Annotated in this window: 56 protein-coding genes and 3 tRNA genes (1 of these 59 running past the window's edge); 40 read left to right on the top strand and 19 right to left on the bottom strand. The window is 71.4% G+C overall.

Going from position 1 to position 54,988, the window contains the following annotated elements; translation table 11 throughout:
• Positions 1-25 precede the first annotated feature (25 nt).
• Both ACZ6YG_RS17015 and ACZ6YG_RS17020 read left to right on the top strand, forming a co-directional pair.
• Positions 26-1,072, top strand: coding sequence for a 3-isopropylmalate dehydrogenase (locus tag ACZ6YG_RS17015; RefSeq protein WP_148029485.1), 1,047 nt, complete (start codon positions 26-28; stop codon positions 1,070-1,072).
• A 176-nt stretch (positions 1,073-1,248) separates the two neighbouring features.
• The gene (locus tag ACZ6YG_RS17020; RefSeq protein ID WP_466018535.1) at positions 1,249-2,346 is read left to right on the top strand and encodes a branched-chain amino acid aminotransferase; all 1,098 of its coding nucleotides are present in this window, start codon (positions 1,249-1,251) and stop codon (positions 2,344-2,346) included.
• 13 nt (positions 2,347-2,359) lie between these two features.
• Here the strand turns inward: ACZ6YG_RS17020 and ACZ6YG_RS17025 are convergent, their stop codons facing one another.
• The gene (locus tag ACZ6YG_RS17025) at positions 2,360-2,983 is read right to left on the bottom strand and encodes a TetR-like C-terminal domain-containing protein (protein WP_397198806.1); all 624 of its coding nucleotides are present in this window, start codon (positions 2,981-2,983) and stop codon (positions 2,360-2,362) included.
• Between the two features lie 82 nt (positions 2,984-3,065).
• Here ACZ6YG_RS17025 and ACZ6YG_RS17030 point away from each other — a divergent pair, with 82 nt between their 5' ends.
• Positions 3,066-4,244 (top strand): DUF418 domain-containing protein, encoded by a 1,179-nt coding sequence (locus ACZ6YG_RS17030; protein WP_466018536.1) that lies wholly within the window; start codon positions 3,066-3,068, stop codon positions 4,242-4,244.
• Between the two features lie 3 nt (positions 4,245-4,247).
• Here ACZ6YG_RS17030 and ACZ6YG_RS17035 read toward each other — a convergent pair whose 3' ends face one another.
• The 4 genes from ACZ6YG_RS17035 to ACZ6YG_RS17050 all read right to left on the bottom strand — a co-directional run bounded on the left by ACZ6YG_RS17035 (position 4,248) and on the right by ACZ6YG_RS17050 (position 7,202).
• Positions 4,248-4,793, bottom strand: a complete 546-nt coding sequence (locus ACZ6YG_RS17035; protein WP_271277430.1) for a Uma2 family endonuclease — start codon at positions 4,791-4,793, stop codon at positions 4,248-4,250.
• A gap of 75 nt (positions 4,794-4,868) precedes the next feature.
• A complete protein-coding gene (locus tag ACZ6YG_RS17040) occupies positions 4,869-6,107 on the bottom strand; it encodes an RNA polymerase sigma factor (protein WP_397198804.1) in 1,239 nt (412 codons plus the stop codon).
• A gap of 5 nt (positions 6,108-6,112) precedes the next feature.
• Entirely contained in the window at positions 6,113-6,463 is a 351-nt protein-coding gene (locus tag ACZ6YG_RS17045; RefSeq protein WP_148029491.1) for a YciI family protein, read from the bottom strand.
• Between the two features lie 82 nt (positions 6,464-6,545).
• Entirely contained in the window at positions 6,546-7,202 is a 657-nt protein-coding gene (locus ACZ6YG_RS17050; RefSeq protein WP_466018537.1) for an O-methyltransferase, read from the bottom strand.
• Positions 7,203-7,292: 90 nt separating this feature from the next.
• Here ACZ6YG_RS17050 and ACZ6YG_RS17055 point away from each other — a divergent pair, with 90 nt between their 5' ends.
• Both ACZ6YG_RS17055 and cimA read left to right on the top strand, forming a co-directional pair.
• Positions 7,293-7,940 carry a DsbA family protein gene (locus ACZ6YG_RS17055; RefSeq protein WP_466018538.1) on the top strand — a complete coding sequence of 216 codons (648 nt, stop codon included), beginning with the start codon at positions 7,293-7,295 and terminating at the stop codon, positions 7,938-7,940.
• Positions 7,941-8,132: 192 nt separating this feature from the next.
• Entirely contained in the window at positions 8,133-9,707 is a 1,575-nt protein-coding gene (cimA, locus tag ACZ6YG_RS17060) for a citramalate synthase (RefSeq protein WP_466018539.1), read from the top strand.
• Positions 9,708-9,799: 92 nt separating this feature from the next.
• Here cimA and gltX read toward each other — a convergent pair whose 3' ends face one another.
• Both gltX and ACZ6YG_RS17070 read right to left on the bottom strand, forming a co-directional pair.
• The gene (gene gltX / locus ACZ6YG_RS17065; RefSeq protein ID WP_466018540.1) at positions 9,800-11,173 is read right to left on the bottom strand and encodes a glutamate--tRNA ligase; all 1,374 of its coding nucleotides are present in this window, start codon (positions 11,171-11,173) and stop codon (positions 9,800-9,802) included.
• Positions 11,166-11,942, bottom strand: a complete 777-nt coding sequence (locus ACZ6YG_RS17070) for a fumarylacetoacetate hydrolase family protein (protein WP_219552330.1) — start codon at positions 11,940-11,942, stop codon at positions 11,166-11,168. The genes gltX and ACZ6YG_RS17070 overlap by 8 nt, the downstream gene beginning before the upstream one ends.
• 124 nt (positions 11,943-12,066) lie before the next feature.
• Between ACZ6YG_RS17070 and ACZ6YG_RS17075 the strand changes: the two genes are divergently transcribed.
• Positions 12,067-12,435 carry an antibiotic biosynthesis monooxygenase family protein gene (locus ACZ6YG_RS17075; protein ID WP_148029497.1) on the top strand — a complete coding sequence of 123 codons (369 nt, stop codon included), beginning with the start codon at positions 12,067-12,069 and terminating at the stop codon, positions 12,433-12,435.
• A 10-nt stretch (positions 12,436-12,445) separates the two neighbouring features.
• Here ACZ6YG_RS17075 and ACZ6YG_RS17080 read toward each other — a convergent pair whose 3' ends face one another.
• Positions 12,446-13,045 carry an HD domain-containing protein gene (locus tag ACZ6YG_RS17080; RefSeq protein ID WP_148029498.1) on the bottom strand — a complete coding sequence of 200 codons (600 nt, stop codon included), beginning with the start codon at positions 13,043-13,045 and terminating at the stop codon, positions 12,446-12,448.
• 129 nt (positions 13,046-13,174) lie between these two features.
• Between ACZ6YG_RS17080 and ACZ6YG_RS17085 the strand changes: the two genes are divergently transcribed.
• Both ACZ6YG_RS17085 and ACZ6YG_RS17090 read left to right on the top strand, forming a co-directional pair.
• A complete protein-coding gene (locus tag ACZ6YG_RS17085) occupies positions 13,175-14,806 on the top strand; it encodes a heparinase II/III domain-containing protein (RefSeq protein ID WP_466018541.1) in 1,632 nt (543 codons plus the stop codon).
• A gap of 59 nt (positions 14,807-14,865) precedes the next feature.
• Positions 14,866-15,681, top strand: a complete 816-nt coding sequence (locus ACZ6YG_RS17090) for an NAD(P)H-binding protein (RefSeq protein WP_219552324.1) — start codon at positions 14,866-14,868, stop codon at positions 15,679-15,681.
• A 4-nt stretch (positions 15,682-15,685) separates the two neighbouring features.
• Here ACZ6YG_RS17090 and ACZ6YG_RS17095 read toward each other — a convergent pair whose 3' ends face one another.
• A complete protein-coding gene (locus ACZ6YG_RS17095) occupies positions 15,686-17,653 on the bottom strand; it encodes a M3 family metallopeptidase (RefSeq protein ID WP_466018542.1) in 1,968 nt (655 codons plus the stop codon).
• Positions 17,654-17,796: 143 nt separating this feature from the next.
• Between ACZ6YG_RS17095 and ACZ6YG_RS17100 the strand changes: the two genes are divergently transcribed.
• The 4 genes from ACZ6YG_RS17100 (at position 17,797) to ACZ6YG_RS17115 (ending at position 18,739) form a co-directional block, all read left to right on the top strand.
• Positions 17,797-17,868: transfer RNA gene (locus ACZ6YG_RS17100), tRNA-Gln, on the top strand.
• 41 nt (positions 17,869-17,909) lie between these two features.
• A complete protein-coding gene (locus ACZ6YG_RS17105) occupies positions 17,910-18,491 on the top strand; it encodes a hypothetical protein (RefSeq protein ID WP_466018543.1) in 582 nt (193 codons plus the stop codon).
• A 78-nt stretch (positions 18,492-18,569) separates the two neighbouring features.
• A tRNA-Glu gene (locus ACZ6YG_RS17110) sits at positions 18,570-18,645 on the top strand.
• Between the two features lie 18 nt (positions 18,646-18,663).
• A tRNA-Glu gene (locus tag ACZ6YG_RS17115) sits at positions 18,664-18,739 on the top strand.
• A gap of 108 nt (positions 18,740-18,847) precedes the next feature.
• On the opposite strand, the gene ACZ6YG_RS17120 is transcribed toward ACZ6YG_RS17115, so the two are convergent.
• On the bottom strand, positions 18,848-20,566 hold the full coding sequence (locus tag ACZ6YG_RS17120; RefSeq protein WP_466018544.1) for a hypothetical protein: 1,719 nt from the start codon (positions 20,564-20,566) through the stop codon (positions 18,848-18,850).
• A 121-nt stretch (positions 20,567-20,687) separates the two neighbouring features.
• Positions 20,688-21,404, bottom strand: a complete 717-nt coding sequence (locus ACZ6YG_RS17125; RefSeq protein WP_148029504.1) for an IclR family transcriptional regulator — start codon at positions 21,402-21,404, stop codon at positions 20,688-20,690.
• Between the two features lie 101 nt (positions 21,405-21,505).
• On the opposite strand from ACZ6YG_RS17125, the gene leuC reads away from it, so the two are divergent.
• The 4 genes from leuC to ACZ6YG_RS17145 all read left to right on the top strand — a co-directional run bounded on the left by leuC (position 21,506) and on the right by ACZ6YG_RS17145 (position 24,099).
• Entirely contained in the window at positions 21,506-22,891 is a 1,386-nt protein-coding gene (gene leuC, locus ACZ6YG_RS17130; RefSeq protein WP_466018545.1) for a 3-isopropylmalate dehydratase large subunit, read from the top strand.
• A 14-nt stretch (positions 22,892-22,905) separates the two neighbouring features.
• Entirely contained in the window at positions 22,906-23,493 is a 588-nt protein-coding gene (gene leuD / locus ACZ6YG_RS17135) for a 3-isopropylmalate dehydratase small subunit (RefSeq protein ID WP_148029505.1), read from the top strand.
• Positions 23,472-23,699, top strand: coding sequence for an SCO5555 family protein (locus tag ACZ6YG_RS17140; RefSeq protein ID WP_148029506.1), 228 nt, complete (start codon positions 23,472-23,474; stop codon positions 23,697-23,699). Before leuD ends, ACZ6YG_RS17140 begins: the two co-directional genes overlap by 22 nt.
• A 100-nt stretch (positions 23,700-23,799) precedes the next feature.
• Complete coding sequence (locus ACZ6YG_RS17145) at positions 23,800-24,099, top strand: HU family DNA-binding protein (protein ID WP_148029507.1); 300 nt, start codon at positions 23,800-23,802, stop codon at positions 24,097-24,099.
• Positions 24,100-24,147: 48 nt separating this feature from the next.
• Here the strand turns inward: ACZ6YG_RS17145 and ACZ6YG_RS17150 are convergent, their stop codons facing one another.
• Positions 24,148-24,348 carry a hypothetical protein gene (locus ACZ6YG_RS17150; protein ID WP_219543711.1) on the bottom strand — a complete coding sequence of 67 codons (201 nt, stop codon included), beginning with the start codon at positions 24,346-24,348 and terminating at the stop codon, positions 24,148-24,150.
• An 18-nt stretch (positions 24,349-24,366) separates the two neighbouring features.
• Complete coding sequence (cofC, locus tag ACZ6YG_RS17155) at positions 24,367-25,005, bottom strand: 2-phospho-L-lactate guanylyltransferase (protein WP_466018546.1); 639 nt, start codon at positions 25,003-25,005, stop codon at positions 24,367-24,369.
• 77 nt (positions 25,006-25,082) lie between these two features.
• Between cofC and ACZ6YG_RS17160 the strand changes: the two genes are divergently transcribed.
• Genes ACZ6YG_RS17160 through ACZ6YG_RS17170 form a run of 3 tightly spaced genes read left to right on the top strand, consistent with a single transcriptional unit; the run spans position 25,083 to position 27,964 of the window.
• Positions 25,083-25,793, top strand: a complete 711-nt coding sequence (locus tag ACZ6YG_RS17160; protein ID WP_148029510.1) for a lysophospholipid acyltransferase family protein — start codon at positions 25,083-25,085, stop codon at positions 25,791-25,793.
• Positions 25,794-25,797: 4 nt separating this feature from the next.
• Positions 25,798-26,808 carry an NAD(P)H-dependent glycerol-3-phosphate dehydrogenase gene (locus ACZ6YG_RS17165; protein ID WP_148029511.1) on the top strand — a complete coding sequence of 337 codons (1,011 nt, stop codon included), beginning with the start codon at positions 25,798-25,800 and terminating at the stop codon, positions 26,806-26,808.
• 58 nt (positions 26,809-26,866) lie between these two features.
• Positions 26,867-27,964, top strand: a complete 1,098-nt coding sequence (locus ACZ6YG_RS17170) for a D-alanine--D-alanine ligase family protein (RefSeq protein ID WP_466018547.1) — start codon at positions 26,867-26,869, stop codon at positions 27,962-27,964.
• On the opposite strand, the gene ACZ6YG_RS17175 is transcribed toward ACZ6YG_RS17170, so the two are convergent.
• Entirely contained in the window at positions 27,947-28,375 is a 429-nt protein-coding gene (locus ACZ6YG_RS17175; RefSeq protein ID WP_148029513.1) for a DUF3515 family protein, read from the bottom strand. The genes ACZ6YG_RS17170 and ACZ6YG_RS17175 overlap by 18 nt on opposite strands.
• Positions 28,376-28,386: 11 nt before the next feature.
• The gene (locus tag ACZ6YG_RS17180) at positions 28,387-28,620 is read right to left on the bottom strand and encodes an Lrp/AsnC family transcriptional regulator (protein ID WP_138708324.1); all 234 of its coding nucleotides are present in this window, start codon (positions 28,618-28,620) and stop codon (positions 28,387-28,389) included.
• A gap of 140 nt (positions 28,621-28,760) precedes the next feature.
• Here ACZ6YG_RS17180 and ACZ6YG_RS17185 point away from each other — a divergent pair, with 140 nt between their 5' ends.
• The 3 genes from ACZ6YG_RS17185 to thiD all read left to right on the top strand — a co-directional run bounded on the left by ACZ6YG_RS17185 (position 28,761) and on the right by thiD (position 32,863).
• On the top strand, positions 28,761-30,008 hold the full coding sequence (locus ACZ6YG_RS17185; protein WP_466018548.1) for a thiamine-monophosphate kinase: 1,248 nt from the start codon (positions 28,761-28,763) through the stop codon (positions 30,006-30,008).
• Positions 30,009-30,308: 300 nt separating this feature from the next.
• Positions 30,309-32,009 carry a hypothetical protein gene (locus ACZ6YG_RS17190; protein ID WP_466018549.1) on the top strand — a complete coding sequence of 567 codons (1,701 nt, stop codon included), beginning with the start codon at positions 30,309-30,311 and terminating at the stop codon, positions 32,007-32,009.
• A 68-nt stretch (positions 32,010-32,077) separates the two neighbouring features.
• Positions 32,078-32,863, top strand: a complete 786-nt coding sequence (gene thiD / locus ACZ6YG_RS17195; RefSeq protein ID WP_148029516.1) for a bifunctional hydroxymethylpyrimidine kinase/phosphomethylpyrimidine kinase — start codon at positions 32,078-32,080, stop codon at positions 32,861-32,863.
• Positions 32,864-32,973: 110 nt separating this feature from the next.
• Here thiD and rpmB read toward each other — a convergent pair whose 3' ends face one another.
• Entirely contained in the window at positions 32,974-33,159 is a 186-nt protein-coding gene (gene rpmB / locus ACZ6YG_RS17200) for a 50S ribosomal protein L28 (RefSeq protein WP_043618345.1), read from the bottom strand.
• A 199-nt stretch (positions 33,160-33,358) separates the two neighbouring features.
• Here rpmB and ACZ6YG_RS17205 point away from each other — a divergent pair, with 199 nt between their 5' ends.
• The 8 genes from ACZ6YG_RS17205 (at position 33,359) to mutM (ending at position 41,074) form a co-directional block, all read left to right on the top strand.
• On the top strand, positions 33,359-34,906 hold the full coding sequence (locus tag ACZ6YG_RS17205; protein ID WP_466018550.1) for a DAK2 domain-containing protein: 1,548 nt from the start codon (positions 33,359-33,361) through the stop codon (positions 34,904-34,906).
• Positions 34,907-34,940: 34 nt separating this feature from the next.
• A complete protein-coding gene (gene recG, locus ACZ6YG_RS17210) occupies positions 34,941-37,127 on the top strand; it encodes an ATP-dependent DNA helicase RecG (RefSeq protein ID WP_466018551.1) in 2,187 nt (728 codons plus the stop codon).
• A gap of 297 nt (positions 37,128-37,424) precedes the next feature.
• On the top strand, positions 37,425-37,988 hold the full coding sequence (gene rsmD / locus ACZ6YG_RS17215; protein WP_148029519.1) for a 16S rRNA (guanine(966)-N(2))-methyltransferase RsmD: 564 nt from the start codon (positions 37,425-37,427) through the stop codon (positions 37,986-37,988).
• Positions 37,989-38,016: 28 nt separating this feature from the next.
• Positions 38,017-38,493 carry a pantetheine-phosphate adenylyltransferase gene (gene coaD / locus ACZ6YG_RS17220; RefSeq protein WP_148029520.1) on the top strand — a complete coding sequence of 159 codons (477 nt, stop codon included), beginning with the start codon at positions 38,017-38,019 and terminating at the stop codon, positions 38,491-38,493.
• Between the two features lie 68 nt (positions 38,494-38,561).
• Positions 38,562-39,113, top strand: coding sequence for a YceD family protein (locus ACZ6YG_RS17225; protein ID WP_219543717.1), 552 nt, complete (start codon positions 38,562-38,564; stop codon positions 39,111-39,113).
• A gap of 1 nt (position 39,114) precedes the next feature.
• On the top strand, positions 39,115-39,294 hold the full coding sequence (gene rpmF, locus ACZ6YG_RS17230; protein ID WP_082535183.1) for a 50S ribosomal protein L32: 180 nt from the start codon (positions 39,115-39,117) through the stop codon (positions 39,292-39,294).
• A gap of 213 nt (positions 39,295-39,507) precedes the next feature.
• Positions 39,508-40,227 (top strand): ribonuclease III, encoded by a 720-nt coding sequence (gene rnc, locus ACZ6YG_RS17235; RefSeq protein ID WP_148034313.1) that lies wholly within the window; start codon positions 39,508-39,510, stop codon positions 40,225-40,227.
• Between the two features lies 1 nt (position 40,228).
• A complete protein-coding gene (mutM, locus tag ACZ6YG_RS17240) occupies positions 40,229-41,074 on the top strand; it encodes a bifunctional DNA-formamidopyrimidine glycosylase/DNA-(apurinic or apyrimidinic site) lyase (protein WP_466018552.1) in 846 nt (281 codons plus the stop codon).
• Here mutM and ACZ6YG_RS17245 read toward each other — a convergent pair.
• Positions 41,022-42,212, bottom strand: coding sequence for an MFS transporter (locus ACZ6YG_RS17245; RefSeq protein WP_397198788.1), 1,191 nt, complete (start codon positions 42,210-42,212; stop codon positions 41,022-41,024). The two genes, mutM and ACZ6YG_RS17245, sit on opposite strands and share 53 nt — an antisense overlap.
• A gap of 91 nt (positions 42,213-42,303) precedes the next feature.
• Between ACZ6YG_RS17245 and ACZ6YG_RS17250 the strand changes: the two genes are divergently transcribed.
• The 6 genes from ACZ6YG_RS17250 (at position 42,304) to ACZ6YG_RS17275 (ending at position 51,112) form a co-directional block, all read left to right on the top strand.
• A complete protein-coding gene (locus ACZ6YG_RS17250) occupies positions 42,304-43,206 on the top strand; it encodes a LysR family transcriptional regulator (protein WP_148029524.1) in 903 nt (300 codons plus the stop codon).
• A gap of 66 nt (positions 43,207-43,272) precedes the next feature.
• Positions 43,273-43,548, top strand: coding sequence for an acylphosphatase (locus ACZ6YG_RS17255; protein WP_148029525.1), 276 nt, complete (start codon positions 43,273-43,275; stop codon positions 43,546-43,548).
• Positions 43,549-43,740: 192 nt separating this feature from the next.
• Positions 43,741-43,935: a hypothetical protein gene (locus ACZ6YG_RS17260; RefSeq protein WP_055505123.1), complete on the top strand. Its 195-nt coding sequence runs from the start codon at positions 43,741-43,743 to the stop codon at positions 43,933-43,935.
• Positions 43,936-44,136: 201 nt separating this feature from the next.
• Entirely contained in the window at positions 44,137-47,928 is a 3,792-nt protein-coding gene (locus ACZ6YG_RS17265; protein WP_466018553.1) for an AAA family ATPase, read from the top strand.
• A gap of 53 nt (positions 47,929-47,981) precedes the next feature.
• Positions 47,982-49,151, top strand: a complete 1,170-nt coding sequence (ftsY, locus tag ACZ6YG_RS17270; protein WP_148029527.1) for a signal recognition particle-docking protein FtsY — start codon at positions 47,982-47,984, stop codon at positions 49,149-49,151.
• Between the two features lie 368 nt (positions 49,152-49,519).
• A complete protein-coding gene (locus ACZ6YG_RS17275) occupies positions 49,520-51,112 on the top strand; it encodes a tetratricopeptide repeat protein (RefSeq protein WP_466018554.1) in 1,593 nt (530 codons plus the stop codon).
• On the opposite strand, the gene ACZ6YG_RS17280 is transcribed toward ACZ6YG_RS17275, so the two are convergent.
• A complete protein-coding gene (locus tag ACZ6YG_RS17280) occupies positions 51,109-52,182 on the bottom strand; it encodes a PLP-dependent cysteine synthase family protein (RefSeq protein WP_466018555.1) in 1,074 nt (357 codons plus the stop codon). The two genes, ACZ6YG_RS17275 and ACZ6YG_RS17280, sit on opposite strands and share 4 nt — an antisense overlap.
• A 245-nt stretch (positions 52,183-52,427) precedes the next feature.
• Between ACZ6YG_RS17280 and ACZ6YG_RS17285 the strand changes: the two genes are divergently transcribed.
• A complete protein-coding gene (locus ACZ6YG_RS17285) occupies positions 52,428-53,012 on the top strand; it encodes a sigma-70 family RNA polymerase sigma factor (RefSeq protein ID WP_466018556.1) in 585 nt (194 codons plus the stop codon).
• A 21-nt stretch (positions 53,013-53,033) separates the two neighbouring features.
• Here the strand turns inward: ACZ6YG_RS17285 and ACZ6YG_RS17290 are convergent, their stop codons facing one another.
• Positions 53,034-53,867, bottom strand: coding sequence for a DMT family transporter (locus ACZ6YG_RS17290; protein WP_219543724.1), 834 nt, complete (start codon positions 53,865-53,867; stop codon positions 53,034-53,036).
• Between the two features lie 92 nt (positions 53,868-53,959).
• On the opposite strand from ACZ6YG_RS17290, the gene ACZ6YG_RS17295 reads away from it, so the two are divergent.
• From ACZ6YG_RS17295 to ACZ6YG_RS17305, 3 genes are all read left to right on the top strand, one after another.
• Positions 53,960-54,535, top strand: a complete 576-nt coding sequence (locus ACZ6YG_RS17295; protein ID WP_219543725.1) for a helix-turn-helix domain-containing protein — start codon at positions 53,960-53,962, stop codon at positions 54,533-54,535.
• A 111-nt stretch (positions 54,536-54,646) separates the two neighbouring features.
• Positions 54,647-54,934 (top strand): hypothetical protein, encoded by a 288-nt coding sequence (locus ACZ6YG_RS17300; protein WP_261808331.1) that lies wholly within the window; start codon positions 54,647-54,649, stop codon positions 54,932-54,934.
• Positions 54,935-54,964: 30 nt separating this feature from the next.
• Positions 54,965-54,988: the 5' end (the start) of a polysaccharide deacetylase family protein gene (locus ACZ6YG_RS17305; RefSeq protein WP_466018557.1), read on the top strand. Its footprint extends 768 nt past the window's final position; 24 of the gene's 792 nt are visible here — the first part of the coding sequence; its start codon is at positions 54,965-54,967; the stop codon falls past the right edge of the window.

Here is a 54,988-nt window from a genome sequence, read left to right on the forward strand (position 1 = left end):
CGAGACGAGCCGGTAAGGTACGCCCATGGAGTCGCGCAACATCCGCCTGGCCGTCATCCCTGGAGACGGCATCGGCACCGAGGTGGTGGCCGAAGGTCTGAAGGTCCTGGAGGCCGTCGGCACCAAGATCGATGCCACCCATTACGACCTGGGCGCCGCCCGCTACCACCGCACCGGCGAAACGCTGCCCGATGCCGTGCTCGAGGAGCTGCGCGGCTACGACGCCATCCTGCTCGGCGCCGTCGGCGACCCCAGCGTCCCGCCCGGCGTGCTGGAGCGCGACCTGCTGCTCAAGATCCGGTTCGCCTTCGACCACTACGTCAACCTGCGCCCGGTCAAGCTCTTCCCGGGCGTCGAGACGCCGCTGGCCGACACCCCCGTCGAGAACATCGACATGATCGTCGTCCGTGAGGGCACCGAAGGTCTCTACGCCGGCACCGGTGGCGTCATGCGCCGCGGCACCCCGTACGAGATCGCCACCCAGGAGTCGCTCAACACCGCCCACGGCGTCGAGCGGGTGGTGCGCTACGCGTTCGAGAAGGCCCGCTCCCGCCCGCGCAAGAAGCTCACGCTGGTCCACAAGACCAACGTGCTCACCTACGCCGGCGACCTCTGGCAGCGCACCGTCGACCGCGTCGCGGAGGAATACTCCGACGTCACGACCGACTACAGCCACATCGACGCGGCCTCGATGTTCTTCGTCAGCCAGCCCGAGCGGTTCGACGTCGTGGTCACCGACAACCTCTTCGGCGACATCATCACCGACCTCGGCGCCGCCATCGCGGGCGGCATCGGCCTGGCCGCCAGCGGCAACATCAACCCCGAGGGCACCGCGCCGAGCATGTTCGAGCCGGTCCACGGCAGCGCCCCCGACATCGCCGGGCAGGGCAAGGCCGACCCGACCGCCACCATCCTGTCCGTCGCCATGATGCTCGACCACCTCGGCCTGTCCGCCGAGGCCGCCAAGGTCGAGCAGGCCGTCGCCGACGACATCGTCGAGCGCCTGACCGGGTGGAGCAGCCGCACCACCCGCGAGATCGGCGACGACATCACCGAGCGAGTATCGAGCTAGGGCCGCCCCCAGCTCGACGAGCAGCGCCCGGCGGTTCCCCCAGGACCCGCCGGGCGCTTTTTCGTGTCCACCCCCGCCCTCCCCTTGCCATTCCAAATGGCGAGACAATAGGAAGTACGGACTGCCCCTGTTTGTGGCAGTGCCGCCCGAAATCGCAGAGAGAAGGACCCAGCGTCATGACCATCGCTCAGAAGCTCAGCTTCGACGTGCAGCTCTCCGGCCACGCTCGCACCGCGGCCGAGCGCGAGCAGGTACTGGCGAACCCCGGATTCGGGCAGGTCTTCACCGACCACATGGTCTCCGTCGACTACACCGAGGGCCAGGGCTGGCACGACGCCCGCCTGGAGCCGTACGCGCCGCTCACCCTCGACCCCGCCACCTCCGTCTTCCACTACGCGCAGGAGCTCTTCGAAGGGCTCAAGGCCTACCGGCAGGTCAACGGCTCTGTGGTGATGTTCCGCCCGTACGCCAACGCCGCCCGGTTCAACCGCTCGGCCACCCGCATGGCCATGCCCGAGCTCCCCGAGGACGCCTTCGTCGAGTCGCTCGAACTCCTCGTCCAGACCGACAGGGACTGGGTGCCCACCACCGAGGGCCACAGCCTCTACCTGCGGCCCTTCATGATCGCCACCCAGGTCGGGCTGGGCGTGAACTGGCCCTCCAAGACGTACCGCTACCTCGCCATCGCCTCGCCCGCGGCGTCCTACTTCTCCGGCGGCGTCAAGCCCGTCTCGGTCTGGCTGTCCACCGAGTACACCCGCGCCGCCCCCGGCGGCACCGGCTTCGCCAAGTGCGGCGGCAACTACGCGGCCGCGTTCGTCGCCCAGCGGCAGGCCGTCGAGAACGGCTGCGACCAGGTGGTCTGGCTGGACGCCGCCGAGCACCGCTACGTCGAGGAGATGGGCGGGATGAACCTGTTCTTCGTCATCGGCGGCAAGCTCGTCACCCCGTCGCTGACCGGCACCCTGCTGCCCGGCATCACCCGCGACTCCATCCTCGCCCTCGCCGCCGACCTCGGTCTTGAGACGGAGGAGCGGCTCATCACCGTCGAGGAGTGGCAGGCCGGGTGCGAGTCCGGCGAGCTGACGGAGGTGTTCGCCTGCGGCACCGCCGCGGTCGTCACCCCCGTCGGCTCGGTCAAGGGCGCCGACCGCGCCTGGACCGTCGGCGACGGGAACGCCGGCGAGGTGACGATGCGCATCCGCGAGGAGCTCATCGGCATCCAGTACGGTTCGCGCCCCGACACCCGCGACTGGATCCACAAGATCGCCTAGTCGTCCGCCGGCATCACGCCTCAGGGTCCGGACGGCGCCGTCCCCGCACGTCCGGGCCCAGCCCGATCGCCGGCAGTATCGCCTGGTCCACCATGTCCGCCAGGTCGGCGTCGCTGGGCGGCGTCCTGGTGTCGATCAGCCGCTTGGTGACGAGCGCCTCCCCGATGTCGGCCACGACCGGGGTGAGGAGCTCGGCGGGGAAGTGGCCGCGCTCGGCGTAGTGGCGCAGCACGGTGTTGGTGAACGTGCCGCCCCGTACGGCGAAGACCCGGTCGACGAGCTCTTCGGAGATCTTGGACGCGCTCACCGGGTCGGTCAGGATCAGGGCGACGGCGTGGCCCGCGGGGCTGAGCATCCAGTCGCGCATGAGCCGGAGCGCCCTGATCAGGTCACCGCGCAGGTCGTCCGCCCCCGGGCTCGGCTCCTCGACCGGATGCGCGTGGTAGAGCGCGTCCAGCAGCACCTCGATCGGATCTGACCAGCGACGGTAGAGGGTCGTGCGGGCGGTCGCCGCCCGCTTGCCGATGCCGTCCATGGTCAGCCGTGCGACGCCGACCTCCACCACCTCTTCGAGCACCGCGGCGTGGATGGCCGCGATCAGCTCCTCGCCCCGCCGCCGCGTTCGGCTGTTGTTCACGGCTGTTCCCTTGGTTGGCTACAGCGGTGTATCTTACCTTCAACTTAAGCTACACTCGTGTATCTAATTCCAGGGGATAGTCATGTCCACCACCGTCATGTCCGCCGATCGGAGGGCCGTGCCGCTCGCCCGCCGGTCCCTGGCCCCCGACCTCGCCCGAGGTCTCATGCTCCTGCTCATCGCGGTGGCGCACGCACACATGTACCTGTCCGGGCACCCGGTCGGGTTCCGCGGCTACACGCTGGACGGAAGCGCCCTCGACCGGCTGGTGGCCGGGATCCAGATCCTCCTCGTGGACGGGCGGGCGCTGCCGATGTTCGCCGCCCTCTTCGGCTACGGCCTGGTGCAGCTCGCGAGCCGGCAGCTCGCCGCCGGTCGCGCATGGCCGGACGTGCGACGGGTGCTGCGCGCCCGCAGCCTGTGGCTCCTGGCGTTCGGGTTCTGCCACGCCCTCCTGCTGTTCTTCGGCGACATCCTGGGCGCGTACGGCCTGGTCGGCCTGGTGCTCGTGGGCTTCATCCGGCGCAGCGACCGCGCCCTGCTGTGGGCCGCCGGCCTCACGACTGTTCTGCACGTCGCCGTCCTCGCCCTGTTCGGGCTGCTCACCGTGAGCGCCGACAAGGGCGACTCGATCGCCGGCATGGGCGACCCGGCGGAGGCCCTCATGATGCGGGTCGTCGGCTGGTCCGGGATGACGCCCACGTACTTCGCCGCGAGCGTCGTGCCCGCTTTCCTGTTCGGGATCTGGGCGGCCCGCCGCCGCGTGCTGGAGGAGCCGTGGGCGCACCGGACGCTGCTCCTCCGGACCGGCGTCGTGGGCACCGCGATCGCGGTCGCCGGTGGCGTGCCGCTCATGCTCGTCGACACCCGGCTCTGGGCGCCCTCGGACGCGATCGGCGTGTCCGCGTACGCCCTGCACAGCGTCAGCGGCATCGCCGGCGGTCTCGCGTACGCCGCGCTGATAGGACTCGCCGTGGCCGGTGGAGCCCGCCGCGCCGCGCCGGGCCCGGTGGCCAGGGCGCTGGCCGCGTGCGGTCAGTGGTCGCTGACGTGCTACCTGCTCCAGTCCGTGGTCTTCACCGTGGTCTTCGTGCCGTACCTGGGCGGGCTCGGCACCCGTGTCGGCGACGCGGCCGCCTCCGCCGTGGCCGTGCTCACCTGGCTGGCCACCGTGGTGCTGGCGGCGTTGCTGTCCCGTACGGGCCGGCGCGGACCGGCCGAGACGTTGCTGCGCCGCCTGACCTACCGCCGCGCGGGCTGAGGGTCAGAGGTTGAGCAGGCAAGTCGTGTCGATCGCGCAGTCCCACGGGTGGGGCAGCGTCAGGGGAGCGCCGGCCGGCTCCACCGTCTCGCGTCCGTAGCCGCTCGGCGCCGGGTCGCTGTGGAGCTTGAGCAGGCGCTGGAACGGGTCGACCACCAGGTAGAGCGGCACCCCGGCCGGAGCGTAGCCCATTGGCTTGATCACGTGGTCGTCGTAGGCGTTGCCGGCCGAGACCACGTCGACCAGGAGCAGAGTGCTGGCGCCGTGGACGGCCTCGTCGGTCTCCATGACCGGCTCCTGCGGGACGATCGTCAGGTCGGGGACGTACCGGTCGGCCTCGTCGCCGAGGTGGACGGTGATGTTCGGCCAGATCTCCCAGCCCCGCCCGGCGACCACGGGCGCGAGCTGGGCGATCAGCTGGGCGATGATGGTGTTGTGCTGCCAGGTGCCGGGCTCGTTGACCACGATGCGGCCGTTGACCAGCTCGACGCGGAGCTCCGGGAAGACGTCCCGCACGGTGCGGTAGCGCTCTTCGACAGGCCTGATCATGTCTCCGCTCCCGACTCTGGGTGATCGATGCGTGACAGAGCGTAATACCAGGGCGCGGGAACGGCAAAGAGCAGGTCAAGTGACGGCGGCCAGGCGGCGGCGCAGGTGGGCGCGTTCGGGCTCGGTGCCCGCCAGGTCGAGCGCCTCACGGTAGGCGGCCGCGGCCTCGGGGAGCCGGCCGAGGCGCTGCAGCAGGTCGGCCCTGGCCATCGGATAGGGCGCGTAGGCGCGCAGCCGGGGCTCGCCGGCCAGCGCGTCGAGCAGCGCCAGGCCGGCCTCGGGGCCGTCGCGCAGCGCCACCGCCGCGGCCCTGTTCAGCTCGACGACCGGTGAGGGCGCGAGCGCGAGCAGGACGTCGTAGAGCGCGACGATCTGCGGCCAGTCGGTGGTCGCGACGTCCGCGGCCTCGTCGTGCAGCGCGGCGATCGCGGCCTGCACCCCGTACGGGCCGGGCGGGCCGCCGGCCAGCGCGGCGGGCACCAGCCGCAGGCCCTCCTCGATCATCGCGCGGTCCCAGCGGCCCCGGTCCTGTTCGTCCAGCAGGACCAGCTCGCCGCCGGGCCCGGTGCGGGCGTCGCGCCGGGCGTGGATCAGCAGCATCAGCCCGAGCAGGCCCGCGACCTCCCGCTCCGCGGGCAGCAGGCGGCGCAGGATCCGCGCCAGCCGGATGGCCTCCTCGGCAAGGTCGAGCCGTTGCAGGTCGGGTCCGGCGCTGGCCGCGTACCCCTCGGTGAAGATCGAGTAGATGACCTGGAGCACCCCGGGAAGCCGCGCGGGCAGCTCGTCGGGGCCGGGGGCGCGGAACGGGATGCGGGCCTCACGGATCTTCTTCTTGGCCCGTACGATCCGCTTGGCCATCGTGGCCTCCGGCACCAGGAAGGCGCGCGCGACCTCTGGAGTGGCCAGTCCGCCGAGACAGCGCAGCGTCAGCGCCCCGCGGTCGTCGGCGTTCAGCGCCGGGTGGGCGCAGGTGAAGAACAGCTGCAGCCGCTCGTCGGGCAGCTCATCGCCCGCGCCGGTGGGCGAGGGCGCCGCCCGGTCGGCCTCCACCTGCAGCAGGGCCAGCCGGGAGGCGTACGTCCTGTCGCGCCGCAGCCGGTCGACCGCCCGGCGCCGGGCGGTGGTCATCAGCCACGCGCCCGGCTTGGGCGGCACGCCGTCGACCGGCCAGCGCACCAGCGCCGCCTCGATGGCATCCGACGTGACCTCCTCGGCCAGGTCCAGGTCGCCGAAGCGGCGCACCAGGGCGGCGAGCAGCCGGCCGCGCTCCTCCCGGAAGACCGCCTCCACGTTCTCCGCGTACGGGCCGGTCATGACGGTCAGCCCTCGAAGTCGGCGATCGGCCGCACCACCACCGAGCCGCCGCCGGTGGCGCCCGGGCAGCGGGCCGCCCAGTCGAGCGCCACGTCCAGGTCGGGGACGTCGATCACGTAGTAGCCGCCGAGGACCTCGCGGGTCTCGGCGAACGGCCCGTCGGTGATGGCCCGCTCGCCCTTCGCGTCGACCCGCACGGTGGTCGCGGTGGTCAGGTCGGCCAGCGAGTGGCCGGCCACGAAGATCCCCGCCTCCTGAACGGCCTTGTCGTAGGCCATCCAGTCCTCGAAGGACGCCTCACAGCCCTCCTGCGCCTGGTCGGTCCCGGCGCTGTTGATCAGCAGCATGTACTTCATGGTTCTGGCTCCTTCTGCCGTGCTTGTGCCATGTCTACGAACGGGACCCCGCCCGATGGACACGAGGCCGGCAGGATTTTCCTCAGGCCGGCGTGACCCGCTTGCGGATCAGGGTCAGCCCGTCCGCGACCGGCAGGATGACCACGGTCACCCGGGGGTCCTCCCGCACCAGCGCGTTGAACTCGCGCATGTTCACCGTAGCCGGGTCATTTTTACCGGGGTCGGCCACGTGCCCCGACCACAGCGTGTTGTCCACCATGATCAGCCCTCCCGGCCGCAGCTTGCCGACGAGCAGTTCGTAGTACGCGGGATACCGCGGCTTGTCGGCGTCCAGGAACGCCAGGTCGATCGGCTCGGTGAAGTCCCGCAGCGACTCCAGCGCCGGCCCGAGCGTCAGCGTGACCCGGTCGGCGACCCCGCCCTTCTCCCAGTACCGGCGGGCGACGGCCGTCCACTCCTCGCTCACGTCGAAGCAGTGCAGCGTGCCGCCGGACAGCCCGCGGGCGATGCAGAGCGAGGAGTACCCGGTGAACGTGCCCACCTCGACGGCCACCTCAGGCGCCACGAGCTGGGTGATCATCGTCAGGAACGTGCCCTGGTCGGCCGAGATCTGCATGCCCGCGTGGTCGCCGGTGGCCGCGACGGTCTCCGCGGCCAGCTCCTCCAGCAGCGGGTCGGGCGGCGTGGAGTGGTCGAGGATGTACCGGGCCATGGCCTGGTCGAGGAGAAATGCCTTCATGAGGGTGATTCTGGCCTGATGTGGCCGGATAACACCTATGTTCCCAGTTCCGATAGGGTCGCGGCGATCGGCGGACGAGAGCGGGCGGGGATGAACAAGAGGGTGGCGGCCATCGTGGCCGCCGTTGCGGTGCTGGCCGTGATGGGATTCGTGACGCTGGTCCAGCAGGGGCCGTCCTCCGACGGCGTGCGGCTGATGCGGCAGGCCGACGGGTCCATGGTGCTGGCCGACCGCGGCGGGCAGGCGCCGGTGCTGGTCCTGTACGAGGACTTCGAATGCCCCGTCTGCAGGGAGCTGCACTCCCGGGTCGACGACACGATCGAACGCCTGGCCAGGGAGGGCAAGGTCAAGGTCGTCTACCACCCCGTCACGATCTTCCGGGACGAGCCGTCGCGGTCGAACTCCATCAGGGCCGCCGCGGCCGCCCGGTGCGTCCCCGAGTCGAGCTGGCTGGCCTTCCGGGACGAGCTGTACGCGATGCAGCCGGTGCCGCACGGCGTGGCCACCGGGTTCACCGTGGAGGAGCTGGTGGCCGCCGCGCGCAAGGCCGGCGCCGCCTCCGCCGAGTCGTGCGTCAACTCCCAGGCGTACGCGGAGGCGCACCTGCGCGACACCGCAGGCATCCGCGTCGAGGGCACGCCGACCCTGGTGCTCGACGGCCGGGTGATGGGCAACGAGGCGTTCGACCCGGCCGCGCTGGAGAAGGCCATCACGGGCGGTGACGGGGTAACCGTCTGACCAAATCTCGTCCGTACTGTGAGATCGATGTCCCGGGCACTGGATTCGTATGGCAGACTCGGGAGCACCATGTTCTACGGTCTGCTCATTATCGGCAGGCGCGCTGGCTAACGCAGGGACACCGCCAGCGCGCAGACCTCTCACGTCCGTGAGGGGTCTTTTTGTTTTCCTCCACTCTCAGAAAGAGAATCCATGGCCGACGACCGGTTCCACGTCTATGACACGACGCTGCGTGACGGCGCACAGCAGGAAGGCCTCAACCTCACGGTGGCCGACAAGCTCGCTGTCGCGCGCCACCTGGACGGGCTGGGCGTCGGCTTCATCGAAGGAGGGTGGCCCGGCGCCAACCCCAAGGACACCGAGTTCTTCAGGCGCGCTCGAACAGAGCTCGACCTGAGGCACGCGCAGCTAGCCGCGTTCGGCGCGACCCGCCGGGCAGGTGTGAAGGCGGCCGACGACCCCCTGGTCGCCGCTCTGCGCGAATCCGGCGCGCCGGTCGTGACCCTTGTCGCCAAGAGTCACGACCGGCACGTGGAGCTGGCCCTCCGCACGACTCTCCAGGAGAACCTCGCGATGATCCGCGACACGGTCTCTCACCTTCGTGCGGAGGGTCAGCGCGTCTTCCTTGACGCCGAGCACTTCTTCGACGGCTACAAGTCCAACCCAGCCTACGCGCTGGAGGTCGTCAGGACCGCCGCCGAGGCCGGGGCGGACGTGATCGCCCTGTGCGACACCAACGGCGGCATGCTCCCCGACGAGCTGGCCGAGATCGTCCACGACGCCGTCCAGACCAGCGCCAGGGTCGGCATCCACTGCCACGACGACACCGGCTGCGCGGTCGCCAACACGCTGGCCGCGGTCAAGGCCGGCGCCACCCACGTGCAGGGCTGCGCCAACGGCTACGGCGAGCGCTCCGGCAACGCCAACCTGTTCACCGTGGTCGCCAACCTGCAGCTCAAGCGCGGGTTCGAGCTGGTGCCGCCGCAGGCGCTGGCCGACATGGCCCGCATCGCGCACGCGATCACCGAGGTCACCAACGTCACCCCCAACTCGCACGCACCGTACGTCGGCGCCTCGGCGTTCGCCCACAAGGCCGGCCTGCACGCCAGCGCCATCAAGGTCGACCCGAACCTCTACCAGCACATCGACCCCGCCGAGGTCGGCAACGACATGCGCATGCTGGTCTCCGACATGGCGGGGCGCGCGTCCGTCGAGCTGAAGGGCCGCGAGCTGGGCTACGAGCTCACCCCCGGCAACACCAAGGAGCTGGTCGACCGGGTCAAGGACCTGGAGTCCAAGGGCTTCACCTTCGAGGCAGCCGACGCCTCGTTCGAGCTGCTGCTGCGCGACACCGTCCACGGCGAGCGCAGGCGCCACTTCGAGGTCGAGTCCTGGCGCGTCATCGTCGAGCACACCAAGGGCGGCGAGCTGGTCAGCGAGGCCACGGTCAAGCTGCACGCCAAGGGCGAGCGGATCGTCGCCACCGGCGAGGGCAACGGCCCGGTCAACGCCCTCGACAAGGCGGTCCGGCTGGCGCTGGAGAAGCTCTACCCTGACCTGGCCAAGGTGGAGCTGGTCGACTACAAGGTGCGCATCCTCGAAGGCACCCACGGCACCGGCGCCATCACCCGCGTGCTCATCACCTCCAGCGACGACACCACCGGGTGGTCCACGGTCGGCGTCGGCCAGAACATCATCGACGCCTCCTGGCAGGCGCTGGAGCAGGCGGTCACGTACGGCCTGCTCCGCGCCGGACACGAGTGCTGAGCGGCTGAACCGTTGGAGGGGCGTCCTTGCGGCGCCCCTCCAACCCTGCGCGTGGAGGAGAAAGCCCCAGAGCGCGGCGGTTACCCCGGCACTCAGCCTCGCAGGCGCGCCAGCGCCGTGCGGACGCGCTCCTTGGCGCGCTCGCGGCCGAGCACCTCGATCGACTCGAACAGCGGCAGACCGACCGTCCGGCCGGTGACCGCCACCCGCACCGGGGCCTGCGCCTTGCCCAGCTTGAGGCCGTTGGCGGCGCCGACCTCCTCCAGCGCCTCCTTGAGCGACTCCGGGTCCCAGCTCACGGTGTCGAGCCGGTCGAGGTAGCCGCTCAGGATCTCCTCGGGGGAGTTCTTCATCGCCTTGTCCCAGGAGGCCTGGTCGAACACCGGCTCCTCCAGGAACAGGAAGTCGACGTTCTGCCGGATCTCCGACAGCACCCCGACCCGGGTCTGCGCCAGCGGGGCGACCTTGCTGAACAGCTCGCGGTCCCAGGACGGCTCCAGGTAGGGCAGGCAGCGCTCCTCGAACGTCTCCAGCGGCAGCGCCCTGATGTACTCGCCGTTGAAGGCGCGCAGCTTCTTCTCGTCGAAGAACGCGCTGGAGGAGTTGACGTCCTCGAGCCGGAACAGCGGCACCATCTCCGACCACGGCATGATCTCGCGGTCGTCCCCCGGACCCCAGCCGAGCAGCATGAGGTAGTTGACCATGGCCTCGGCGAGGTAGCCCTCGGCGCGGTAGTCCTCCAGCGCGACCTTGTCGCGGCGCTTGGACAGCTTCTTGCGCTGCTCGTTGACGATCACCGGCAGGTGGGCCCAGACCGGCGGGGTGGCGCCCAGCGCCGGCCACAGCAGCTCCTGCTTGGCGGCGTTGCCGAGGTGCTCCTCGCCGCGCACCACGTGGGTGATGCCCTGGGTGATGTCGTCGACCGCGTTGGCCAGCACGTAAAGAGGCGAGCCGTCGGTGCGGGCGATGACGAAGTCTTCCTGCGCCTCGTTGGGGAACTCCACGTTGCCCCTGATCAGGTCTGCGACCACGGTCACCCCCTCGTCGGGGGTGCGGAAGCGGACGGCGCCCGCGCTCAGCCCGCGCTCGCGGCAGTGACCGTCGTAGCCGCGGTGCTCGGAGCCGGTGCGGGCGACGAGCCGCTCGCGGGTGCAGTCGCAGTAGTAGGCCTTGCCGTCGGCCAGCAGCTTGGCCACCGCCTCGCGGTGCTGCGGCTCGAACGCCGACTGGAAGTAGGGGCCCTCGAACGCCGGGTTGGTGCCGTTGACGCCGATCCAGTCGAGGGCGGAGATGATGCCCTCGGTCCACTCGGGCCGGTTGCGCGACGCGTCGGTGTCTTCGACGCGCAGCACGAACCGGCCGCCGGACTGCTCGGCCAGCGCCCAGTTGTACAGGGCCGTGCGGGCGCCGCCCACGTGGAACATGCCGGTCGGGGACGGGGCGAAGCGCACCCGTAGATCAGTCACGAGCAACCACCTTGTTCGTCAGAGTGCCGATGCCTTCGATGCCGACGCTGACCTCGTCGTCTATCTCCAGCGGGCCCACGCCCGCGGGCGTGCCGGTCAGGATGACGTCGCCGGGGATCAGTGTCATGACGGCGCTGACGTAGGCGACGAGCGCGGGGATGTCGTGGATGAGCTGGCTGGTGCGGCCGCTCTGCCGGATGTCGCCGTTGACCGACGTGGTGAGCGCCAGGTCGGACGCGTCGAGGTCGGTCTGGATCCACGGCCCGAGTGGGCAGAAGGTGTCGAAGCCCTTGGCCCGGGTGAACTGCACGTCCTTCTTCTGCAGGTCGCGGGCGGTGACGTCGTTGGCGCACGTGTAGCCGAAGATGACGTCCTTGGCCCGCTCGACCGGCACCTCGCGGCACAGCCTGCCGATCACCACGGCCAGCTCGCCCTCGTAGTCGACGCGGTGGGACAGCGATGTCGGGTAGGCGATCGACTCGCCGTGGCCGATCACCGAGGTGGACGGCTTGATGAAGATCAGCGGCTCGTCGGGCACCTCGTTGCCCATCTCGCGGGCGTGCTCGGCGTAGTTGCGGCCGATCGCCACGACCTTGCTCGGCAGCATCGGGGCGAGCAGCTTCACCTGCGACAGGGGGAACCGCTCGCCGGTGAACTGGACCTGGTTGAACGGATGACCGGCGACGGCGGACACCATCTCCTCACCGGGGCCGCCCTCGACCACGCCGAACGCCACGCCTTCGCCTGCGGAGAACCTCGCTATACGCACCTGACAAGGCTATCGCCGACACCGGCGGGGTCCGGACGATTAACCGGCGGGGCCCGCCCGGCGAGCGGGCCGCCGCCGTGATTTGCTTGTCGGGCAAGCACCGGAACGTCTTGGAGGAGCTCCCGTGTCCGTGGTGAAGATCAACGTGCTGACCGTCCCCGCCGAGATGCGCGAGACGCTGGAGAAGCGTTTCTCCAACCGGGCCGGGCTGGTGGAGTCGGCCGACGGCTTCGAGTGGTTCGAGCTGCTCCGCCCGGTCGAGGGCACCGACCAGTACCTCGTCTACACCCGCTGGCGCAGCGAGGAGGACTTCCAGCGCTGGCAGGAGAGCCAGGCCTTCCAGCGCGGCCACGCCGAGGCCGCCGCCGAGCGCGGCGGCCAGGGACACGGGCAGGGACACGGGCAGGGACACGGCCACGGGCAGGGCCCGGCCGCGTCGGGTTCCCAGGTGTGGACGTTCGAGGTGATCCAGCACGCGGCACCGGCGTCCTGACGCCCGCGTCTCAGAGGCGGTCCAGCGGGTTGGCGGCGATCCGGTCGAGCACGCCGCCGCGCAGGAAGGCCCCCGCGATGCTCGACGGCTTGCGCCGCCCCTGCTCGGCGATGCACCCGGCGAACTCCTGGGCCAGGTCCAGCCTCGGATGGCGGCGCAGCACCTCCTCGCGCACGCCCGGCGGGATGTCGTCGGTGCGCCGGCCCGAGATGTCCATGCCGGTCGACAGCTCCAGCAGGTGACCCTCCGGGTCGCTGTCCACCGGCACCTCGTCCCACATGTGGCGGACGATCACCTCGGCGGCGCGCACCCGCCGCTCCTCGGGCCACCCGGCGCCCGCCGTGACCGCCCAGGCCAGATGGCCGCCCGCCTCCTCGAACGGCACCGCGTGACTGTCGAACTCCGGCGTCAGGCCCATGTCGTGCAGCATCGCGGACACGTACAGGAGTTCGGCGTCGAACGCGATGCCGTTCGCCTGCCCGTAGGCGGCGGCGAACAGGTAGGCCCTGATCGAGTGGTTCATCAGGGAAGGCGTGTGGTACTTGGCGGCGATCTCCCGGGCGGCGTGGCACACGGGGGTGTCGGGAAGCACGATGTCGTCATATCTCATGAGATCAGCATGACCGACCCGGATGAGGAGCGCATCGGGCGGCTAACGATCGCGCACCCGACTTGACCTTGTTATCCGGATTCAGCCAGCATGTTTCACCCTCACCTCTTTGGCCCGAAAGGAATCGGCGTGCGCCGCCTCGCGATCCCTCTTGCTCTCACGCTCGTCCTCGGCGCTGCTGGGAGCCCGGCGCAGGCGGACACCCCCGTCAAGCGCACCGCCGAGTGCCAGGGTGACTGGCTGCCCGGCACGCCGACGGCCGCGGACGTGATGCAGGGCGAGATCTCCCTGGTCGGCCTGCCCGCCTACAAGCTGGGCAAGAAGATCGACTGGAACGCGAGCCCGTACCGGAACCGCTCGTGGGAGTACGTCTACCACTCGCTCCGCTGGATGGGCACCCTCGTCGTCGAGTACGAGAACACCGGCGAGAAGCGCTACCTGGACCGCGCCAAGGAGATCACCAAGGACTGGGTGGCCCGCAACAAGCACGGCGCCCGGGGCACCAAGTCCTACGTCTGGACCGACCACCCGGTCTCGCTGCGCACCCAGCCGCTCGTCTGCCTGAGCAGGCACGTGAACGAGAGCTGGCTGAAGGAGAGCCTGACCGTCCACGCCAGGCTGCTGTCCAACCCCCGGCTCTACAAGAAGGGCCACAACCACGGCATCGACCAGGACATCGCGCTCATGGCCATCGGCTGCCGCTACCACCGCAAGGACTGGTCCGACCTGGCCTCCAGGCGGCTGACCGGCACCGTGAAGCTGGACGTCGACTCCCAGGGCGCGCTGATGGAGCAGGCCCCCCGCTACGCCGTCTACGTGTACGGGCGACTCCAGGTCGCGATGACGAACATGCGCGCGTGCGGCCGCAAGGTGCCCGGCGAGATCGGCAAGCGGGCCGAGGCGCTGAAGGACTTCATCGCCCACTCCACCCAGCCGAACGGCTTCATGGTGCCCATCGGCGACGGCAGCGCCGAGACCGAGCCCAAGATGGAGACGGGCACGCCGAAGGAGAAGGTCCGCACCTACCGGGCCGGTTACGCCTACGGCCGCACCGACTGGGACAAGCGCGACTCGGCGTACTACTCGATCAGGTACGGCCCCGGCATGAAGTACCACGGCCACGAGGACCACCTGGGCGTCACCTACTACGCCCAGGGCCGTGACGTGCTCGTCGACGCCGGCTTCCACTCCTACGAGAAGACCTCGTACCGCTACTGGACGCTCTCCCCCGAGGCGCACAACGTGCCGACCGTGGTGGGCCAGCGGTTCCGGCCGCGCACCGCCAGCAAACTCGTCAAGACCGGCTACGGCAAGGACCGCCAGTCGTTCAGGCTGTCCGACCAGGCCTACGGCGTCACCCGCACCCGGTCCGTGTTCGTCAACCACGGCGAGGACGTGATGGCGGTGCACGACACCGCGTCCGGCGGCAAGAAGATCCGCAACCTGTGGCGGTTCGACGACGAGCTGAAGCTGATCTCGAACAAGGGCGGCCGGGTCGTGCTCGGCGACGGCTCGTTCAAGGTCACGCTGGTGCAGCTCTCCTCCTGCCGGCCGGTGGGCGGGCAGAAGGTGGAGCGGGGCGGCAGGCTCGGCTGGATGTCGCCGACCTACCTGTCCAAGCAGCGCACCAACGTCGTGGTCTCGCCCGCGGCGAAGGAACTGCTGACGATCGTGGTGCCCGGCACCGACGACCCGAAGGTGTCGTGCGCGGGCGGGAAGGTCAAGGTCAACGGCGTGACCTTCCCGGCGAAGGTGCTCTGACCGCTCCGCCGGCGCATCGCGGAACCGAACCTTCCGCATTGATCCGTACGGTCGCTCCCATGACCTTCCTCATCACCGGAGCCACCGGATCCGTCGGCCGCCACGTCGTCGACGAGCTGCTCAGGATGGGAGCGCCCGTGCGGGCGCTCACCCGCGACCCCGCCGGGGCCGGCCTGCCGGCGGGCGTGCAGGTCGTCCGCGGCGACCTCGCGCGCCCTGAGACGCTCGTCCCCGCGCTGCGCGGGGTGACCGGCGTGCACCTCATCGACGTCGGCGGGCCGGACTACGCGCCGCAGCCGCACGGCAAGGAGGTCGTGGAGCTGGTCCGCGAGGCCGGGGTGCGCAAGGTCACCCTGCTCAGCGGCTGGTCCACCGGCACCCTGGAGGCCGCGGTGACCGGCAGCGACCTCGACTGGACGTACGTGCAGCCGACCGAGTTCATGGTCAACGCCATGGCCTGGGCCGATTCGGTGCGGACGGCAGGCGTGGTCGAGGAGCCGTTCGGGGCGACGAAGACGGCGATGGTCCACGAGGCCGACATCGGCGCGGTGATCGCGACCGTGCTCACCGGCGACGGGCACGCCGGCCACTCCTACGGGCTCACCGGGCCGGAGCTGCTGGACATGCCCGCCAAGGTGCGCATCCTGGGCGAGGCCATCGGACGGGAGATCGCGTACGTGGAGCTCGGCGTGGCGGAGATGCGCGAACGCTACCGGGCGCGGGGCGTGCCGGAGGAGCTGATCGCCTTCCAGGTCGAGGCGTTCGACGTGCCCGACGGCGTCTACCAGGTCACCGACACCGTCCAGGCGGTCACCGGCCGCCCGCCGCGCACGTTCGCGCAGTGGGCGGCCGAGCACGCCGAGGCGTTCCTGTGAGGCCCTAGACCAGGCCGCGCCGCTCCAGCAGCGGGCCGATGCCCGGCTCGCGGCCGCGGAAGGCGCGGAAGGACGCCAGCGGGTCGACGCTGCCGCCCCGCGACAGCAGCTCCCGCCGGAAGTGGTCGCCGTTCGCCCGCTTGAGCCCGCCGTTCTCCTTGAACCACTCCACGCTCTCGGCGTCCAGCACCTCGCTCCAGATGTAGGAGTAGTAGCCGGCGCTGTAGCCGCCCGAGAAGATGTGCATGAAGTAGCTGGTCCGGTAGCGCGGCGGGACGGGCGGGAAGGCGATCCCGGCGGCCTCCAGCGCCGCCTGCTCGAACGCCTCGGCGTCGGTGACCTCCTGGCCCGGCGCCAGCCTGTGCCAGGCCCAGTCGAGCAGCGTGGCCGCGAGATACTCGACCGTCCTGAAGCCCTGGTTGAACCTCTCCGCCGCCTTCAGCTTCTCCACCAGCTCGGCCGGCATCGGCTCGCCGGTCTCGTGGTGGCGGGCGTAGCTGGCCAGGATCTCCGGCCAGGTCACCCACATCTCGTTGACCTGCGACGGATACTCCACGAAGTCGCGCGGCACGCTCGTGCCGGACACCCGGGGGAAGCGCACCGCGCTGAACAGCCCGTGCAGCGCGTGCCCGAACTCGTGGAAGGCCGTGTTGACCTCGTCGTACGACAGCAGCGTCGGCCCCTCGGCCGGCTTGGTGATGTTGAGGTTGTTCATCACCACCGGCTTCTCGCCGAACAGGAACGACTGGTCGACCAGGTTGTTCATCCACGCCCCGCCGCGCTTGCCCGGCCTGGCGTACGGGTCGAGCAGGAACAGGCCGAGGGCGGAGCCGTCCTCGTCGAACACCTCGAAGACCCGCACGTCCTCGTGGTAGCCCGACAGGTCGGGCCGCTCGGTGAAGGTCACCCCGTAGAGCCGCGTCGCCGCCTCGAACACCCCGTCGCGGAAGACCCGGCCCAGCTCGAAGTAGGGGCGCATGGCGTCGGCGTCGAAGTCGTAGCGGGCCCGCCGCACCTTCTCCGCGTAGTAGGACCAGTCCCACGGCTCGATCGGGAACCCGGCCTGCCCGGCCAGCGCCTCGGCCTCCGCCTTGGCGTTGCGCACGGCCGGCCCGACGAGCTGGCCCAGCATCTCCTCGACCGCCGCCACGGTCTTGGCCGTCTGGTCGGCGACCACGTACGAGGCGTGGTCGGGGAAGCCGAGCAGCGCGGCGCGCTCGGCGCGCAGGGTGGCCATGCGGACGGCGAGCCCGAAGTTGACCGGCGCGCGGCCGACGCTCAGCTCGAACAGCCTCCTGCGCACGTCGCGGTCGGTGAGCTGGGCCAGGGCGGGCTGGTTGGTGATGTTGAGCAGCGGCAGCACGTAGCGGCCGTCCTTCTCCAGCGACCTGATCGCGGCCTCGTCCAGCCCGTCGAGCTCGGCGGCGTCGTCGACCACCAGTGCCGACTCGGTCGACGCCTTCAGCAGGTTCTGCGAGAACTCGGTCGACAGCCTGGACAGCTCCTGGTTGAGCCCGCGCAGCCGCTCCTGCTCGGGCTCGGTCAGGTCGGCGCCGGCCCTGATGAAGTCCTCGCGGTACTTCTCCAGCAGCCACGCCTGCTCGGGGTCGTCCGTCGTCACCCGCTTGATGCGGGCCCACAGCGCCCGGTCGAGCCGGATCGCGTCACTGTGGCGGGTCAGCTCGGGGGAGACACGCTTCTCGATCTCCATGAGGGTGTCGGAGGTGTTGGACGCGGCCACGCTGAAGAACACCGTGGCCGTGCGGTCGAGGATCCGGCCGGAGCGCTCCAGAGCGGCGATCGTGTTGTCGAACGTGGGCGGCTCGTCGCTGCCGGCGATCGCCTCCACCTCGGCCAGGTGCTCGGCCATCCCCCGCTCGAACGCGGGCAGGTAGTGCTCCTCGCGGATCTCGTCGAAGGGCGGCAGCCGGTAGGGCAGGCTGCTCGGGGCGAAGAACGGGTTCTCGGCCAACTCTGGGGCTCCTCCACGTGGGGTTCGTCCCCCTCAGCTTGGCACGCCTTCAAGGGAGTGGCGGATTCGTTTTGGCCTTACCCCCTCGGCTGGGCTATTCTTTCGGACATCGCCGAGCGCGCTCCGAAGGAGCTCGTGAGCGGTGGGGTATGGTGTAATTGGCAGCACGACTGATTCTGGTTCAGTTAGTCTAGGTTCGAGTCCTGGTACCCCAGCACGTGACGGATGTCTGATAAGGCATCCGTTTTCTTGTTTTATGGAAGAGTTTCGGATCCGGCACCGGGCTTTCGGCGCCTTCGTCGCTCCCTTCGTGCTCCCGCTCCTGCTGTTCCTCCCCGTCACCACCGCTCTGGGCGGCATCCTCACCGGCGACGGGCGCCTGGGCCTGCTCATCGGGATCATCGCCACCGCCGCGCTCACCGGCGTGCTGGTGTCCAGATACCGCCGCATGGTCCGCGGCACCGTCGTCCGCTTCTCCGCCGAAGGCGTCGAGATGGCCGACACGTACGGCTTCCTGCTCCGGCTGCCGTGGGCCGGCATCGAGCGCGTCGACGTGGTCGAGAGCCGCATGGCCAGCCCGCGCCGCGTCGGCCGGCCCGGGGGCGTCCAGGTGCGCGCCGGGGCCATGCGGAGCGTCGGCCTCGTCGGCTGGGGCGAGCGCGAGGTGCCGCTGCGCGTCCCCGGCTGGATGCGCGCCCATCTGGCCCGGGTGCCGGTCGACCCGGACACCGGCCTGCAGTGGCTCGGCATCCCCCTGGGAGTCGTGGACCCGGCCTGGGAGAACGGGCGGATGGGGGAGTGGGTGCGCCACCACAGGCCCGATCTGCTGGCCTCATAGTGGTTTGGAGTGCTCCTCGGGGTGCGGTAGAGTTACGTCCGTTGCCGGGGAGGTCCCCGGCACACCGCTTGCGGACAGGGTCCCGTCGTCTAGTGGCCCAGGACGCCGCCCTCTCAAGGCGGTAGCGCCGGTTCGAATCCGGTCGGGACTACCACTGTCGCAAGCTCACGAAGGTCCCGTCGTCTAGTGGCCCAGGACGCCGCCCTCTCAAGGCGGTAGCGCCGGTTCGAATCCGGTCGGGACTACCACCTTTCATGAAGACCCGGTCTGCCGACCGGGTCTTTTCGCATTTCGGGGCATATGCCAGAAAACGCCGCCTGCCCTGTTGCTTGGGCAGACGGCGTTTCCCGGAAACGTCACTGACTGGCGGAGCGGGCCTTGAACAGCGCCCTTCGCGCCGCCTTGGCCACCTGCTTGTCGGGGTGGACCTGGGAGATCCGGTCCAGCAGCTCCTCGACGTGCGCGTGCGGGATCTTCCAGATCACCTCGAGCAGGTTGTTGATCATCTCCGGGTCGATGTCACGCAGGCTGCCCACGAACTCCGCCCGGCCCAGCCCGGCCGAGATCGTCCACATGTCGAGGATCAGCCAGTAGGTGTCGTCCTCCGTCGGCTGCGGCGCGCCCTCCACCCCCAGCTGGCTCAGGTGGGTGGCCGCGTACGGGCGCAGCGACGGCTCCTTCAGCGCCGCCTGCCAGGCCGGGGCCGCGTCGGCGCCGAGCGTGCCGACCACGCTGGCCGCCTGCACCCGGATCAGCGCGTCGGCCTCGTCCTCGGCCGCCGCCTGCAGCAGTTCCTCCGCCGCCTTGGCCGGCTCGCGCAGCCGCATCCACGCGGCCAGCTCGGCGTCGGCCTCCTCCTCGGGCAGCTCGGCGCTGAGCACCAGCAGCTCGTGGGCGCTCATCGACTCGATCGCCGGGCGGGCGTCGATCTCGATGTCGGAATCGTCCACCAGGTGGACGACGCCTTCGGTGCCGAGCGCGGTGAGCCTGAGCGTGTCGCCGTCGAGCTCGACCATGCCGTAGCCGGTCAACCAGTCGAGCACGGGCGCCAGCGGGTCGCCGGTCGCCGCCCAGGCGTCGCCGCCCAGCTCGTCGTTGTCGGCGACGGCCTCCGCCAGCTCCTCGCGGAGCTCTGGCAGCGCCCGCGAGCCGCCCCCGAGCAGCAGCCTGACGAGCAGGTTGCGGGTCAGGCCCGCCAGGGCCATGGCCAGGTCGTCGTCGGACGGCTCCGGGTCGCCGTAGTCGACCGAGTGGAGGCCGAGCATCCACGCGTCGAGCACGTCCTCGTCGTCGTCGAACGGCCACTCCGAGGTGTCGTCCTGCACCGCGACCGTGTTGCCCTCGCCCGGCTCCAGGAACTCCAGGTCGACGGCGAGGTTCCAGACGTTCCACAGCTGCGGGACGGACTCCGCCAGCGGGCCGGACGTCTCCGGCCTGGGCAGGCCGACGGTCGCCAGCGCCTCCTCGATCTCGGCGTCGCTGAGCAGCGTGTCGTCGCCCATGCGGCGGCCCGAGCCCACCCACAGGGCGAGGTCGCGGGCCTTGGCGATCAGCGGCACCCCCCGGGCGGCCGCGGCCAGCTCGGAGTCGGGGCGCAGCCGGATCGTCGGGAGAGCGGCGAGCTCGTCGGCGAACGGCTCCAGGTCGCCGAGGTCGCCGACGTCGTCATCGTCGTCCTCGTCCTCGTCGACGTCGTCGATGAGGTCCTCCATGAGCTCGACGAAGCGGTCCTCGACGTCGTCGAGCTCGGCCCGCAGATCGTCGAGGCCGTCGGAGCCCGCCGTCAGCCTGCCGGTCTGCGCGAGGAACGTCAGGTAGGCGTCGACGGCCGGCAGCATGCCGTCGGCCGCGGCGTCAGGATCATCCACGACCTCCGGCATGCGGTCCAGCAGCAGGTCGCGCAGGTCGGCGCGCTTCCACGTGCCGAGGTCCGGCGAGAAGGCGAGGCGGTGCCAGAGTGCGGCGGGCCCCACCAGCTCGGGGTCGCTGTCAGGCGCGTTGGTGCGCGCCCACAAGATGAACTCTTCGAGCAGGGGTCGCAGCTCAGTGGCGGCTACCTCGATGCGATCGGTCACGCACTCAGGCTAGTGCTCCCGCGAGACACTCGGCTCCCGAAATACGAAGGGGAAATGTGCTATAGGAACCGCTGGCGGCGGGCCGGTGGGCCGGTTTCCCGTTCGTCACGGCTTCGACCGATCACGAGGTGCGCCGCATCGCCTCGGTGATCCGCTCCGCCGCGGCCACCACCGGCACGGCGTGCAGCCGCCCGGGTGCCCTGGTCAGCCGCTCGATGGGGCCGGACACCGAGACGGACGCGATCACCTTGCCGCCGTTGCCCCTGATGGGCGCGGAGACGCTGGCCACCCCCTGCTCGCGCTCGCCCACGCTGTGCGCCCAGCCCCGCCGCCGCACCGACGCCAGCGTCGCGGCGGTGAACTTGGCGCCGCGCAGCCCCCGGTGCAGCCGGTCGGGCTCCTCCCAGGCCAGCAGGATCTGCGCCGCCGAGCCCGCCGTCATGGGCAGCGCCGAGCCGACGGGCACGGTGTCGCGCAGGCCGCTGGAGCGCTCGGCCGCGGCCACGCACACCCGCTCGTCGCCCTGGCGGCGGTAGAGTTGCGCGCTCTCGCCCGTGGTGTCGCGCAGCTGGGTCAGCACGGGCGACGCCACCGCCAGCAGCCGGTCCTCGCCGGCGGCGGTGGACAACTCCGAAAGGCGAGGGCCGAGCACGAACCGGCCCTGCGTGTCACGGCTCACGATGCGGTGGTGTTCGAGAGCGACGGCGAGCCGATGGGCCGTGGGGCGGGCCAGGCCGGTCGCCTGAACGAGCTGCGCCAGGGATGCCGGTCCGGCTTCGAGGGCGTTGAGCACCAGAACGGCCTTGTCCAGTACTCCGACTCCGCTAGAGTTGTCCATGCATCGATACTGCAGTCTCGCCATATGAGAAGGCAAGTCGGGGGCAGCCCCGCGAGGGAGCGGCGGTGCGACGAGGCATCGCAGGCAAACAGGAGGAGATCATGGGCCGCACACTGGCGGAGAAGGTCTGGGAGCAGCATGTGGTGCGCCGTGCCGACGGCGAGCCCGACCTGCTCTACATCGACCTTCACCTCATCCACGAGGTAACGAGCCCGCAGGCGTTCGACGGGCTCCGGCTCGCCGGCCGCAAGGTGCGAAGGCCCGAGCTCACGATCGCCACCGAGGACCACAACGTGCCGACCGTGCTCGGCCCGATCGCCGACCCGGTCTCCAAGACCCAGGTCGAGACCCTGCGCAAGAACGCCGCCGAGTTCGGCATCCGGCTGCACCCGATGGGCGACGCCGGGCAGGGCGTGGTCCACATCATCGGCCCGCAGTTCGGTCTCACCCAGCCGGGCATGACCATCGTCTGCGGCGACTCCCACACCTCCACCCACGGCGCCTTCGGCGGCATCGCGTTCGGCATCGGCACCAGCGAGGTCGAGCACGTCCTGGCCACCCAGACGCTGCCCGCCTACCGGCCGAAGACCATGGCCATCGAGGTCTCGGGCGAGCTGCCCGTCGGCGTCACGGCCAAGGACCTGATCCTGGCCATCATCGCCAAGATCGGCACCGGCGGCGGCCAGGGCCACATCATCGAGTACCGCGGCGAGGCCGTGCGCAAGCTCTCCATGGAGGGCCGCATGACCGTCTGCAACATGTCCATCGAGGCCGGCGCCCGCGCGGGCATGATCGCCCCGGACGAGACCACGTTCGCCTACCTCAAGGGCCGCCCGCACGCCCCCTCCGGTGAGGCGTGGGACCAGGCGGTGGCGTACTGGAAGACGCTCAGGACGGACGACGACGCCGTGTTCGACCAGGTCGTCGAGATCGACGCCACGACGCTCACCCCGTTCGTCACCTGGGGCACGAACCCCGGCCAGGGCCTGCCGCTCGGCGCGAGCGTGCCCGACCCGGAGAGCTTCGCCGACCCGGTGGCGCGGTCCGCGGCCGAGCGGGCGCTGGAGTACATGGCGCTGACCCCCGGCACGCGACTGCGTGACATCGAGGTCGACACCGTCTTCGTCGGCTCGTGCACCAACGGCCGCATCGAGGACCTGCGCTCGGCCGCCGAGATCCTGCGCGGGCGCAAGGTCACCACCCGCATGCTGGTCGTGCCGGGCTCGATGATGGTCAAGAAGCAGGCCGAGCAGGAGGGCCTGCACGAGGTGTTCAAGGAGGCCGGCGCCGAGTGGCGCGAGGCCGGGTGCTCCATGTGCCTGGGCATGAACCCCGACACGCTCCAGCCCGGCGAGCGCAGCGCCTCCACCTCCAACCGCAACTTCGAGGGCCGCCAGGGCAAGGGTGGCCGCACCCACCTGGTGTCGCCGCAGGTCGCCGCCGCGACCGCGATCACCGGCCGCCTGACCGCGCCCGCCGACCTCTAGGAGACCCCGTACCGATGGACGCTTTCACCACGCACACCGGCAAGGCCGCGCCGCTGCGCCGCAGCAACGTCGACACCGACCAGATCATCCCGGCCGTCTGGCTCAAGCAGGTCAGCCGCACCGGGTTCGAGAAGGGCCTGTTCGCCGCCTGGCGCGAGGACCCGTCGTTCGTGCTCAACGACCCCGTCCACGCGGGCGCCTCGATCCTGGTCTCCGGTCCCGACTTCGGCACCGGCTCCTCGCGCGAGCACGCCGTCTGGGCGCTGCAGCAGTACGGCTTCCGCGTCGTCATCGCCGCCCGGTTCGGCGACATCTTCCGCAACAACTCCACCAAGATGGGCCTGCTGCCGGTCGTGCTGCCGGGCGAGCGGGTCGAGGACCTGCAGCGGGCGATCGAGGCGGACCCCGAGCTGCAGGTGACCGTCGACCTGGCCGAACGCCAGGTCCGCTGGGCCGGCGAGACCGTCGCGTTCGAGATCGACGACTACACCCGCTGGCGGCTGATGGAGGGCCTCGACGACATCGGGCTGACCCTGCGTCACGCCGACGACATCACCTCGTACGAGAATGGTCGGCAGCCATGGTTGCCGACCACCGTCTAGAAGACGACGAACTGGCGCGGCGGCTGCGCGAAGCGCACCGCCGCGTCCGCATGCTGCCCGCCGCAGACCGGGAGCGGCTGGGCCGCCGCTACCTCGCCATCTGCGATCTCGCCAAACGCGATCCGGGGCGGGCCGCCGCCCGCCTCGAAAGCCTGATGGCGCTGCTCGACACGCCACGCGATGCCGAAAACACGCATGGTGATTGAGTTCACCCGCGATCCCGCCTACTTTCGAGCGCGTACGGGGTTTCTACGCCGGACTCGTGAGCTGGAACCCCGAGCCGCAACTTGGGGGGAAAGAACTTTCATGAACAAGCGGGAGCTCGTCGACGCCATCGCGGACCGCGTGGGCGACAAGAGGACGGCCACCGAGGCCGTCAACGCGATCATCGACGCCGTCCAGAAGGCCGTGGCGAACGGTGACAAGGTCTCGATCACCGGCTTCGGCGCCTTCGAAATGGTGCACAAGCCCGCCCGCACGGCGAGGAACCCGTCGACCGGTGCCGAGATCAAGGTCGCGGAGAGCTGGGGGCCCAAGTTCCGGCCCGGCTCCGACTTCAAGGAGCTGGTGAACGAGGGCGGCAAGAAGGCCGCGAAGAAGAAGTAAGCGCTGACGGCGAAGGCCCGGGTCCCGCGATCGCGGCCCCGGGCTCTTTCATGGCAGCGGGAACGTCGACAGCGTGATGTAGGTGATCTCGCCGTCCGTCACCGCGATGTTGACCCGCTGCCCGGTGCGGAGCAGCCGGAGCGGGCCCGCGTCGAAGGCGCGCGTGGGGAAGGCCAGCACGGTCCCGTCGTCGAGGAAGACCGTGCCGGACCGGGTGCCGGTGTCGAAGCTGCGCACTGTGCCCTGCACGTGAACCAATCTAGAGGGTCAGCCCGAGCCCGGCCACAGCTCGGCCACCACCGCGGCGGTGTGCCGCCCCAATCCCAGCGCCAGCGCCGCGCGCAGGTCGTCGGGCGTGTCCACGTCCCGCCTCAGCGAGTCGATGCCCTCCAGGCACAGCTCCTTCGCCCCGCCCGCCAGGTGCCTGGCCCGCGACTCCCCGCCGAACCGGGGCAGGAACGGCCGGCCGGGCCATACCCCGTAGAAGGTGGTGCCGACGTCCAGCGCGTCGGGCACGAACGCCTGGTCGAACTCGGCGGCGGCGGCCAGCGCCGTGGCCAGCTCGGCCGGCCGCAGCGCCGGCAGGTCGGCCTGCAGCGCCCCCACCGCGTCACCGGGCGCCAGCCGCGCGGCGTGCGCGGCGCCGGTGCGCAGCGCGGTGTTCAGCCCCCGGTCGGGGTCCTCCACCACGTCGGCGCCCAGGGCCGCCAGCGGCCCCGCGGCGGCGGGGTCGGCCGTCACCACGATCACCCGCGCCACCGGCGGGCAGGCGAGCGCCGCCGTCACGGTGTCGCAGGCGACGGCGACGGCCAGCCGCGTCCGGTGCGGACCCGTGGCGGCGGCCAGCCGGGTCTTCGCCGCTACCAGGGTCTTCACCGGGATCACCAGTGACCAGCGCAAGCTCATAGGCTAAGCATCGCGCCTCGACATCCCGCGCGGCCAACCGGGACACTTGGGCGCATCCGTCGGTGCTGGAGGAGACCATGAGCCGCTTTACGCGTCCATCGCGTTTCTGGGAGACGCTGGCCGTCGTGATCGTGAAACCGCTCTCGACGCTCCTGGTCAAGCGCGACTGGCGCCGGGGCGACCGCATCCCCCGCACCGGAGGCATCATCATCGCGGCCAACCACCTGTCGTGGACCGATCCCGTGCTGCTGGCCCACTTCCTCTACAACAACGGCCGCTGGCCGATCGTCCTCGCCAAGTCCACCCTGTTCAAGGTGCCGTTCCTGGGTCACGCGGTGCGGTCGCTGCGCGCCATCCCGGTCAACCGCGGCAGCAGCGAGGCGGCCAGGTCGCTGGAGGCGTCGTCGGAGCGGCTCAGGGCCGGCGGGGCGATCCTGTTCTACCCCGAGGGCACCTGCACCCGCGATCCCGGGCTGTGGCCCATGGTGGGCAAGACCGGCGTCGCCAGGCTGGCCCTGGAGAGCGGCGCGAAGGTGATCCCGGTGGCCCACTGGGGAGCCCAGGAGCTGCTCCCGTACGGGGAGAAGAAGCCCAGGCTGTTCCCGCGCAAGACGTTCCGCGTCATGGTCGGCGAGCCGGTCGACCTGTCCGGATACGCGGGCCTGCCCCCGCACGCTCAGGTGCTGCGCGAGGCCACCGCCGACATCATGGCGGCGATCACCGCGCAGCTGGCAGAGCTCCGGGGCGAGAAGGCGCCGGAGACTCCCTACGACCCCGAAGGGCGGTGACGTGATGGCGAAGGTCGCGGTGTTCGGCACCGGGTCATGGGGCACCACGTTCGCGATGATCCTGGCCGAGGCGGGCAACCGGACCACCCTGTGGGGGCGCAGGCGCGAGGTGGTCGAGTCCATCGACCGCACCCACATGAACACCGACTACCTGCCGGGCATCGCGCTGCCCGCCTCGCTGCGCGCCACCACCGACGTGGCCGAGGCGCTCGACGGGGCCGAGTTCGTGGTGCTCGCCGTGCCCTCCCAGACGCTGCGGGCCAACCTGGACGCCTGGCGCCCGCACATCCCGCGCGACGCGGTCCTGGTCAGCCTGATGAAGGGCGTCGAGCTCGGCACCTCCAAGCGGATGAGCGAGGTGATCCGCGAGGTCGCCGGCGTCCCCGACGAGCAGGTGGCCGTCGTGTCCGGGCCCAACCTGGCCAAGGAGATCGCGCTGCGCCAGCCCGCCGCCGCCGTCGTCGCCTGCTCCGACGAGGGCGTCGCCGCCCGGCTGCAGAAGGCCTGCCACCTGCCGCCCTGGTTCCGCCCCTACACCAACACCGACGTGGTGGGCGTCGAGCTGGGCGGCGCCGTGAAGAACGTCATCGCGCTGGCCGTCGGCGTGGCCGCCGGCATGGGCATGGGCGCCAACGTCAGCGCCATGCTCATGACCAGGGGGCTGGCCGAGATCTCCCGCCTCGGGGCCGCGCTCGGCGCCGACCCGCACACCTTCGCCGGCCTGGCCGGCATGGGCGACCTGGTAGCCACCTGCATGTCGCCGCTGTCGCGCAACCGCACCTTCGGCGAGAACCTCGGCCGGGGCATGACCCTCGACGAGGTCATCGCCGCCACCCGCCAGACCGCCGAGGGCGTCAAGTCCTGCGAGTCCGTGCTGGGGCTGGCCAGGAAGCACGAAGTGGAGATGCCGATCACCGAGGTCGTGGTGGGCGTGGTGCACGACGGCATGTCCCCGACCGAGGCCGGGATGCTCCTGATGTCGCGTTCGCCCAAGCCCGAGCGTTACGGAGTCTGACCCGTTACCGCGTGCTCGGCTCGCTGTGACGGGAACGCGCCCGGTAGATTCGGACGACATGAGCAAGCCACGCGTCGCCGTCGTCTTCGGAGGTCGCAATTCTGAGCACGCCGTGTCCCTGATGGGGGCGGGGAGCGTGCTGGAGGCGATCGACACGAGCAAGTACGAGGTGGTCCCCATCGGGATCGCCCAAGACGGCAGATGGGTGCTGGCCGCCGGTGACCAGCGGTTCCAGATCGAGGGCGGCGAGCTGCCCTCCGTCGACACCTCCGGCGCGTCGCTCGCGCTGCCCACCGGCGGCACCGGCCTGGTCGCCTACGACCCGGGCAGCATCCCGGTCGAGCTGGGGTCGGTCGACGTGGTCTTCCCGGTGATGCACGGGCCGTTCGCCGAGGACGGCACGATCCAGGGCCTGCTGGAGATGGCCGGGGTCCGCTACGTCGGCTCCGGCGTGCTGGCCAGCGCCGTCGGCATGGACAAGGGCTACATGAAGGCCGTGCTGGCCGCCGCCGGCCTGCCGATCGGCCGCTACCTCGCCGTACGCGACCGCGACTGGCGGCTCGGCCGAGACCGGATCATGAAGGAGGCCGAGCAGCAGCTCGGCTGGCCGATGTTCGTCAAGCCCGCCAGGGCCGGGTCCTCGCAGGGCATCTCCAAGGCCCACGACAGGGCCGGGCTGGAGCGTGCCGTCGAGTTCGCCCGCGAGCACGACCCCAAGGTGCTCATCGAGGCGGCGATCGGCGGCAGGGAGATCGAGTGCGCGGTGCTGCAGTCGCTCGGCGACGACCCGCCCGCCGCCTCCAGGCCCGGCGAGGTCAAGGTCGAGGGCGGGCAGGAGTTCTTCGACTTCGAGGCCAAGTACTACCCCGACCAGATGTCGCTGACGGTGCCCGCCGACATCCCCGCCGAGGTGGCCGAGGAGGTGCGCGCGCTGGCGGTGCGCGCGTTCGAGGCGCTGGAGTGCGAGGGGCTGGCCCGGGTCGACTTCTTCTACACGCCCGAGGGCGAGCTGGTGCTCAACGAGATCAACACCATGCCGGGCTTCACCTCGCTGTCGGTGGCGCCCCAGCTGTGGGCGGCGTCCGGGCTGTCCTACCCGGAGCTGGTCGACAGGCTCATCCAGCTCGCCCTGAACCGGTCACCCGGCCTGCGGTGAGACCTGCCCGATCGGGCCCGACAGCAGGGCCAGCACCTCGCCGGCCACGTGCGAGCCGCCTACCGCGACCTCCACGTAGAGCGGCGCGGCCACGGCCGTGAACAGGGTGGGCGTCTCCGGATCGGCGAACCAGCCCACCCCGTCGATCTCCTGGAGCTGGTCGGTCGGCGCCATCCTGGCCGGGCGCGGCACACCGCAGCGCAGCGCGATGGCGCCCTCGCCCCACACCGCGACGTACGGGGACTCGGGCATGGTCGCGGTGCGGCCGTCGCCGTCGAGGGTCTCGGGCAGCAGCCCGGCGAGGCGCTCGCAGGCGGCCACCGCCTCACCCTCCGGCACCGGCGGCTCCACCTGGACGGCGCCGCACCCGGCGAGCGCGAGAAGGACGAACAGGATGGAAGCCGCACGCATCGATGGGAACCTCAGATGTGGACGATCGGACACGTAAGAGTACGTGTGATGCCCTCCACCGCCTGAATCTGGGCCACCACCAGCTTGCCCAGCTCGTCGACGTTGCGGGCCTCGGCGCGGACGATCACGTCGTACGGTCCGGTCACGTCTTCCGCCTGAGTCACCCCGGGGATGCCGGAGATCTCGTGAGCCACTGCGGCGGCCTTGCCGACCTCGGTCTGAATAAGGATGTAGGCCTGCACCATTACGTCCTCCCAGGCGATTGGATCACGCCGAAGGGCCACCGTACCCTGTGTGCGTCAGGAGGTGCGTCATCACAGTCGGAGATCTCGGCGAGTTCGGTGTCATAGCACGTGTTTCGGGGCGGCTGCCCCAGGGCGAGACGGTGCTTCTCGGCCCGGGCGACGACGCCGCCATGGTGAGCGCGCCCGACGGGCGCGTGGTGGTCTCCACGGACGTCCTCATCGAGGGTAGACACTTCCGCCGCCACTGGTCCAGCGGCTACGACGTCGGACGCAAGGCCGCCGCCCAGAACCTCGCCGACGTGGCGGCCATGGGCGCGGTGCCCACGGCCATCGTGGTCGGGCTGGGCATCCCGGCCGGCCTTCCCGTCACGTGGCTGGACGCGCTGACGGACGGGTTCCGCGACGAGTGCGCGCTGGTGGGGGCGAGCGTGGCGGGCGGTGACATCACCCGGTGCGACCTGGTGGTGATCGGGGTGACGGTGCTCGGCGACCTTCAGGGCCGCCCGCCCGTGGAGCGTTCCGGCGCGCGGCCGGGGCACGTCGTCGCGGTCGCCGGCCGCCTCGGCTGGTCGGCCGCCGGTCTCGCCCTCCTCGAATCCGGCCGCGTCCCCCCACCCGCGACCTCCGCCACGTACGAGGAACCCCAGAAGACAGAGGTCACCCCGGACGAGCCCGCATCCCCGCCCGACCCTTCCGCCCCCGGGGGAGCCGTATCCGAGGGAGTCCGGAAGCCGTCCGACAGCCCGCGAGGGCCCGCCGCCGCCTCCGGGGGAGGCGCTCCGCTCGGGCCCTCCGTGTCCGGCGCGTACGGCGGGATCGCGGAGCCGGAGGGTGTGTACAGGGGAGGCTCCGGGCCGGAGGGCGCGCACCGGGAAAGCTCAGAGGCGGGGGACGTGTGCGGGGGAGGTTCGGAGGCAGAGGGCGCTCCGCACGGGGCCTCTGTCGTGCCCGCCCCGGGGGGCGGCGCGGGAGGCGGGGAAGTGCTTGAGGATCTGCTGGGGGAAGTTGTGGGGGCGCATCTGCGGCCGAGGCCTCCGTACTCGTGCGGGGTGGAGGCGGCGCGGCTCGGGGCGAGCGCGATGATCGACGTGAGCGATGGGCTGCTGCAGGACCTGGGGCACGTCGCGGAGGCCGGTGGAGTGCGGATCGACCTGGACCCGGGGGCGTTCGCGGTGGCGGACGCCGTGGCGGCGGCGGCCGGGGAGCTGGGCGCCGACCCGCTCGACTGGGTGCTCACGGGCGGGGAGGACCACGCGCTGGCCGCGACCTTCCCTCCGGAGGTGTCGTTGCCGGCGTCGTGGCGGGTCGTGGGCCGGGTGTCGGAGGGGGAGGGCGTGCACGTGCGGGGACGCGCGCCGGGCCGCGGCGGCTGGGATCACTTTCGGTGATCGACTGTCCCGATTTGAGTAATAATTTCCGGATTTGGGCTGTGACTATGGAGATTGATGGGACAAAGACGTAGCCGAGGTGTTATGAAGATTGGCGGCCAACCGTAACCGGCAGAAAGGGCTGTTATGGGCCGCCACGGGACAGGTGGATCCGAAGACGCGCACGATCGGGGGGACAGCGCCTTCTGGGGCCCTGACAACCAGCAGTCCGACAGCTTCTGGGGCAGAGGTGAGCAGCCGGAGCCTCCGGGCTGGCCTGCCCTGCCCGATCAGCCGGAAGTGACCGGTCAGTGGGCGCCGATGCCGAAGCAGGACACCCCGCCGCCGGCCGGGGGCTACCAGTCCGCGCCCTTCGAGACCACCGGCGCCTTCGCGGTGCCCCCGCGCCCCGGCGGTGACCAGGGGCACCCGCAGGACGAGCAGCCGTACGAGACCACCGGCGCGTTCGCCCCGCCGCCGTCCTGGGACGACGTCCCGGAGAGCACCCAGACCTTCGGCCGCCTGCCCGACCAGGACCACACGTCCGGACACGCCCCCGCCGACCCCCACAGCGCCTACCGCGCCCCCCAGAACGACCCGTTCGCCCCCGCCGACCCCCAGGGCGGGTTCCGCTCCGCGCAGGACGACCCGTTCGCGAATCCGCGCGGTGATTTCCGGTCTCCCCAGGACGATCCGTTCGGTCCCGGCGATCCGCAGGGCGGGTTCCGTTCCGCGGAGGGCGACCCGTTCAGGAATCCGCGCGGTGACTTCCGGTCCCCGCAGGACGACCCGTTCGGCCCCGGCGATCCCCAGGGCGGGTTCCGCTCCGGGCAAGGTGACCCGTTCGGCGCCGATCCGCAGGGCGGGCTCCGTGCGCAGGACGACCCGTTCGGGAATCCGCGCGGCGACTTCCAGGACGACCGGTTCGGCCGGGAGTCCACCGGGGAGCAGGGCGATCCGTTCGGGCAGGAGGCGACGGGCCGGTTCGAGCCGCCCAGCCTCCCGCCCGAGCCCGGTGACGTCAAGGTGGCCGGCGAGCCCACCATGGTCGCCCGTACCCCGGCCTGGGCGGAGGCGGAGACCGGCTTCCTCGACTCCGGCTGGTCGGGCCAGGAGCCCGGCCAGGAGTCCCGCCGCGGGCGCGGCCGGCGCAAGCAGCAGAAGGACCCCGACCGGCTCGACGCCCCGTCCGGCGGTGGCAGGGGGAAGCTGGCCCTGCTGTCCGTGGCCGCCGTGGTGGTCGTGCTGGGCGGCACGGTCGCGGGCGTCAAGATGATGAGCTCCCCGGGGGCCGAGGCGAGTTGCCCCGGCGGCAAGTGCGCCGCCGTGCAGGGCTCCAGCCAGCCGGGCCCGCAGGCGTCCGAGCCGGCGGTGGAGGAGGAGTCCGAGCCGCTGGAGGAGGACGAGGCGACGCCGGAGGAGGACCCCACGGAGGAGGAGTCCCGCCCCGAGCCGACGCGGGCGAACACCCAGGCGCCCGCCCCGCGCCGCACCGCCACGCCCACGCCGAAGCCGACCAGGACCAAGTCCAAGGCGCCCGCCGAGGACCTGATCGACGAGCCGGCGGTGGAGATCTCCGAGGAAGAGGTCACCCAGGAGCCGACCGACACGCCGCTCGACGTCGACAACGGCTCCATCCCGACCCAGGGCGTCCCCCAGCCGGAGGACACGCCGCCGTCCAGCGACACGGGGAGCTCGCGCCGGCCGCTGTCGGGCGGGGCGAGTTCGGTCAACGTCCAGTTCAACGTGGACCGGCAGCGGCTGACCGGCTACACGGCGACGATGAGCGTGACGAACGACTCCCGGAAGACGCTGAGCGTCTTCACCCTGTCCATGCCCGTCAAGGGCAAGGTCCTGGACGTGGAGGGCGCTGACTGGACGCAGGACGGCAACCTGCTGATCCTGGACATGACCACGCCGATCGCCACCGGCGCCACCGCCGACCTGACGATCTCGGCCACCGGCAGGGCGGGCGCGCCGAAGAGCTGCGGCCTCGTCGGCGGGGAGTGCGCCGTCGCCTGACCGGAGCGCGGCCGCTGCGTCGCTGGTCAAGTGGTTGGATGGGGGACATGACGGATTCAGCTTCCCCCATGAGTCCCGCACGCGTCCTCACCGTCGCCGGATCCGACTCCGGCGGCGGCGCGGGCATCCAGGCCGACCTGAAGACCATGCTGGCCCTCGGCGTGCACGGCATGAGCGTGATCGCGGCCGTGACCGCGCAGAACTCGATCGGCGTCCAGGGTTACTGGGAGCTGCCGCCCGAGGCGGTGCGGGCGCAGCTCGACTCGGTGCTGGGCGACATCGGCGCCCAGGCGGTCAAGACGGGCATGCTCGCCTCTCCGGCCCTGGTGGAGACCGTGGCCGAGGCGCTCGGCGCGTACGCGGCCCCGGTCGTGGTGGACCCCGTGGGGGTGTCGAAGCACGGCGACGCGCTGCTGGCGCCTGAGGCCGTGCAGACGGTACGGGCGCGGCTGATGCCGGTGGCGACCGTGGTGACCCCGAACCTGTGGGAGGTGGAGCAGCTCACCTCCGTCAAGGTCGAGGACGAGGACGACCTGCGCCGCGCCGCCGACGCCGTGCTCGCACTCGGGCCCAGGTGGGCGCTGATCAAGGGCGGCCACCTGCCGGGCGCCCCGGTGGACCTGCTGACGGACGGCGTCACCGAGCACCGGTTCACCGCCGAGCGTCACGACAACCGTCACACGCACGGCACCGGCTGCACGCTGGCCTCGGCGATCGCCTCGTACTTGGCTCTGGGCGAGGACGTGCCGGGCGCGGTCGGCAAGGCCAAGGAGTACGTCACGGGCGCGATCGCCCACGGCTTCCCGCTCGGCGCCGGCATCGGCCCCGTGGACCACGCCTGGCGCTGGCGCTGACCCGCCGGGTCCGTACGCGCGAAAGCCCGCCACTCGTGGAGAGGCGGGCCCGGTGAAAGCGAGAAGCCCGCTACCCCTCGCGGAGTGCGGGCTTCTTCGTCAGGTGTGGCTCAGCGGGTGACCTTGCCGGCTTTGATGCAGGAGGTGCACACGTTGAGCTTCTTCGGCGTCCCGCCGACGACGGCGCGGACCGTCTGGATGTTGGGGTTCCAGCGGCGGCGGGTGCGGCGGTGGGAGTGGGACACGTTGTTGCCGAAAGTCGGTCCCTTGCGGCAGACATCGCAGACGGAAGCCACGGTATCGCTCCTTAAAACAGTCGATGTAGCCCTGTCCGCTGATGCTGTGAGGGCGGAGGGCATGCCGGGACAACCGGCTAGCCAGGCAAGAATATCGGATCGCCACCAGTGCATGCGAACCGATCACTGGGACCGGGCGTGACGCGACGATATTCTCCTCTGTGTCGAAACTGTAGCACCGGGAGGTCGGGGCGTGCCCATGGACGTTCTCGATCCGCCCTCGGTGCGGCGGTGGGCGCGGCTGGCGGCCGACGCGCTGGGCAGGGCCAGGGCCGACATCGACGCGCTGAACGTGTTCCCGGTGGCCGACGGCGACACCGGCACCAACCTGCATCTCACGATGCTCTCGGCCGCAGAGGCGGTGGAGTCGCTGCCCGACGACGTGGACGCCGGCGTGGTGTGGCAGACGCTCTCGTACGGGGCGCTCGTGGGCGCGCGCGGCAACTCCGGGGTGATCGTCAGCCAGGCGCTGCGCGGGCTGGCCGAGGTCCTGAAGGACGGCGCCGACCTGCGCGCGGCGCTGTCCAGGGCCGCCGACCTGGCGCGCGGGTGCGTGGCCCGGCCCGTCGAGGGCACCGTGCTGAGCGTCCTGACCGCGGCGGCCGCGGCCGTGCAGGAGGTGGAGAGCGGGCCGGCGGAGGTGGCGCGGCGGGCGGCCGAGGAGGCCCGCGCCGCGCTGCGCCGTACGCCCGACCAGCTCGACGTGCTGGCCCGCAGCGGCGTGGTCGACGCGGGCGGCGCGGGGCTGGCCATCGTGCTGGAGTCGCTGGCCGCGGCGATCACCGGCAGCCACCGCGAGCGCTACGACGTGCCCGCGCCGACGGCGAGGGTCGCGCCGATGACCGAGGTGGGCGCCGGCTACGAGGTGATGTACCTCCTCGACGCCGACGACGGCGCGGTCGGCAAGCTGCGCGAGGAGCTCGACGCGATGGGCGACTCGCTGGTCGTGGTCGGCGGCGACGGCCTGTGGAACGTGCACGTCCACGTCGGGGAGGCCGGGCCCGCCATCGAGGCGGCGCTGCGGGTGGGCAGGCCGCACCGCATCAGGGTCACCTACCTCGCCGAGCGCGTCGCCAGGGGCGTGGGCGACGGCAGGGGAGTGGTGGCCGTGGCGGCGGGCGAGGGCATCGCGAAGCTGTTCGAGGAGTGCGGCGCGGTCGTGGTGCGGCGCGAGCCGGGCGGCCGGCCCGCGCTGCCCGCGATGCTCGCCGCGATCCGGCAGGCGGGCCGCGAGGTCGTGGTGCTGCCCAACGACGAGGACGCCGGCGCGGTGGCCGTGGCTGCGGCGGAGATCGCCCGCGAGGACGGCGTGGTGGTGACCGTGCTGCCCACCAGGGCGACCGTGCAGGGGCTGGCGGCGCTGGCCGTGCACGACCCGCTGCGGCGCTACGACGACGACGTGGTGGCCATGACGGGCGCGGCCGGCCACACCCGCTACGGCCATCTCGCTGTCGCCGACCGCGAGGGGGTCACCAGCGCGGGCCTGTGCCACCCCGGCGACGTCCTGGGGCTGATCGACGGCGACGTGGCGGTGATCGGGCGGACGCTGGAGGAGGTCGCCGCGCTGGTGGTCGACCGGATGCTGGCGGGCGGCGGCGAGCTGGTGACGCTGGTGACCGGGGCCGGCGCGCCGGCCGGGCTCGCCGACGGCGTGGCCGCTCACCTGCGGCGCGCCAGGCCCGACGCGGACCTCGTCGTCTACGGCGGCGAGCAGGGCGGTTACCCGCTTCTCATCGGTGTCGAGTGATTCCTGTCGGCCGTACGCGGTAGAACTAGGTGCCGTGAGCCGTTTCGACGAGCCTCTGACGAAGGCGCTCGACCCGAAGACCGCCAAGCTGCTGGGCGGCGTGCTCGGCCTGGAGACCGTGGGCGACCTGCTGCGCCACTATCCTCGCCGCTACGCCGAGCGCGGCGAGCTGACCTCGCTCGACGCGCTGTCGGTCGACGAGCACGTCACCGTGGTCGGTGAGGTGACCCGGCTGATGCGCAAGCCGATGCGCAACCGCGGCGGCACGTGGCTGGAGGTCGAGGTCGTCGACGGCACCGGCAACAAGATCTACCTGTCGTTCTTCGGCAAGGGCTCCCACGCCGCGGAGTCGCGGCTCAAGGCGGGGCGGCGCGGCATGTTCGCCGGCAAGGTCGGCCTGTTCGGCGCCCGCGCGAAACCGCGCTGGCAGCTCGCCCACCCGGAGTTCGAGCTGTTCGAGGAGGGTGAGGCGAGCGCCGAGGAGTTCGCCGCCGCACCCGTGCCGATCTATCCTGCGGGCAAGGACATCACGCCCTGGGCGATCAGGCGGGCCGTCGGCGTGGTCCTCGACACGCTGGGCCCGCTGGACGATCCGCTGCCCGGCGAGCTGCGCGCCCGTCACCGCCTCACCGGCCTGGCCGACGCGCTGGAGGCGATCCACCGGCCGAAGGACCATGCCGACGTGCAGCGGGCGCGCAAGCGGCTGAAGTTCGACGAGGCGTTCGTGCTGCAGTCCGTGCTGCTGCAGCGCCGGCAGGCGGCCGTCGCCTGGCCGGCCAGGCCGCGGCCGCGCCGCGACGACGGCATGCTCGCGGCCTTCGACGGGCGGCTGCCGTTCGCGCTCACGGAGGGCCAGGCCCAGGTCGGCGAGGAGATCGCCGACGACCTGGCCGCCGCGCACCCGATGCACCGGCTGCTGCAGGGCGAGGTCGGCGCGGGCAAGACCGTGGTGGCGCTGCGGGCCATGCTGCAGGTGGTCGACGCGGGCGGCCAGGCGGTGCTGCTCGCCCCCACCGAGGTGCTCGCCCAGCAGCACCACCGCTCGATCACCTCGATGCTGGGCGACCTGGCGCAGGGCGGCGTGTTCGGCGGCACCGCCGTCACCCTGCTGACCGGCTCCATGGGCGCCCAGGCCCGCCGGGCGGCCCTGCTCGACGCGGCCTCCGGCACGGCAGGCGTGATCGTCGGCACCCACGCCCTGCTGCAGGAGCACGTCCAGTTCGCCGACCTGGGCCTCGTGGTGGTCGACGAGCAACACCGCTTCGGCGTCGAGCAGCGCGACGCGCTGCGCGAGAAGGCGGGCGAGGCGCGCCCGCACGTGCTGGTGATGACCGCCACCCCGATCCCGCGCACGGTCGCCATGACGGTCTTCGGCGACCTGGAGGTGTCCACGCTCTCGCAGCTCCCCTCGGGCCGCGCGCCGATCACCACCCACGTGGTGCCCGCCGCGCAGAAGCCCCACTACCTGGAGCGCACGTGGGAGCGGGTCCGCGAGGAGGTCGCGCTCGGCAGGCAGGCCTACATCGTCTGCCCGCGCATCGGCGACCTCGAAGGCGACGAGGGCGACCTGGCGGCCCAGGAGACCCCGGCGGCCGACGACGAGCGCCGCCCGCCGCTCGCGGTGCTCGACGTGGCCGAGCTGCTCGGCCAGGGGCCGTTCCACGACCTGCGGCTGGGCGTCCTGCACGGCAAGCTCCCGCCGGAGGAGAAGGACGCGGTCATGCGCGCCTTCACCCGCGGCGAGCTCGACATCCTGGTCGCGACCACGGTCATCGAGGTCGGCGTGGACGTGCCCAACTCCTCCGTCATGATCATCATGGACGCCGACCGGTTCGGCGTCTCCCAGCTCCACCAGCTCCGCGGCCGCGTCGGCCGGGGCGGCCTGCCGGGCCTCTGCCTGCTGGTCACCGACTTCGCCGACGGCACTCCCGCCCGCGCCCGCCTCGACGCGGTCGCCTCGACACTCGACGGGTTCGAGCTCTCCCGGGTCGACCTGGAGCAGCGCCGTGAAGGCGACGTCCTGGGCGCCGCCCAGTCGGGCAAGCGCTCGTCCCTGAAGCTGCTCCAGCTCCTCAGGGACGAGGACGTCATCGCCGCGGCCCGCGAGGAGTCCGCCGCACTCCTCGCCGAGGACCCGGAGCTGGCCTCCCACCCCGCGCTGAGGGCCGAGATCGACAGGCTCCTGGAAGACGAGAAGGCCGAATACCTGGAGAAAACCTGACCGGGCGGCGTCGAGGCGCCGCGCGCCGGAGAAGGACGAAGTAAGAAAAGGACCCAGCCGCGGGGACGGCCTCCCCCCGAATGCCGTCCCCGGCTGGGCCCATCCCTCGGGTCAGGTGCCGAGGGTACCGACGTGCGGAAGGGCTCACGATCACGCCGGTCGGCCTCCTCTGGGTCACCTCGAAGGCCGCAGAACTCATCTTGCTCACTGAGCGCACCGGTGTGAATCACCCTTGCGCAGTCGAGGCCGACACTTGTCCACTCTTGACCTGCGTGAACATGCGGAACAATGGCCCACATGACTCGTATCATCGCGGGCGCCGCAGGTGGACGGCGGCTGGAGGTGCCGCCGGGCCGCGGCACGAGGCCGACCAGTGACAGGGCGCGCGAAGGCATCTTCTTGACGCTCGACTCGCTGTACGGGCTCGCGGGCGCCCGGGTGCTGGACCTGTACGCGGGTTCGGGGGCGGTCGGGCTGGAGGCGCTGTCGCGGGGCGCGGCCCATGCGCTGATGGTGGAGTCCGATCCGAAGGCGGTGCGCACGATCCGGGCCAACATGGCGGCGCTCCGGCTCGACGGCGCCGGGGTCGTGGCCGACCGGGTGGAGCGGGTGCTGGCCAAGCCGTGCGCGGAGCCGTACGACATCGTGTTCGCCGATCCTCCGTACGCGGTCGGCGGCGAGGAGGCGACCCGGGTGCTGGAGTCGCTGCGGGACAACGGGTGGTTGCTGCCTAGCGCTTTGGTGGCTTTTGAGCGGGAAAGCAGAGGAAAAGCCCTGGTGTGGCCGGATGGTTTCATTGAGGAGAGGGTCCGTCGTTACGGCGAAGCGTCCGTTTGGTACGGTCGCGCCGCCGGGGAATGATGACCGTCCGTAGACCAGAGGAGGCGTCTTGCGCCGCGTAGTCTGCCCGGGGTCGTTCGACCCCATCACCAACGGCCACCTCGACATCATCGCCAGAGCCGCCCGGTTGTACGACGAGGTCGTCGTCGCCGTGCTCATCAATATCGAGAAGAGCAGCCTGTTCACCGTCGACGAGCGGATCGAGATCCTGCAGACGGTGACCAAGGAGTACTCCAACGTCAAGGTGCTCAAGTTCCACGGCCTGCTGGTCGACTTCTGCAAGCAGAACGACATCCCGGCCATCGTCAAGGGCATCCGGGTGGTCAGCGACTTCGACTACGAGCTCCAGATGGCGCAGCTCAACTACCGGTTGTCGGGCGTGGAGACGCTGTTCATGCCGACCAATCCCGAATACTCATTCCTGTCGTCGAGCCGGGTGAAGGAGATCGCCCGGTACGGTGGAGACGTGTCGGGCCTGGTCCCCGATCTGGTCCACAAGCTGCTCGTCGAGCGGCTCAAGGGCTGACGGCGACCTGGTATCCTTTCTTTTCGGCCCTGTACGACAGCGATTTCGCCATGCCTAGCGAGAGCAGGATGACTCAGCACCTCGACCCCCGCTCCCCTTGGGTGATCTCCACCCATGACCTGGGAAAGCGGCCGGGCACGATGCGCGAGCTCTCCCTGGTCCTCCCTGCGCCGGCGGATCTCGGCGTCGACATGATCGGCGTCCCCAAGGACGCCGAGGTCGAGCTGGCTCTCCGGCTCGAAGCAGTGATGGAAGGCGTGCTCGTCTCGGGCACGGCGCACGCCCCGTTGTCCGGGGAGTGCGCGCGGTGCCTGGACCCGGTGTCCTCCGACATCGAGGTCGAGCTGCAGGAGCTGTTCTTCTACTCCGACGAGGACGCCTCCGAGGACGATTCGCTGCTCGACGGCGAGTTGTTCGACCTGGAGCCGACGTTCCGCGACGCGGTGGTGCTCTCGCTTCCGCTGAGCCCCGTCTGTCAGGACGACTGCCAGGGGCTGTGCACGGAGTGCGGGATCAAGCTGGCCGAGGCCGGTGACGATCACCGTCACGAGAAGATCGACGCCCGCTGGGCGTCGTTGCAGGGTCTGATGACCGAGAACGATAACGATCAGGAGAAGTGACGTGGCCGTCCCGAAGCGAAAGATGTCGCGGAGCAACACCCGCGCCCGTCGCTCCCAGTGGAAGACGACTGCTGTCGCCCTGGTGAGCTGCCCGCAGTGCCGGTCTCCGAAGCAGCCGCACATCGCGTGCCCCACCTGCGGCACCTACAACCGTCGTCAGGTCGTCGAGCCGTCTGCCTGATCCACCGAGTTGACGTGATTCCGGCCGGGTGCCATTGTGCCCCGGTCGGCGTTACCGTCTCAGACGTGTGCGGTGGCGGTCTCGCCCGCGGCCGTGGTGGACGCCGGGGATCCGATCCCCCGACGCCCACCACGTTTTCGGGCATCATCCGCGGCCGTCGCGCCATGTGGAGATGTCCGAGGAGGAAAGCACGTGGGCGCAGGTCCTAAGCCGGTGGCCGTGGAGGTCGCCAAAGACGAGCTCGAGCGAGTCCTGTCGGTGGCTCTCGGCCCCGACATCCTGGAGCGGGCGCTCACGCACCGCTCCTACGCGTACGAGAACGGCGGCCTGCCGACCAACGAGCGCCTGGAGTTCCTGGGCGACTCCGTGCTCGGCCTCGTGGTCACCGACACCCTCTACCACAACCACCCCGACCTGCCCGAGGGCCAGCTGGCCAAGCTGCGGGCCGCGGTGGTCAACATGCGTGCCCTGGCCGACGTGGCCAGAGGGCTCGGCGTCGGCCGGTTCCTGCGGCTGGGCCGGGGCGAGGAGGGCACCGGCGGGCGCGACAAGTCCTCCATACTGGCCGACACCCTGGAGGCGCTCATCGGCGCCGTCTACGTCGACAAGGGGCTCGACGAGGCGTTCCGGGTCGTCCACCACCTCTTCGACCCGCTGATCGTGCGCTCGGCCTCGCTCGGCGCGGGGCTCGACTGGAAGACCTCGCTGCAGGAGCTGACCGCCTCGGAAGCGCTCGGCGTGCCCGAATACCACGTCGAGGAGAGCGGCCCCGACCACGCCAAGTCGTTCACCGCCGAGGTGCGGGTGGGCGGCGAGTCCTACGGTTCCGGCACCGGCCGCAGCAAGAAGGAGGCCGAGCAGCAGGCCGCCGAGGCCGCCTGGACCCGCATCAGGGCCGGCCGCGAGCAGCGCGAGAGCCAGCCGGCGGGCTAGGTTGCCGGAGCTGCCCGAGGTCGAGGTCGTCCGCCGCGGCCTGCGACAGTGGGTGATCGGGCGGGAGATCGACTCGACCGAGGTGCTCCATCCCCGCGCGATCAGGCGCCACCTGCCCGGGGCCCTGGAGCTGGCCGCGCGGCTGCGGGGCCGCACGCTGGTCTCGGCCGAGCGGCGGGGCAAGTATCTCTGGCTGCCGCTGTCGGGCGACGAGGACGCGCTGATGGCCCATCTCGGGATGAGCGGCCAGTTGCTCGTGGTGGAGCGGGACGCGCCGCCGGAGAAGCATCTGCGGGTGCGGATCCGCTTCCGTGACGGCGGCCCCGACCTGCGCTTCGTCGACCAGCGGACGTTCGGCCACATCATGGTCAGCCCGCTGGTCGCCGGCGTGCCTGAGCCGATCACGCACATCGCGCCCGATCCATTTGAGGAGTCGTTCGACGACGCCCGCTTCGCCGCCGGTCTGCGCGGGAAGCGGACCGAGATCAAGCGGGCGCTGCTCGACCAGTCGCTGATCAGCGGCGTCGGCAACATCTACGCCGACGAGGCGCTCTGGCTGGCCCGCCTCCACTGGGCGCGGCCCACCAACACACTGACACGCCCCAAGATCACCGAGCTGCTGGCGGCGGTCCGCCAGGTCATGGGCGCCGCGCTGCTGCAGGGCGGCACGTCCTTCGACAGCCTCTACGTCAACGTCAACGGCGAGAGCGGCTACTTCGACCGCTCGCTGGAGGTCTACGGGAGGCAGGACCAGCCCTGCTCGCGCTGCGGCACCCCGATCAGGCGCGAGCCGTTCATGAACCGCTCCTCCTACTTCTGCCCCCGATGCCAGCGACGGCCACGCTGACGGCGGCGAGCGCCGCTCCCAGCCACATCACCGCGGCGACGGAGACCCCGTCCGCCACCCGGCCGCCGGCGAACGCGCCGAGCGCGATGGAGACGTTGAAGGCGCAGACGAAGAGCGCGGTGCCGAGCTCGCCGCCGCCCGACCGCATGATCCACAGCTGCAGGGTCACGCCCACGCCGCCGTAACCCACGCCCCACACCACCAGCGCGGCCAGGGGCAGGTCGATCAGCGGCAGCGCCGCGGTGGCGACGGCCATGAGCGCGGCCAGGGTGACGAGCACGGCCCTGGGCCTTGCCGCCGCCCGCGCGCCCGCTGCGAAGTTTCCCGCCACGCCCGCGGCGCCGTACAGGAGGAGCGCCGCGCCGACGAAGGCGGGACCCGCGCCCGCTACCTGCTCCAGGAACGGCCGTACGTAGGTGTAGGCGGCGAAGTGGCCGGACACGATCAGCACGGTCAGGACGAGAACCACCTTGAGCGGCCGTGAGAGCTTCCCTGTGCCACCCGCCGCGGCCCCGGACGGGCCGGGCTTGGTGGGCGGTTCGCCGGGCAGCGGCGGGAGCGTCGCGGCCAGCAGGGCGACCAGGGCAAGCGCGGCCACCCCCAGGGCGGCGAACGCCGCTCTCCAGTCCGCGAACGAGGAGAGGAACGCCGCCGCCGGCACGCCCAGCACGGACGCCACGGACACGCCCGACAGGATGATCGACGTGGCCCGGCCGACGAACCGGTCCGGCACCAGCCGCGGCCCGAGAGCGGCCGCGAAGGCCCAGAACCCGCCGATGCTCACTCCCGTCAGCACCCGGGCGGCCAGCATGAACGGATAGTCCTGGGCCAGCGCGCCCGCCAGGTTGGCGACCCCCAGCAGGGCCATCAGCCCCAGCAGCGTGACGCGCCGGTCCAGCCGCCGGGTGGTGATCGCCAGCACGGGCGCCGCGACGGCGGCGACCAGGCCGGGCGCGGTCATCATCAGGCCGGCGGTGCCGTCGGACACGCCCAGGCTGGACCCGATCGACGTCAACAGGCCGACGGGCAGCATCTCGCTGGTCACGAGGATGAAGGTGCCCGCCGCCAAGGAGGTCACGGCGAGCCACCGCGCCCGGTCGGCGGCGGATTCGGAGGCGGGCTCAACGGTCGTCGTCATGCCGCTCAGACTCGCCGCCGGCCCGTCCCGGGAACAATGACGAAGGCCGAAGGCTTGGTTGAGTCAGGTTAAGCGATCAGCGGAGGATGGGATGGAGTTCAAAGAGCTGGAGTGCTTCGTCGTGCTCAGCGAGGAGCTGCATTTCGCCCGTACGGCGGAGCGTCTCTACCTGTCGCCGGGCCGGGTGAGCCAGCTCATGCGCTCGCTTGAGAGCCGGATCGGCGCCAGGCTGTTCCACCGGACCAGCAGGCGGGTGCGCCTCACGCCTCTCGGCGAGCGTTTCCTGTCCGATCTGCGGCCCGCCTACGACGGTCTGGCGAGCGCGGTGGGCCGGGCGAAGGCGGCCGCCCGGGAGGTCACCGGCGTGCTCAGGGTGGGGTTCCTGGCCAGTCCCACAGACGTCGTCACGGGCAGCGTGCGGGCTTTCGAGAGCCGCCATCCCGGGTGCGAGGTCGAGTTGGTGGAGATCCCGCTCTCCGACCCGTTCGGGAGGCTACGGGAGGGGCGGATCGATCTCGCGTTCACGCTGCTGCCGGTGGACGAGCCTGACCTGGCCACGGGTGAGGCCCTGAACCGGGTCTCCTACGAGCTCGGCGTATCCGTCCGTCATCCGTGGGCCGGGCGGGCCGGGATCGACGCGGAGGAACTGGCCGGCATCCGCCTGATCGGGCTCGACGGCCCCGCGCCCCGCGCCTGGCTGGAGCGGATCACGCCCTCCCTGACCCCGCGCGGGCGGGTGATCCCCAGGGCGGGTACGGTGTCCACCGGTCAGGAGGGGCTGACCCAGGTGGCGCTCGGCCGGGGTGGCATGCTGTTCTGCGCGCCGACGGCCGCTCACCACCGGCGCCCCGACGTGAGCTTCGTGCCCGTCACCGGGCTGCCTCCGTCGATACTCGGGCTGGCCTGGGTCAAGGAGGCGGAAACAGCGGTGATCCGGGCGTTCGGCGCCGCGGCGGCCGGGCAAGCGGCGGTGGCCGGGCCGATGGTGGCTTGACGGCCCGGCGCGGGAGGAGCCGCAGGAGACGCGGCTGAGGACACTGGTCGAGACACAGCGGGTGATATGGACGACGTACGGCTGACGGCCTGGGTGCGCGGACGGGTGCAGGGAGTCGGGTTCCGCTGGTGGACCAGAGCCAGGGCGCTGGAGCTCGGCCTGGCAGGATGGGCCAGGAACACCGACGACGGCCGGGTGGAGGTCGTGGCCGAAGGGCCGCGCGACGCCTGCGTCAAGCTCCTGGAGCTGCTCCGAGGTTGCGACACGCCGGGAAGAGTCGATGGAGTAGTGGAACGTTGGAGCGAACCCCGAGGTAGTTTGGGCGGTTTTGTGGAGAGGTAGGCGGTTTCGTTAAACCGCGCAAATAGGGTATAGTTATATGTCGGGAGTGCCTGCGGGTGGGTTCCAACAGTCGCTTCGACTTGACCGCCCACACTGCCGGTGCGACTCTTGTTAGGTACCACGCGCACCCCTCCCGCGGAATAAAGAAGTGCGCGAACCAGTCTGGTCACTCAGCGTGGAGGACCCTTTACCATGGCGAAGGCTCTACTCGGCCACGTCGGCGGTCCTGACCCTCGTATGGTCTCGGAGATGCGCCGCCTGCAGCAGCGCATCCGTGACCTGGAGGCAGAACTCATCCGACTTCAGGCCCAGAATGACGCTCTTGCGGCGCAAACCCGCGATGAGGCGCTCAGTCGCATGCAGGAGCGCGAGCCGGCACTCACCTGAGAGTGATCGGAGCGCAAGATCCAGGGACGTCTCGGAGAGGCGTCCCTCGTTATTTGGTCTAATTCGACACAAGTTCTGATTCGAGACAGTTTCGTACCTTCTCGACAGGGATCCGGCTGGTCTCGACTGCACCCGCGAGCGACGGGCAGTCGGGACCAGTAGTCTTTCCCGGAGTCCGTCCAGGGAGAAGGGGGTCCGCGCTTGTATTTGAAGACCCTCACGCTGCGCGGATTCAAGTCCTTCGCCTCCGCGACCGCCCTGCGTTTCGAGCCCGGCATCACCTGTGTGGTCGGTCCCAACGGCTCCGGCAAGTCCAACGTCGTCGACGCCCTCGCCTGGGTGATGGGCGAGCACAGCGCCAAGTCGCTGCGCGGCGGCAAGATGGAGGACGTCATCTTCGCCGGCACCTCGTCCAGGCCGCCGCTCGGCCGCGCCGAGGTCACGCTCACCATCGACAACACCGACGGCGCGCTGCCCATCGACTACACCGAAGTGACGATCAGCCGGCTGATGTTCCGGTCCGGGCAGAGCGAGTACGCGATCAACGGCGACACCTGCCGGCTGCTCGACATCCAGGAGTTGCTGTCCGACTCCGGCATCGGCCGCGAGATGCACGTCATCGTCGGCCAGGGCCAGCTCGACGCCGTGCTGCACGCCGGGCCCGAAGACCGGCGGGCGTTCATCGAAGAGGCCGCGGGCGTGCTGAAGCACCGCAAGCGCAAGGAGAAGGCGCTGCGCAAGCTCGACGCGATGCAGGCCAACCTGACCCGCGTCCAGGACCTCGCCACCGAGCTGCGCCGCCAGCTCAAGCCCCTGGGCCGCCAGGCCGAGATCGCCCGCAAGGCCGCCGTCATCCAGGCCGACCTGCGCGACGCCCGGCTGCGGCTGCTCGCCGACGACGTCTGCACGCTGCGGGCCAGGCTGGAGCGCGAGGCCGCCGACGAGGCCGCGGTGCTGACCAGGCGCTCCCAGGTGGAGACCGCGCTGGCCGAGGCCCAGGAGCGCGAGACCGCGCTCGACGCGGCCGAGGCCGAGACCCAGCCGCGCCTGGCCGCCGCCCAGGAGACCTTTTTCCGGCTGTCCTCCCTGCGCGAGCGCATCTCCGGCCTGGAACAGCTCGCCGCCGAACGCCACCGCCACGCGCTCGACGCCGCCGCCATCGAGCGCCGCGGCCGCGACCCCGAAGACCTCGAACGCGAGGCGGCCGAGGTCCGCGAGCGCGAGCTGATCCTGCGCGCCGAGCTGGAGCAGGCCCAGGAGCTGCTGGAGGAGGCGGTGCAGCAGCGGTCCGACGCCGAGGCCGAGCTGGCCGCCGAGGAGCGCCGGCTGGCGATGGCCGCCAGGGCCGCCGCCGACCGCCGCGAGGGCCTGGCCAAGCTGCGCGGCCAGGTCGACTCCGTACGGAGCCGGACACGGGCCGCCGAGGAGGAGATCGGGCGGCTGGAGCGGTCGGTGGCCGAGGCCGTCGAGCGCGAGCGGCTGGCCCGCGAGGAGCTGGAGGCGCAGCGGCTGGAGCAGCCGGAGATCGATCCGGCGCTGGCCGAGGAGCTCGCCACCGCCCAGGAGCGGGTCGAGCAGGCCAGGGCGGCCGCCGAGGAGGCGCGGGCCGCCGTCATGGGCGCCGAGGCCGCGCTGGAGGGCCCGCGAGCGGCGCTCAGGGCCGCGCGAGCGGCCGTCGGCACGGCGAGGTCCACCGACCAGGAGGCCCAGCAGGCCGTGGCGGCGCTGCGCGCCCGGCGCGACGCCCTGGAGCTGGGCCTGGCCAAGGGCGACGGGGGCGCGGCCCTGCTGGAGACGGACCTGGCGGGCGTGCTCGGCCCGCTGGCGGCGGTCATGCAGGTCACCCCCGGTGCCGAGCCGGCCGTCGCGGCGGCGCTCGGGCCGGTCGCCGAGTCCATCGCCGTCAAGTCGGTCGCCACCGCGGTGGACGCCCTGGAACTGCTGCGCGTCAAGGACGCCGGCCAGGCCACCCTCCTGGTGGCGGCCCAGGACGACACGCCCTCCGTCCGCGGGAGCGCCGTGGCGCTCTCCGCGACCGGGGAGAACGGCGGTGCCGGGCCAGGCGGTTCCGAGGTGCTTTCCGCGTATCCGGAGAGCGGCGACGGCGTGAGTGACGGTGGAGCGGGGGAGGCGCCGGGTGGGGGGCGGTGGGCGGCTCAGCTCGTCACCGTGCCCGCGCATCTGCGGGCGGCGCTGGACCGGGTGCTGGCGGGGGTCGTGGTGGTGGCCGACCTCGAGACCGCGCGCCGGGTGGCCGAGGAGCATCCGGGGCTGCGGGCCGTCACGACGGGCGGCGACCTGGTGGGGGCGCACGTCGCCGCCGGCGGGTCCGAGGGCGGCACGTCCGTGCTGCAGGTCAGGGCGGCACTCGACGACGCCGTCGCCGATCTGGAGGACGCCGGGACACGCGCGGGCGAGACGGCCGCGGGGCTGGAGGAGGCGGTCGCGGCCGAGCACGCCGCCCAGGCGGCTCTGGAGGCCGCGCAGGCCGCGGTGAGCGAGGCGCAGTCCGCCGCCGGCGCCGCCCAGGGGCAGGCGAACGCGGCCCAGGGCATGCTCGACCAGGTCAGGGCCCGTCAGCGGGAGGCCGACCAGGCCACCGCGGCGGTCGCCAGGCGGCTGGCCCAGCTGGAGGCCGCCGCCCAGGCCGCCCGCGACGAGGCCGAGCGCCTCGGCCGGAGCGTCGCCGCCGCGCAGGAGGCCCGCGCCGAGGGCCTGGAGGAGCTGTCCGAGCTGGAGATCCGGCTCGCGGAGGCCGAATACGCGCAGGAGCTGGAGAGCGAGCCGACCACCGACCGGCGCGACGAGCTCGCCACGGTGTCCGAGACCGCCCGCCGGCGCGAGATGGAGAGCCGCCTGCAGGTCCGCACCGCCGAGGAACGCGTCAAGGGCATGGAGGGCCGCGCCGACGGCCTGCTGCGGGCGGCGCAGCGCGAACGCCAGGAACGCGCCCAGGCGGCCGCTCAGCGCGCCAGGAGGCGTGAGCAGGCGGCGGTCGCCCAGGCCGTCAGCGCGGGAGCCAAGAGGGTCCTGACAGCCCTGGCCGGCTCCGTCGGGCTGGCCGCCCGCGAGCGCGACGAGGCCGAGCTGGCCAGGGTGGCCGTCGACGCCGAGCTGAAGCAGGTCCGCCTGCGCGTCCGCGAGCTGGGCCAGGAGCTCGACAAGCTGGTCAACCGCGTCCACGGCAACGAGGTGGCCCGCACCGAGCAGCGCATGCGCCTGGAGCAGCTGGAGCGGCGGGCGATGGACGAGTTCGGAGTGGAGTCGGAGGCCCTGGTCGCCGAGTACGGCCCCGCCGCTCAGGTGCCGGGCGACCCGCCCGTCCCGTACGTGCGCGAGGAGCAGGAGAAGCGGGCCCGCACCGCCGAGCGGCAGATGAACCAGCTCGGCAAGGTCAACCCGCTGGCCCTGGAGGAGTTCGCGGCGCTGGAGGAGCGCCACGCCTTCCTCAACTCCCAGCTGGAGGACCTGAAGAAGACCCGGCGCGACCTGCTGACCGTGGTCAAGGAGGTCGACGAGCGGGTGGAGCTGATGTTCGCCTCCGCCTACGAGGACGTCGCGCGCGAGTTCGAGCAGATCTTCACCCGGGTCTTCCCCGGCGGCGAGGGCCGGCTGGTGCTCACCGAGCCCGGCGACATGCTCACCACCGGCATCGAGGTCGAGGCCAGGCCGCCGGGCAAGAAGGTCAAGCGGCTGTCGCTGCTGTCGGGCGGCGAGCGGTCGCTGACGGCGGTGGCGTTCCTGATCTCGATCTTCAAGGCGCGGCCGTCGCCGTTCTACGTGATGGACGAGGTCGAGGCCGCGCTCGACGACACCAACACCCAGCGGCTGCTGAAGCTCTTCGAGGAGCTGCGGCAGAGCTCGCAGCTGATCGTCATCACCCACAACAAGCGCACGATGGAGATAGCCGACGCGCTCTACGGCGTGTCGATGCGCGGTGACGGTGTGACGCAGGTGGTCAGCCAGCGCCTGCGGGAGCGAGAGCCCGCCTGATCGGCGCGCCCTTGGTCCTGACCATGCCGGTCCATCTGGAAAACTGACATCTTGTGGATGGTTACCTCGGCGTGATCGTGATCGTGGTCCTTGTCGCCCTCATCGCGGCAGGTGGCCTGTTCCTGCTCTTCCGGCCGGGAGGCAAGGCGGCCCCGCCGCCGCCTCCGGAGGCACCGCCTCTTCCCGAGGAGGAGGAGAAGCGGCCCCCGGCGGAGGAGGCCGAAGGCGCGACCACGACCATTCCGCCGCCGGCCAAGCCCGCCGAGCCGATGGTCAAGGCGCCCGAGCTGGAGGTGCCGCCGCCGTCGGCCGGCCGGATGGTGCGGCTGCGCTCCCGGCTGGCCAAGTCGCAGAGCGCGCTCGGCCGCGGCCTGCTGGAGCTGCTGTCCCGCGACCGCCTCGACGACGAGGTGTGGGACGAGATCGAGGAGCGGCTGATCACGGCCGACGTCGGCGTCGCGCCGACCCAGGCCATGGTCGAGGAGCTGCGCACCAAGGTCAAGGTGCTCGGCAGCCGCAGCCCTCAGGAGGTCCGCGAGCTGCTGCGCGAGCAGCTGCTCATCCAGATCAACCCCGACCTCGACCGCGGCCTCCACATCGCCAAGCACGGCGAGCGGCCCGCGGTGGTGCTGGTCGTGGGCGTCAACGGCACCGGCAAGACGACCACCACCGGCAAGCTGGCCCGCTCGCTGGTCGGCGACGGCAAGAAGGTCGTGCTCGGCGCGGCCGACACCTTCCGCGCCGCGGCCGCCGACCAGCTGCAGACCTGGGGCGACCGGGTGGGGGCCGACGTGGTGCGCGGCCCCGAGGGCGGCGACCCGGCCTCGGTGGCGTTCGACGCGACCGCCAGGGGCATGGAGGAGAAGGCCGACGTGGTGATCGTCGACACGGCCGGCCGCCTCCACACCAAGACCGGCCTGATGGACGAGCTGGGCAAGGTCAAGCGGGTCATCGAGAAGAAGGCGACCGTCGACGAGGTGCTGCTCGTCCTCGACGCGACCACGGGCCAGAACGGCATGCGCCAGGCCCAGGTGTTCGCCGAGGTGGTCAACATCACCGGCATCGCGCTGACCAAGCTCGACGGCACGGCCAAGGGCGGCATCGTGATCTCCGTCCAGCGGGAGCTGGGCGTCCCGGTCAAGCTGGTGGGTCTGGGCGAGGGGCCGGACGATCTGGCGCCGTTCGACCCCGAGGTGTTCGTGGAGGCCATCCTTGGCGACTAAAAGGTCACTGATTAGGAAATAATCCTTTTCACGTTAGCTCTTGTCGTCCGACGGAAGCCGTGTTGATATTGGACGATCTGTCTGTCATTGATCGGGAAAGGCCGAACATGAAGAAGGTCGTGGTCCATAAGCCGGGGACCGTCAAATTGGCCGGGGCGGCGACGCCGAAGCACGCCGCCTGACCTCCTCCATGGCAGAGGGCGCGGCGCCAGCGGACGGGGGCGCCGCTCCCGCTTTTTCTCGCGATCCGGTTTTTCGGACCGTGATTGCGGTGTTTTCTGCTCGCCAGGGGAGCGACGATTCTGAAAAGGATCATTTTCGACGCCCATCGTGGTCTCCGGGGCCCCTACACCTTCGGAGCCGCGCTCATGCACGCGCTCGTCCCCGAGGCGGGGGACGCGCTTATCGCCGCCTACGACATCGAGATCAGGACGGTGGCGCCCGCGCTGCGCGACCGGGTGCCCGCCCGGCGGGTGACGCTGGCCGACCGGCTGCCCCAGGGTGAGCGCATCCTGGTGCCCGCGCCGCTGCGCACGCTGCGGCTGGCGAACGGGCTGGCGGAGTTCGTCCGCGGTCATCTGACGGCCGCGGGGCCGATGGAGCTGCGGGTCGCCAACACCGCGCACGCCGACCCCACCGACCTCCAGCTGCTGGACGTGCTCGAACGGCGGGTGCCCGGCCTGGCGATCGTCCGCGAGCCGTCCGGGCCTTCGCACCCGGCTCCCTCGTACGCGCTCGGGCCCGAGCTGGACCGATACCGCAACGAGGGCTTCCACCACGCGATGGCCGAGGCCGGGGCGGCGCTGCTGCCCACGCTGCCGGAAGGCGGCGCGGAGTGGTGGACGCTCGCGCACCGGGCCGCCACCGCGCTGGCCGCGCTCGACCGCGAGGACGAGGCGCGCGAGCTGCTCGACCGCGGCCGGCGGGCGAGCACCGACCCCAAGAACCTCGCGACCGCCGCGTACGCGACCGCGATGCTGCTGGTCAGGCACCACGACCCCGGCAGGCGGGACCCTGAGGAGGCGCTGGCCTGGATCAACCAGGCCGTCGCGCTCACCTCGCTGCTGCCCGACCGGCGCGAGCGGGCGTTCCACCTGGGCTTCGACCTGAACGGCAAGGCGCTCGTGCAGGTCCGCCTGGGCCGCGCCGGCGAGGCGATGCGGCTCGTCCAGGAGGCCATCGACCTGGGCGAGCGCGACCTCGCGCCGGGCCATCCGATCCACCGGCTGGTGCTGCGGGCCAACCGGGCGCAGCTGCTGGCCGTGCTCGGCGACCCGGAGGCGGCGCTGGCCGATCTGGACGCCGCCGTCGCGGCCGATCCCGGCTATCCCGACTACTACGTGGACCGGGGCAACCTGCGATACAGGCTGGGGCGGCTGGACGAGGCGGAGGCCGACTACGAGAGCGCCATGCGGGCCGGGCCGCCCTTCCCCGAGCCGTACTACAACCGCTCGGAGGTGCGGTACGCGCGCGGCGACCTGGCGGGCGCGCTGGCCGACCTGGACCACGCGGTCGAGCTGGATCCCGGCTTCACCGACGCGTACGTCAACCGGGCCGGGCTGCTGGTGGCCATGGACGAGTTCGACCGGGCCAAGGCGGACGTCGAGCGGGATCCGGGCAACCCGTTCCTGCTCAGCGTGCTGGGGCAGATCGAGACGGCGCAGGGCAACCTGGTGGGCGCGCGCAAGGCGTTCGACTCGGCGCTGGAACGGGCGCCGGAGCTGGCCGCGGCCTGGGCCGGGCGCGGGGCGCTGGCGTTCGAGGAGGGCGACGCGCACGCGGCGGTGGCCGACCTGACCAGGGCGGTCGAGCTGGAGGACGGGGCCGAGGTGCGGTTCAACCGGGCCTACGCGCTGCGCTCGCTCGGCGACCTGGAGGCGGCGCGCGCCGATCTCCGGCACGCCGCCGCCCTGGCTCCGGAGGACGACCAGATCGGCGAGGCCCTGGCCGAGCTCGCCTAGGACGGCAGGAAGGCGCGCAGGTCGGCGAGGTGGGGCTCGATGTCGAGGCCCTGGCCGGCCAGCCAGGCGGGGTTGCCGTAGGTGCCGCGGTAGCGGTCGCCGCTGTCGCAGATCAGCGTGACGATGCTGCCGCGCTCCCCGGCGCCGCGCATCTCCTGGATCAGCTCCACGCAGGCGGCGACGTTGGTGCCGGTCGAGCCGCCCACGTCGCGGCCGGTGACCTCGCGCACCCAGTGCATGGCGGCGATCGAGCGGGCGTCGGGCACCGCGATCATGCGGTCGATCACCGTCGGCAGGAACGACGGCTCGACGCGCGGCCGGCCGATGCCCTCGATCCGTGAACCCGGGGCGGTGACCTCGGGGTCGCCGGAGACCCAGCCGGGGTAGAAGGCCGAGCCCTCCACGTCGGCGACGGCCAGGCGGGTCGGGTAGCGGCGGTAGCGGATGAAGCGGCCGATCGTCGCGCTGGTGCCGCCGGTGCCGGCGCCGACCACGATCCAGGTAGGTTCGGGGTGCGGCTCCATGAGCATCTGGTCGAAGATCGACTCGGCGATGTTGTTGTTGCCCCGCCAGTCGGTCGCCCGTTCGGCGTAGGTGAACTGGTCCATGAAGTGGCCGCCGGTCTCGGCCGCGAGCCGGCGGGACTCCTCGTAGATCGCGCCCGGATCGCCGACCAGGTGGCACTTGCCGCCGTAGAACTCGATCAGGTGGATCTTCTCGGGCGAGGTGGCGGCCGGCATGACCGCGATGAACGGCAGCCCGAGCAACCGGGCGAAGTAGGCCTCGCTGACCGCGGTCGAACCGCTGGACGCCTCCACGATCGTGGTCGTGGGGCCGATCCACCCGTTGGCCAGGCCGTACAGGAAAAGAGACCGGGCGAGCCGGTGTTTGAGTGAACCGGTGGGGTGCACCGACTCGTCTTTCAGGTAGAGGTTTACCTCCCACTCCGAGGGAAGCGGGAACACGTGCAGGTGCGTATCACAACTCCGGTTGGCGTCGGCCTCCACCTTGCGGACGGCCTCGGCCACCCATTGGCGTGTCGCCGGAGCGTGGCGGTCCACGAAATCCATGCCCATACGCTATCCCATGTGATTCCCGCCACATTTTCCACGAAATTGAGCGGATGATGTTATGATTATGAAACTTGTCCAGCCGTGGACGTGATGTCGCACGCCGCGAGCACAGGGACTGTTCACCTCTCTGACCAGCGCGGAACCCCTAACGCGGCCCTTACGCGGGGCCTGCGACGATGGAACCGCTGTCAGTCGGCTGGTGCCGAACGGGGGATAGCGCAAGGGGGAATGATTTGATCACGATGACCGAAGAGCAGCGTCAAGACTGGTTCGAGCGCGATGTCGTGCCCGTGACGTCGCAGCTGTTCGCGTCCGCCATGCGTCTGACCCGTAACACCGCCGATGCCGAGGACCTGGTGCAGGAGACCGTGGCCAAGGCCTTCACGTCCTACCACCAGTTCCGCGAGGGCACCAACCTCAAGGCCTGGCTGCACCGGATCCTCACCAACAACTTCATCAACGACTACCGCAAGAAGCAGCGTTCGCCCAAGCTGTCGGCCGCCGAGGACATCGAGGACTGGCAGCTGCACGCCGCCGAGTCCCACACCTCGACCGGGCTGCGCTCGGCCGAGACCGAGGCGCTCGACCGGCTGCCCGACAGCGTGGTGATGAACGCGCTGCGCTCGCTGCCCGAGGACTTCCGGGTGGCGGTCTACCTCGCCGACGTCGAGGGGTTCGCCTACAAGGAGATCGCCGAGCGGATGGGCACGCCCATCGGCACCGTGATGTCCCGCCTGCACCGAGGGCGCAGGCAGCTGCGCGGCATGCTGGAGGAGTACGCCCGGGAGGAGGGCGCGGTCCGCGAGGTTGCGCCGAGCGCGGCCTGAGGTCGCGGAGCCGCCCGCGTGCTACGCGACGGCTATGAGCGCCACCGCGCCCAGCGCGCATGCCACGCCGGCGAGCTGGATCGCGTGCAGCCGCTCGCCGAGCACCCGCCTGGCCAGCAGCAGCGTGCTGGCCGGGTAGAGAGAGACCAGCACCGCCACCAGGCTCAGCATGCCCTGCCGCTGGGCCAGCAGATAGAGCACGTTGGCGGCCATGTCGAGGACCCCCGCGGCGACGATGACGCCCAGTGAGCCGGACGCCGGCTTCAGCGCCCGCCGGGTGGCCAGCGCGAGCAGGAGCACCAGACTGATGGACGAGACCCGGGCGCCGGCCAGCGGCCAGAGCCCGGACTCCGCCGAGGCCATGGCGAGCAGGATGAAGAAGCCGCCGAACCCCGCGCCGGCGGCCAGCGCCGTGAGCACCGAACTCGCCGACCCGCTCGCGCTCCCGGACCGGTCCTGGCTGATGAGAAGCACCGCGCCCAGCCCGAGCGCCACCCCGAGCAGCGCCGTGGCCTCGGGACGCTCACCCTGGAGGAGCCCGAACCCGACGGGCAGCGCCGCGGAGGTCACGGCGGTGGTCGGCGCCACCACGGACATCACGCCGGTGGCCAGCGACCGGTAGAACAGCACCAGGCCGGCGGCGCCCGACAGCCCGGCGCCGAGCCCCCAGAGCACGGCCCGGCCGTCGAAGGCACCGGGCAGCGCGGGCAGCAGGGCCAGGATCAGCGCGAGCCCGGCCAACTGGGAGAGCGCGACCACGGCGAGCACCCGCGATCGTCGGGTGGCCAGGCCGCCGAAGAAGTCGGCCGTGCCGTAGACCACCGCGCTGGCGGTCGCGAGGATCACCGCGATCACGTTTCACCATCCCTTGGTTCAATATATTGCACTCCTAGTACACCACACAGAGTGCACTGTGGTGCAAACTCTTTCCACTACACTGCACAAGGGTGGAGAACACCGAGCTGATCACCCAGGCCATCGCCAGCAACGTGCGCGCCCAGCGGGCCCATCGCGGGCTCACCCTGGACGCGCTGGCCGCCCGGTCAGGCGTCAGCCGGGGCATGCTCGTCCAGGTCGAGCAGGGGAGGACCAACCCGAGCGTGTCGACCCTCACCCGGATCGCCTCCGCCCTGGGCGTGACCGTCGCCCGGCTGGTCGAGGTCGGCGACGTCCCGGTGGTCCGCATCGTCGGCAAGGCCGACGCGGTCACCTTCGACCAGGGCGACGTGCGGGCCAGGCTGCTGGTCGGCGCCGACTCGCCGATGATCCTGGAGCTGTGGGACTGGCGGCTGGCGCCCGGCGAACACCACGACGGCGACCCGCACCCGGCGGGCACCAGGGAGATGCTGACCGTGCTGCGGGGCGAGCTGACCCTGACGGTCTACGGCAAGAGCCACGTGATCGGCACCGACGACGCGGTGCTCTTCACCGCCGACAGGGCCCATCGCTACGCCAACGAAGGCGACGGCGAGCTGCGGTTCATCATGGTCGTGGCGGAGCCGCGCGAGGTGGCGGACCACTGACGCCGACTCCCGGCTGTGAAACTTCTTGACGACTGTGAGCTGTGGGTGGGTACACCTCTTCGTGTGCGACGGACCGTCGGCAGGGGGTAATGGGTGAGTGAGTCCCGCGCGGTGACGGAGAAGCTCCGAGCGGAGCTGCACGGCCTGGGCGTGACCACCTCGTACGAGATCGGCGACGGTGTGACCCTCTCCGTCTGGATCGGGCTCGTCGTGCGCTACCGGGACGGGTTCTACCGTTGGCGGGAAGGCCCGGTGAAACGCCGCCATCTCGGTACCGATCCGGCCGGATGTGCCCTAAGAGTGGCGCGTCGCTACAAGGAGTTGCAGGCTGATATCCCATCATGGTGGGAAGAGCTGGTCAGGGACTCGCGGGGGCGGCCTGCCGGCGACTATCCGTGATGCCCCCGTTGGCATGCCACCGGGGGGAACATGCGCGCGTGGGGGGTGGCGCCG

This window comes from Nonomuraea sp. NPDC054003 (assembly GCF_055585125.1).

What these genes read in the sequence shown, in the direction of transcription:
- ACZ6YG_RS17015 (WP_148029485.1), top strand. Translation starts at nt 26, where the DNA reads ATGGAGTCGCGCAACATCCGCCTGGCCGTCATCCCTGGAGACGGCATC.
- ACZ6YG_RS17020 (WP_466018535.1), top strand. Translation starts at nt 1,249, where the DNA reads ATGACCATCGCTCAGAAGCTCAGCTTCGACGTGCAGCTCTCCGGCCAC.
- ACZ6YG_RS17030 (WP_466018536.1), top strand. Translation starts at nt 3,066, where the DNA reads ATGTCCACCACCGTCATGTCCGCCGATCGGAGGGCCGTGCCGCTCGCC.
- ACZ6YG_RS17035 (WP_271277430.1), bottom strand. Translation starts at nt 4,793, where the DNA reads ATGATCAGGCCTGTCGAAGAGCGCTACCGCACCGTGCGGGACGTCTTC.
- ACZ6YG_RS17040 (WP_397198804.1), bottom strand. Translation starts at nt 6,107, where the DNA reads ATGACCGGCCCGTACGCGGAGAACGTGGAGGCGGTCTTCCGGGAGGAG.
- ACZ6YG_RS17045 (WP_148029491.1), bottom strand. Translation starts at nt 6,463, where the DNA reads ATGAAGTACATGCTGCTGATCAACAGCGCCGGGACCGACCAGGCGCAG.
- ACZ6YG_RS17050 (WP_466018537.1), bottom strand. Translation starts at nt 7,202, where the DNA reads ATGAAGGCATTTCTCCTCGACCAGGCCATGGCCCGGTACATCCTCGAC.
- ACZ6YG_RS17055 (WP_466018538.1), top strand. Translation starts at nt 7,293, where the DNA reads ATGAACAAGAGGGTGGCGGCCATCGTGGCCGCCGTTGCGGTGCTGGCC.
- cimA (WP_466018539.1), top strand. Translation starts at nt 8,133, where the DNA reads ATGGCCGACGACCGGTTCCACGTCTATGACACGACGCTGCGTGACGGC.
- ACZ6YG_RS17080 (WP_148029498.1), bottom strand. Translation starts at nt 13,045, where the DNA reads ATGAGATATGACGACATCGTGCTTCCCGACACCCCCGTGTGCCACGCC.
- ACZ6YG_RS17090 (WP_219552324.1), top strand. Translation starts at nt 14,866, where the DNA reads ATGACCTTCCTCATCACCGGAGCCACCGGATCCGTCGGCCGCCACGTC.
- ACZ6YG_RS17105 (WP_466018543.1), top strand. Translation starts at nt 17,910, where the DNA reads ATGGAAGAGTTTCGGATCCGGCACCGGGCTTTCGGCGCCTTCGTCGCT.
- ACZ6YG_RS17125 (WP_148029504.1), bottom strand. Translation starts at nt 21,404, where the DNA reads ATGGACAACTCTAGCGGAGTCGGAGTACTGGACAAGGCCGTTCTGGTG.
- leuC (WP_466018545.1), top strand. Translation starts at nt 21,506, where the DNA reads ATGGGCCGCACACTGGCGGAGAAGGTCTGGGAGCAGCATGTGGTGCGC.
- leuD (WP_148029505.1), top strand. Translation starts at nt 22,906, where the DNA reads ATGGACGCTTTCACCACGCACACCGGCAAGGCCGCGCCGCTGCGCCGC.
- ACZ6YG_RS17140 (WP_148029506.1), top strand. Translation starts at nt 23,472, where the DNA reads ATGGTTGCCGACCACCGTCTAGAAGACGACGAACTGGCGCGGCGGCTG.
- ACZ6YG_RS17145 (WP_148029507.1), top strand. Translation starts at nt 23,800, where the DNA reads ATGAACAAGCGGGAGCTCGTCGACGCCATCGCGGACCGCGTGGGCGAC.
- cofC (WP_466018546.1), bottom strand. Translation starts at nt 25,005, where the DNA reads ATGAGCTTGCGCTGGTCACTGGTGATCCCGGTGAAGACCCTGGTAGCG.
- ACZ6YG_RS17160 (WP_148029510.1), top strand. Translation starts at nt 25,083, where the DNA reads ATGAGCCGCTTTACGCGTCCATCGCGTTTCTGGGAGACGCTGGCCGTC.
- ACZ6YG_RS17165 (WP_148029511.1), top strand. Translation starts at nt 25,798, where the DNA reads ATGGCGAAGGTCGCGGTGTTCGGCACCGGGTCATGGGGCACCACGTTC.
- ACZ6YG_RS17170 (WP_466018547.1), top strand. Translation starts at nt 26,867, where the DNA reads ATGAGCAAGCCACGCGTCGCCGTCGTCTTCGGAGGTCGCAATTCTGAG.
- ACZ6YG_RS17175 (WP_148029513.1), bottom strand. Translation starts at nt 28,375, where the DNA reads ATGCGTGCGGCTTCCATCCTGTTCGTCCTTCTCGCGCTCGCCGGGTGC.
- ACZ6YG_RS17180 (WP_138708324.1), bottom strand. Translation starts at nt 28,620, where the DNA reads ATGGTGCAGGCCTACATCCTTATTCAGACCGAGGTCGGCAAGGCCGCC.
- ACZ6YG_RS17190 (WP_466018549.1), top strand. Translation starts at nt 30,309, where the DNA reads ATGCCGAAGCAGGACACCCCGCCGCCGGCCGGGGGCTACCAGTCCGCG.
- thiD (WP_148029516.1), top strand. Translation starts at nt 32,078, where the DNA reads ATGAGTCCCGCACGCGTCCTCACCGTCGCCGGATCCGACTCCGGCGGC.
- ACZ6YG_RS17205 (WP_466018550.1), top strand. Translation starts at nt 33,359, where the DNA reads ATGGACGTTCTCGATCCGCCCTCGGTGCGGCGGTGGGCGCGGCTGGCG.
- rsmD (WP_148029519.1), top strand. Translation starts at nt 37,425, where the DNA reads ATGACTCGTATCATCGCGGGCGCCGCAGGTGGACGGCGGCTGGAGGTG.
- ACZ6YG_RS17225 (WP_219543717.1), top strand. Translation starts at nt 38,562, where the DNA reads ATGACTCAGCACCTCGACCCCCGCTCCCCTTGGGTGATCTCCACCCAT.
- ACZ6YG_RS17245 (WP_397198788.1), bottom strand. Translation starts at nt 42,212, where the DNA reads ATGACGACGACCGTTGAGCCCGCCTCCGAATCCGCCGCCGACCGGGCG.
- ACZ6YG_RS17250 (WP_148029524.1), top strand. Translation starts at nt 42,304, where the DNA reads ATGGAGTTCAAAGAGCTGGAGTGCTTCGTCGTGCTCAGCGAGGAGCTG.
- ACZ6YG_RS17255 (WP_148029525.1), top strand. Translation starts at nt 43,273, where the DNA reads ATGGACGACGTACGGCTGACGGCCTGGGTGCGCGGACGGGTGCAGGGA.
- ACZ6YG_RS17260 (WP_055505123.1), top strand. Translation starts at nt 43,741, where the DNA reads ATGGCGAAGGCTCTACTCGGCCACGTCGGCGGTCCTGACCCTCGTATG.
- ACZ6YG_RS17275 (WP_466018554.1), top strand. Translation starts at nt 49,520, where the DNA reads ATGCACGCGCTCGTCCCCGAGGCGGGGGACGCGCTTATCGCCGCCTAC.
- ACZ6YG_RS17280 (WP_466018555.1), bottom strand. Translation starts at nt 52,182, where the DNA reads ATGGATTTCGTGGACCGCCACGCTCCGGCGACACGCCAATGGGTGGCC.
- ACZ6YG_RS17285 (WP_466018556.1), top strand. Translation starts at nt 52,428, where the DNA reads ATGACCGAAGAGCAGCGTCAAGACTGGTTCGAGCGCGATGTCGTGCCC.